Annotated in this window: 41 protein-coding genes; 17 read left to right on the forward strand and 24 right to left on the reverse strand. The window is 67.7% G+C overall.

The window, feature by feature from the left end; genetic code table 11:
- Nucleotides 1-7: 7 nt before the first annotated feature.
- Entirely contained in the window at nucleotides 8-343 is a 336-nt protein-coding gene (gene trxA / locus QZ951_RS13160) for a thioredoxin TrxA (protein WP_293001182.1), read from the forward strand.
- Between the two features lie 19 nt (nucleotides 344-362).
- Nucleotides 363-2,177: a transcription termination factor Rho gene (gene rho, locus QZ951_RS13165; RefSeq protein ID WP_366943900.1), complete on the forward strand. Its 1,815-nt coding sequence runs from the start codon at nucleotides 363-365 to the stop codon at nucleotides 2,175-2,177.
- A 64-nt stretch (nucleotides 2,178-2,241) separates the two neighbouring features.
- On the opposite strand, the gene QZ951_RS13170 is transcribed toward rho, so the two are convergent.
- The 3 genes from QZ951_RS13170 to ppa form a co-directional block, all read right to left on the reverse strand.
- Nucleotides 2,242-3,009, reverse strand: coding sequence for a RimK/LysX family protein (locus tag QZ951_RS13170; RefSeq protein WP_293001184.1), 768 nt, complete (start codon nucleotides 3,007-3,009; stop codon nucleotides 2,242-2,244).
- Complete coding sequence (gene purD, locus QZ951_RS13175; RefSeq protein WP_293001186.1) at nucleotides 3,006-4,304, reverse strand: phosphoribosylamine--glycine ligase; 1,299 nt, start codon at nucleotides 4,302-4,304, stop codon at nucleotides 3,006-3,008. Before purD ends, QZ951_RS13170 begins: the two co-directional genes overlap by 4 nt.
- A gap of 105 nt (nucleotides 4,305-4,409) precedes the next feature.
- On the reverse strand, nucleotides 4,410-4,940 hold the full coding sequence (gene ppa / locus QZ951_RS13180; protein WP_293001188.1) for an inorganic diphosphatase: 531 nt from the start codon (nucleotides 4,938-4,940) through the stop codon (nucleotides 4,410-4,412).
- A 480-nt stretch (nucleotides 4,941-5,420) separates the two neighbouring features.
- Here ppa and QZ951_RS13185 point away from each other — a divergent pair, with 480 nt between their 5' ends.
- Complete coding sequence (locus tag QZ951_RS13185) at nucleotides 5,421-5,981, forward strand: adenylate kinase (protein WP_293001190.1); 561 nt, start codon at nucleotides 5,421-5,423, stop codon at nucleotides 5,979-5,981.
- Between the two features lie 89 nt (nucleotides 5,982-6,070).
- Here QZ951_RS13185 and rnd read toward each other — a convergent pair whose 3' ends face one another.
- Complete coding sequence (gene rnd, locus QZ951_RS13190; protein WP_293001192.1) at nucleotides 6,071-7,177, reverse strand: ribonuclease D; 1,107 nt, start codon at nucleotides 7,175-7,177, stop codon at nucleotides 6,071-6,073.
- Between the two features lie 170 nt (nucleotides 7,178-7,347).
- On the opposite strand from rnd, the gene QZ951_RS13195 reads away from it, so the two are divergent.
- The 3 genes from QZ951_RS13195 to QZ951_RS13205 all read left to right on the forward strand — a co-directional run bounded on the left by QZ951_RS13195 (nucleotide 7,348) and on the right by QZ951_RS13205 (nucleotide 12,073).
- Nucleotides 7,348-7,959, forward strand: coding sequence for a hypothetical protein (locus QZ951_RS13195; protein WP_293001193.1), 612 nt, complete (start codon nucleotides 7,348-7,350; stop codon nucleotides 7,957-7,959).
- 10 nt (nucleotides 7,960-7,969) lie between these two features.
- The gene (mpl, locus tag QZ951_RS13200; protein WP_293001194.1) at nucleotides 7,970-9,337 is read left to right on the forward strand and encodes a UDP-N-acetylmuramate:L-alanyl-gamma-D-glutamyl-meso-diaminopimelate ligase; all 1,368 of its coding nucleotides are present in this window, start codon (nucleotides 7,970-7,972) and stop codon (nucleotides 9,335-9,337) included.
- A 264-nt stretch (nucleotides 9,338-9,601) separates the two neighbouring features.
- Entirely contained in the window at nucleotides 9,602-12,073 is a 2,472-nt protein-coding gene (locus QZ951_RS13205; RefSeq protein ID WP_293001196.1) for a DUF4394 domain-containing protein, read from the forward strand.
- Between the two features lie 195 nt (nucleotides 12,074-12,268).
- On the opposite strand, the gene QZ951_RS13210 is transcribed toward QZ951_RS13205, so the two are convergent.
- The 3 genes from QZ951_RS13210 to QZ951_RS13220 form a co-directional block, all read right to left on the reverse strand.
- Nucleotides 12,269-12,991 carry a site-2 protease family protein gene (locus QZ951_RS13210; protein ID WP_293001198.1) on the reverse strand — a complete coding sequence of 241 codons (723 nt, stop codon included), beginning with the start codon at nucleotides 12,989-12,991 and terminating at the stop codon, nucleotides 12,269-12,271.
- Nucleotide 12,992: 1 nt separating this feature from the next.
- Nucleotides 12,993-13,967: a DUF2167 domain-containing protein gene (locus QZ951_RS13215; protein ID WP_293001201.1), complete on the reverse strand. Its 975-nt coding sequence runs from the start codon at nucleotides 13,965-13,967 to the stop codon at nucleotides 12,993-12,995.
- Nucleotides 13,968-14,161: 194 nt separating this feature from the next.
- Entirely contained in the window at nucleotides 14,162-14,977 is an 816-nt protein-coding gene (locus tag QZ951_RS13220; RefSeq protein WP_293001203.1) for a crotonase/enoyl-CoA hydratase family protein, read from the reverse strand.
- 211 nt (nucleotides 14,978-15,188) lie between these two features.
- Here QZ951_RS13220 and pmbA point away from each other — a divergent pair, with 211 nt between their 5' ends.
- Together pmbA and QZ951_RS13230 are read left to right on the forward strand one after the other, a co-directional pair.
- On the forward strand, nucleotides 15,189-16,556 hold the full coding sequence (gene pmbA / locus QZ951_RS13225; protein WP_293001205.1) for a metalloprotease PmbA: 1,368 nt from the start codon (nucleotides 15,189-15,191) through the stop codon (nucleotides 16,554-16,556).
- Nucleotides 16,557-16,641: 85 nt separating this feature from the next.
- Nucleotides 16,642-16,986: a hypothetical protein gene (locus QZ951_RS13230; protein ID WP_293001207.1), complete on the forward strand. Its 345-nt coding sequence runs from the start codon at nucleotides 16,642-16,644 to the stop codon at nucleotides 16,984-16,986.
- A gap of 56 nt (nucleotides 16,987-17,042) precedes the next feature.
- Here QZ951_RS13230 and QZ951_RS13235 read toward each other — a convergent pair whose 3' ends face one another.
- From QZ951_RS13235 to tsaD, 3 genes are read right to left on the reverse strand one after another with little or no spacing between them, the layout of a single operon-like run.
- On the reverse strand, nucleotides 17,043-17,480 hold the full coding sequence (locus tag QZ951_RS13235; RefSeq protein WP_293001209.1) for a hypothetical protein: 438 nt from the start codon (nucleotides 17,478-17,480) through the stop codon (nucleotides 17,043-17,045).
- Nucleotides 17,481-17,538: 58 nt separating this feature from the next.
- Entirely contained in the window at nucleotides 17,539-17,922 is a 384-nt protein-coding gene (gene folB, locus QZ951_RS13240) for a dihydroneopterin aldolase (protein ID WP_293001211.1), read from the reverse strand.
- Nucleotides 17,923-17,964: 42 nt separating this feature from the next.
- Entirely contained in the window at nucleotides 17,965-19,011 is a 1,047-nt protein-coding gene (tsaD, locus tag QZ951_RS13245) for a tRNA (adenosine(37)-N6)-threonylcarbamoyltransferase complex transferase subunit TsaD (protein ID WP_366943922.1), read from the reverse strand.
- 151 nt (nucleotides 19,012-19,162) lie between these two features.
- On the opposite strand from tsaD, the gene rpsU reads away from it, so the two are divergent.
- The 3 genes from rpsU (at nucleotide 19,163) to dnaG (ending at nucleotide 21,831) form a co-directional block, all read left to right on the forward strand.
- Nucleotides 19,163-19,378: a 30S ribosomal protein S21 gene (gene rpsU / locus QZ951_RS13250; protein WP_293001215.1), complete on the forward strand. Its 216-nt coding sequence runs from the start codon at nucleotides 19,163-19,165 to the stop codon at nucleotides 19,376-19,378.
- A 168-nt stretch (nucleotides 19,379-19,546) separates the two neighbouring features.
- A complete protein-coding gene (locus QZ951_RS13255) occupies nucleotides 19,547-19,993 on the forward strand; it encodes a GatB/YqeY domain-containing protein (protein ID WP_293001218.1) in 447 nt (148 codons plus the stop codon).
- Between the two features lie 80 nt (nucleotides 19,994-20,073).
- Nucleotides 20,074-21,831: a DNA primase gene (gene dnaG, locus QZ951_RS13260; protein WP_293001220.1), complete on the forward strand. Its 1,758-nt coding sequence runs from the start codon at nucleotides 20,074-20,076 to the stop codon at nucleotides 21,829-21,831.
- 15 nt (nucleotides 21,832-21,846) lie between these two features.
- Here dnaG and QZ951_RS13265 read toward each other — a convergent pair whose 3' ends face one another.
- Nucleotides 21,847-22,290 carry a hypothetical protein gene (locus tag QZ951_RS13265; protein WP_293001222.1) on the reverse strand — a complete coding sequence of 148 codons (444 nt, stop codon included), beginning with the start codon at nucleotides 22,288-22,290 and terminating at the stop codon, nucleotides 21,847-21,849.
- Between the two features lie 186 nt (nucleotides 22,291-22,476).
- Here QZ951_RS13265 and rpoD point away from each other — a divergent pair, with 186 nt between their 5' ends.
- Complete coding sequence (gene rpoD, locus QZ951_RS13270) at nucleotides 22,477-24,318, forward strand: RNA polymerase sigma factor RpoD (protein WP_293001224.1); 1,842 nt, start codon at nucleotides 22,477-22,479, stop codon at nucleotides 24,316-24,318.
- Between the two features lie 243 nt (nucleotides 24,319-24,561).
- Here the strand turns inward: rpoD and QZ951_RS13275 are convergent, their stop codons facing one another.
- Nucleotides 24,562-24,960 (reverse strand): cytochrome c, encoded by a 399-nt coding sequence (locus QZ951_RS13275; protein WP_293001226.1) that lies wholly within the window; start codon nucleotides 24,958-24,960, stop codon nucleotides 24,562-24,564.
- 8 nt (nucleotides 24,961-24,968) lie between these two features.
- Nucleotides 24,969-25,295, reverse strand: coding sequence for a c-type cytochrome (locus QZ951_RS13280; RefSeq protein WP_293001228.1), 327 nt, complete (start codon nucleotides 25,293-25,295; stop codon nucleotides 24,969-24,971).
- Between the two features lie 198 nt (nucleotides 25,296-25,493).
- Between QZ951_RS13280 and QZ951_RS13285 the strand changes: the two genes are divergently transcribed.
- The 3 genes from QZ951_RS13285 to QZ951_RS13295 all read left to right on the forward strand — a co-directional run bounded on the left by QZ951_RS13285 (nucleotide 25,494) and on the right by QZ951_RS13295 (nucleotide 28,483).
- On the forward strand, nucleotides 25,494-25,886 hold the full coding sequence (locus QZ951_RS13285) for an MAPEG family protein (protein WP_293001230.1): 393 nt from the start codon (nucleotides 25,494-25,496) through the stop codon (nucleotides 25,884-25,886).
- 4 nt (nucleotides 25,887-25,890) lie between these two features.
- Nucleotides 25,891-27,438: a Ppx/GppA phosphatase family protein gene (locus tag QZ951_RS13290; protein WP_293001232.1), complete on the forward strand. Its 1,548-nt coding sequence runs from the start codon at nucleotides 25,891-25,893 to the stop codon at nucleotides 27,436-27,438.
- Between the two features lie 388 nt (nucleotides 27,439-27,826).
- A complete protein-coding gene (locus QZ951_RS13295) occupies nucleotides 27,827-28,483 on the forward strand; it encodes an AraC family transcriptional regulator ligand-binding domain-containing protein (RefSeq protein WP_293001234.1) in 657 nt (218 codons plus the stop codon).
- 24 nt (nucleotides 28,484-28,507) lie between these two features.
- On the opposite strand, the gene QZ951_RS13300 is transcribed toward QZ951_RS13295, so the two are convergent.
- From QZ951_RS13300 to fabR, 4 genes are all read right to left on the reverse strand, one after another.
- Nucleotides 28,508-29,194, reverse strand: a complete 687-nt coding sequence (locus QZ951_RS13300; protein ID WP_293001236.1) for a hypothetical protein — start codon at nucleotides 29,192-29,194, stop codon at nucleotides 28,508-28,510.
- A complete protein-coding gene (locus QZ951_RS13305; protein ID WP_293001238.1) occupies nucleotides 29,191-31,503 on the reverse strand; it encodes an ATP-binding protein in 2,313 nt (770 codons plus the stop codon). Before QZ951_RS13305 ends, QZ951_RS13300 begins: the two co-directional genes overlap by 4 nt.
- A gap of 122 nt (nucleotides 31,504-31,625) precedes the next feature.
- On the reverse strand, nucleotides 31,626-32,108 hold the full coding sequence (locus tag QZ951_RS13310) for a hypothetical protein (RefSeq protein WP_293001240.1): 483 nt from the start codon (nucleotides 32,106-32,108) through the stop codon (nucleotides 31,626-31,628).
- The gene (gene fabR / locus QZ951_RS13315; RefSeq protein WP_293001242.1) at nucleotides 32,105-32,803 is read right to left on the reverse strand and encodes an HTH-type transcriptional repressor FabR; all 699 of its coding nucleotides are present in this window, start codon (nucleotides 32,801-32,803) and stop codon (nucleotides 32,105-32,107) included. Before fabR ends, QZ951_RS13310 begins: the two co-directional genes overlap by 4 nt.
- Nucleotides 32,804-32,962: 159 nt before the next feature.
- On the opposite strand from fabR, the gene QZ951_RS13320 reads away from it, so the two are divergent.
- Nucleotides 32,963-34,081, forward strand: coding sequence for a ferredoxin reductase (locus QZ951_RS13320; RefSeq protein WP_293001244.1), 1,119 nt, complete (start codon nucleotides 32,963-32,965; stop codon nucleotides 34,079-34,081).
- A gap of 83 nt (nucleotides 34,082-34,164) precedes the next feature.
- Complete coding sequence (locus QZ951_RS13325) at nucleotides 34,165-35,304, forward strand: acyl-CoA desaturase (RefSeq protein WP_293001247.1); 1,140 nt, start codon at nucleotides 34,165-34,167, stop codon at nucleotides 35,302-35,304.
- 84 nt (nucleotides 35,305-35,388) lie between these two features.
- Here QZ951_RS13325 and mscL read toward each other — a convergent pair whose 3' ends face one another.
- From mscL to QZ951_RS13360, 7 genes are all read right to left on the reverse strand, one after another.
- Nucleotides 35,389-35,799: a large-conductance mechanosensitive channel protein MscL gene (gene mscL / locus QZ951_RS13330; RefSeq protein WP_293001249.1), complete on the reverse strand. Its 411-nt coding sequence runs from the start codon at nucleotides 35,797-35,799 to the stop codon at nucleotides 35,389-35,391.
- Between the two features lie 68 nt (nucleotides 35,800-35,867).
- Nucleotides 35,868-36,773 carry an SDR family oxidoreductase gene (locus QZ951_RS13335; protein WP_293001251.1) on the reverse strand — a complete coding sequence of 302 codons (906 nt, stop codon included), beginning with the start codon at nucleotides 36,771-36,773 and terminating at the stop codon, nucleotides 35,868-35,870.
- 25 nt (nucleotides 36,774-36,798) lie between these two features.
- Nucleotides 36,799-37,455, reverse strand: a complete 657-nt coding sequence (locus QZ951_RS13340; protein ID WP_293001253.1) for a pyridoxamine 5'-phosphate oxidase family protein — start codon at nucleotides 37,453-37,455, stop codon at nucleotides 36,799-36,801.
- A gap of 149 nt (nucleotides 37,456-37,604) precedes the next feature.
- On the reverse strand, nucleotides 37,605-38,993 hold the full coding sequence (locus QZ951_RS13345; RefSeq protein ID WP_293001255.1) for a DUF1501 domain-containing protein: 1,389 nt from the start codon (nucleotides 38,991-38,993) through the stop codon (nucleotides 37,605-37,607).
- 19 nt (nucleotides 38,994-39,012) lie between these two features.
- On the reverse strand, nucleotides 39,013-41,358 hold the full coding sequence (locus QZ951_RS13350; protein WP_293001257.1) for a DUF1800 family protein: 2,346 nt from the start codon (nucleotides 41,356-41,358) through the stop codon (nucleotides 39,013-39,015).
- 309 nt (nucleotides 41,359-41,667) lie between these two features.
- Entirely contained in the window at nucleotides 41,668-43,056 is a 1,389-nt protein-coding gene (locus tag QZ951_RS13355; RefSeq protein ID WP_293001260.1) for a DUF1501 domain-containing protein, read from the reverse strand.
- 19 nt (nucleotides 43,057-43,075) lie between these two features.
- The coding region (locus QZ951_RS13360; protein WP_293001263.1) for a DUF1800 family protein at nucleotides 43,076-43,842 on the reverse strand (767 nt) is incomplete at its 5' end.

Raw genomic sequence — 43,842 nt, forward strand, 5'->3', positions numbered from 1 at the left:
TAAGTACGTGAGCGAACACATCTCAGCGGTCACCGACGCCAGCTTCGAAGCCGACGTGGTCAACAGCGACGTTCCAGTCCTCGTTGATTTCTGGGCCGAATGGTGCGGGCCGTGCAAGATGATCGCGCCGGTGCTCGAGCAACTGGCCAAGGAAACGGCCGGCAAGCTGAAGATCGTCAAGCTCAACGTCGACGAGAACCCGGGCACGCCGCCGAAGTTCGCGATCCGTGGCATCCCCACCTTGATCCTGTTCAAGAACGGCCAGCCGGCCGCCACGCAGGTGGGCGCCGTGCACAAGGCCCAGCTTGCTGCGTTCGTGCAGCCGCATCTCGCCACTGCCTGAAACACTTCTTCCGCACTACATGATCAAGCATCGTCGCCGTCCGCATTTCTCCAACGGCCAGGGCAATGGCCAGGAAGGAGGAGGCAATGGAAACAACGGCACCCCCGAGGGCCAGACGCGCGGCGATGCCGAACGTGGCGAAGCGGCTTCCGCCGACGTGGCAGTGATCGAAGCGGGCAGCAGCGGCAATGGCGGTGGTGGCGGCGGTGAAGCGCCAGCCAGCAGCAATCAGGAACCGGTCGTGGTCGTGGTGCAGCAGCAGCAACCGCGTCCGCAGCATCAGCAGCAGCCGCGCCAGAACAACAATCAGAACAACAACAACAACCAGAACAACAACCAGCGCCGCCGCCATCAGCAGAACGGCCACGGCGGCCAGCAGAACCGCAACAACAACGGTGGCGGTCACAACAACAACGATCGCCCGGAGCGCGGCAACCAGCTGCAGCACGAACGCCAGCGCCCGGACCGCGACGGCAACGTCGGCGGCAATTACGGCCCCGGTGACGAGCCGATCGAGGAAGGCCCGCAGTATGGCCCGAACGGCGAGCTGCTGCCGCCGCGTGAAGTCAAGATCCTGCACATCTCGGACCTGAAGAAGAAGACAGCAGCCGAGCTGTACGAAACCGCCGAGGCGATGGGCCTCGAGAACATCTCCCGCGCCAAGAAGACCGACATCGTCTTCAACCTGCTGCGCGCCGCGGCGCGCCGTGGCGACCACATCCAGGCCGATGGCGTGCTCGAAATCATGCCGGACGGCTACGGCTTCCTGCGCGGCGCCGATGCCAGCTATCTGGCCGGTCCGGACGACGTCTACATCAGCCCGAGCCAGATTCGCCGCTTCAATCTGCGCACCGGCGACACCGTGGCCGGACGGGTGCGCTCGCCGAAGGACAACGAGCGCTACTTCGCGCTGCTGAAGGTCGACACGATCAACTACGAGTCGCCGGAAGTCTCCAAGAAGAAGGTCAACTTCGAGAACCTGACGCCGCTGTTCGCCGACGAACGCTTCGTGATGGAGCGCGGCAATGGCACGACGGAGGACATCACCGCGCGCGTGATCGACATCGTCGCCCCGTTCGGCAAGGGCCAGCGCGGCCTGATCGTGTCGCCGCCGAAGGCCGGCAAGACCATCCTGATGCAAAACGTCGCGCAGTCGATCGCGGCGAACTATCCGGACGTGTATCTGATCGTGCTGCTGATCGACGAGCGTCCGGAAGAAGTCACGGACATGCAGCGCACCGTGCGCGGCGAAGTGATTTCGTCGACCTTCGACGAGCCGGCCACCCGCCATGTGCAGGTGGCCGACATGGTGATCGAGAAGGCCAAGCGTCTGGTCGAGCACAAGCGCGATGTCGTGATCCTGCTCGACTCGATCACCCGCCTCGCCCGCGCCTACAACACCGTGGCGCCGTCGTCGGGCAAGGTGCTGTCCGGTGGTGTCGACGCCAACGCGCTGCAGAAGCCGAAGCGCTTCTTCGGTGCCGCGCGCAATGTCGAGGAAGGCGGCAGCCTGACCATCATCGCCACCGCGTTGGTCGACACCGGCTCGAAGATGGACGAGGTGATCTACGAGGAATTCAAGGGCACCGGCAACATGGAACTCCATCTGGAGCGCCGCATTGCCGAGAAGCGCGTGTTCCCGGCGATCAACATCAACCGTTCTGGCACCCGCAAGGAAGAGCTGATGGTCGATCCGGCCGAACTGCAGAAGGTCTGGATCCTGCGCAAGCTGCTGCATCAGATGGACGAACTGGCGGCGATGGAACTGCTGTTCGATCGCCTGCGCGGCACCAAGACCAATTCCGACTTCTTCGACTCGATGAAGCGGAACTGATCCGCGCCGGACGTGAAAAAAGCCGCAGCGTGCTGCGGCTTTTTTGTGCCCGATCGACGCCAATCTACCAGCGCGAATCGTTCTCGCAGGGAATGCCGTCGTGATCGCCGTCCATCTTCGTGTTCGGGCAGTTCCTGACGAAGAACTCGGCCTCCGCACGGGACGACATCTGCGAACAGTGTTGCCGGCCATCGCAGCTAAAGCGGCTCGCCGCGGGCGGCGCTGGCGCGATTGCAGGTGCGTCCGCGGGCAGCAGTTCGCTCAGCCGGCTGCGCCGCGCCGGCGCCGACACAGCGGCGGCGGGAGCCGCCACCGGCGGCTGATCAGCGCAATCCGGCTCGCGCGTGTATTCCCGTGCGGAATCGACACTGCCGAGTTTCTGCAGGTCCGCCGCGCCGATCACCAGCGGCGCGGTATAGCCGCTGCGATCGGACACGCTGACTTCGCTGTCCATCGCCATCCGGCCGATGCAGTAGCCGAGGCGTACCAGCGGCCGGTGTTCGATGCCGCCGCCGCGCTGCTTCAGCTTGACGTCCTTCAGCACCTCGCGTTCCAGCGTCACGCGATTGCCGGGCAGCACGCTGCCGTTGTCGATGGTGAAGCGCACCCAGGTCGTGCCGCCACGGTTGAAGTACTTGACGCCGACCGCATGCAGCGAGGACTGCGTGACGCCGCCGTCGAGCCGGGCGACGACTTCGATGCTGTTCACCGGCCCGGTGATGCGCGCTCGCTCCTGCCGGCCGTAGGTATCGGCGCGAGCCACTGCCGCGATCGCCAGCAGTCCGCCGAGCAGGCTGTTGCCGATGATCGCCGCAGTCGCTCGTCCGTTCATGCCTTGCCCGTTTCCCGCGCCACGGCGCGATAGCCGATGTCCTTGCGGAAATGTACGCCGGTCCAGCACAGCTTTTCGAGCGCGGCATAGGCTTCGGCCTGCGCGGCGGCGGCGGTGTCGCCCAGCCCGGTGACGCACAGCACGCGGCCGCCGCTGGTGACGACGCGGCCCGCCGCATCCAGCGCGGTGCCCGCGTGAAAGACCTTGGCCTTGGCACCGAAATCGGCATCGAGCCCGGCGATTTCGTCGTGCTTGCGGATCTCGCCCGGATAGCCGCCGGCCGCCATCACGACACCGAGCGCAACCTGCGGATTCCACACCGGCGGGGCGCTGTTCGGATCGCCAGCGACGGCCGCTTCGAGCAGATCGAGCAGATCCGAGTCGAGCCGCATCAGGATCGGCTGGGTTTCCGGATCACCCAGACGCGCATTGAACTCGACGACGCTCGGCATGCCATCCGGGCTGATCATGAGCCCGGCGTACAGAAAGCCGGTGAACGGACGACCTTCCGCCGCCATGCCGGCCAGGGTCGGTTCGATCACGAGCCGCCGCGCGCGGGCATCGACGTCCGCGGTCACCGCCGGCGCTGGCGAATAGGCGCCCATGCCGCCCGTGTTCGGCCCCTGATCGGCATCGAACACGCGTTTGTGATCCTGCGCCGAGGCCAGCGCCACGTACTTCGTGCCCGACGCAACGACGATGTAGCTCGCTTCCTCGCCGACGAGGAAATCCTCGATCACGACACGGGCGCCGGCGCCACCGAAAGCGCCGCCCAGCATGTCGCGGATCGCGGCTTCGGCCTGTTCGACGGTTTCGGCGACGATCACGCCCTTGCCGGCGGCGAGGCCATCGGCCTTGACCACGATCGGCGCACCGCGCGCGGCGACGTAATCCAGCGCCGGCTGCACGTCGACGAACACGCGGTACTGCGCCGTCGGAATCCGGTGACGCGCCAGAAAGTCCTTGGTGAAGGCCTTGCTGGCCTCGATCTGCGCCGCCGCCTGGGTCGGGCCGAACACGCGGTGGCCGGCGGCGGTGAAGGCATCGACCACGCCCTTCGACAGCGGCCCTTCCGGGCCGACCACGGTGAAGCCGATGCCTTCGTCGGCGACCAGCTTCAGCAGGCCGGCGATGTCGTCGGCGGCGACCGCAACGTTGCGGCAGCGGCTTTCGGTGGCGGTGCCGGCGTTGCCGGGTGCGACGATCACTTCCGACACGCGCGGCGACGCGGCGAGCTTCCACGCGAGCGCATGTTCGCGACCGCCGCTGCCGATGACGAGGACTTTCTGTTTCATGGAGAGCATTGTTTCAGCTTGAGCAACGGAATCCGTCGCGGGCAAGAAAAAGGCAGGCGCGCGGCCTGCCTTTTCCGATCAGCGGTGCAGCGGCGACGCCAGGCTTCAGCCCTTGTAGTCGGCCACGCCCTTCGCGATCTCGGCGCGCGCGGCGGCGGCATCGCGCCAGCCCGAGATCTTGACCCACTTGCCCTTCTCCAGCGCCTTGTACGACGAGTAGAAGTGGTGGATTTCGTTCTTGACGCGCTCCGGCACGTCGGCCAGATCGCGCAGGTGGTCGTAGGCGCCGTTCGAGACCTTGTCGACCGGCACGGCGAGCAGCTTGGCGTCGGTGCCCTTCTCGTCTTCGGTGTCGAGCACGCAGACGGCGCGGCACTTGATCACCGAACCGGCGACCACCGGATGCGGGGTGATCACGAGGACGTCGACCGGGTCGCCGTCGCCGGCCAGGGTCTTCGGCACATAGCCGTAGTTCGCCGGGTAGCTCATCGCGACGTTCATGAAGCGATCGACCATCAGCAGGCCGGTCTCCTTGTCGACTTCGTACTTCACCGGCGGGCCGTAGGCCGGGATCTCGATGACGACGTAGAACTCGTTCGGGGCCTTATCGCCCGGGCCCAGTGCTTCAAAACCCATGATTCGTTACCTGTGTGTGGTGGGAGAACTGCGGAACGCGCGTGACATCCGGACGGCAGAACCGGCACTGCGGCCTGTCGCTGGCCATGCGCCGCGCCTGCGGCCGGAGAACTGCCGGCCCGCCGGCCTCGGGCGTCACGGCCGGCAAGCACCGTGGCAGACCAGAGACAGTCCTGTACCAATTTTGCAAGAAGCGAGCGAAATGACCGACGTTCGGCGCGGAACGCTGCATTCGAAGGCTATTCGTCGACCAAAGTATAACCGGCGGACTGCCCTTTCCGCGTTGACGCGATGCGCGTCCAGCGGGTACCTTGGATGACATCGCGCTCAACTTTGACTGCGGTCGACGGGTCGTTCACGTCAGACCGCTGTTTGCGTCGCCAGTCGGTTTGACGGACGGTCCGGTTCGGATCGCCGGGCGACACCGGGTAACCATCCACGCGGGCATTCGCTCGGCACAACACTGGGACTGTCTGGAACATGAGAATCATCCTGCTGGGCGCACCCGGCTCCGGCAAAGGCACGCAAGGCGAAAAGCTCGTCGCGCACTTCGGCATTCCGAAGATTTCCACCGGCGACGCGCTGCGCGCGGCAGTCAAGGCCGGCACCGAACTCGGCAGGAAGGCGAAAGCGGTGATGGATGCCGGCCAGCTCGTCGCGAACGAGATCGTGATCGGCATCGTCGAGGAACGCCTCGGTCAGGATGACGCCAAGAAGGGCTTCATCCTGGACGGCTTCCCGCGCAACACGGCGCAGGCCGAAGTGCTGGACGCGATGCTCGTGCGCCTCGGCCAGCCGCCGATTTCCCGCGCCGTGCATCTGGCCGTGGCCGATGAGGAAATCATCGCTCGCCTGCTCGACCGCGCGCAGAAGGAAGGCCGCGACGACGACAAGGAAGACGTGATCCGGCACCGCATCGAGGTCTACAACGCCGAAACCCGGCCGCTGCTTGACTACTACGCCGCGCAGGGCAAGGTCACCAGCGTCGACGGCATCGGCACGATGGACCAGATCTTCGGTCGCATCACGGCCGTGCTCTGAGCTCCGCATGCCGGGCCACGGCCCGGCTGCCGCACTGAGCGCCAAAGCCCGGGAAACCGGGCTTTTCCGTGTCAGGCGACTGCTTCGGCCTACAAGCGCGCCAGCAGCGCCTCGCCGGCCACGTCGCGTCGCCAGCCACTCAGCACCGTCGCGTCCGACCCGGCCCCGAAGCGCACCAGCGATTCCAGATCGGCCCGCGGCGCGATCAACGACACCGGCAGATTCAGGCTTTCGGCGATCGTCTTGAGCACCTCCTGCAGGCGCTTGAGGCGCGACTTCTCGGCTTCGGTCAGCGGTTCGTCGAGCGTCAGCGTCGGGCCGCCGGCGCCATCCTGTGCCGCTTCGATCAGTTCCAGCAGCGCACGGCCATGGCGTTCGAGCGTCTTCGGCTGCAGCGCCCTCAGTGCCACGAGTTCATCCGGATCGCGCGGGCAGCGCTCGGCGAGGCGATACAGCGCATCGTCATCGAGAATCCACTTGCGCGGCCGGTCGCGCTCCTGCGCGATCTGCTCGCGCCAGCCGGCAAGCGCCACGGCGACGCGCTGCGCGGTCGGCGCGAGACGGGCCAGACCCTTGAGCCGCTTCCACGCATCCTGCGGCGGATTGCGGTAGCGCGCCGGGTCCGCCAGCCGCGTGCAGTCCTCGACCAGCCAGCCATAGCGGCCACGGGCGTTCAGCTCGTCGACCAGCCGCGGATAGATGTCGGCCAGATGGCGGACATCGGCAGCGGCATACGCCAGTTCCGGGCCGGTCAGCGGGCGGCGCGACCAGTCGGTCCGGGTCAGGCTCTTGTCGAGCTTCAGGCCGAGCAGTTTCTCGACCAGCGCGGCGTAACCGAGCTGATCGCCGTAGCCGAGGAGTGCCGCGGCGATCTGGGTATCGAACAGCGGCTCGCTGCGGGCATCGCCCAGCCGCACGAGGATTTCGAGATCCTGCGACGCGGCGTGGAAGACCTTGGTGACGGCCGTCGAGGCCAGCATCGACCACAGCGGCGCAAGGCCTGCGCCGGCCAGCGCCAGGCTGTCGATGCAGACGTCGGTTTCGCCATCGCCGACCTGCACCAGGCACAGGATCGGGTGGTAGGTGTCCTCGCGCAGGAATTCGGTATCCAGCGCCAGCCACGGGCAGCGCTTCCAGCCCTCGATGCGCGCGGCCAGCGCGTCCGGGGTGACGATCAACTCGACAGCAGGGTTCAAGGCGGCATCTCGCAGTTCAGGCGCCGAGTTTCGCATGATCGACCGATGATTCCTGTGGCATTCGCGGTCACCATCCGAGACGCGATGCCACCGCGGTGCGCGCAGCCACGGCTCGCGGCGAGGCCCGGCGCTTAGAATGTCGCACCCCTTTTCCGCACCTCCCGTCCACCATGCTGAATCAGGCGTTCGCCACGACGCTGAAAATCCTGCTGTTCCGTGCCGGTCCCGAAGATTTTCCGTACTCGGAAGACCCAGCGCTGAGCCGCGCCTGCATCACGATCTCGGTGCTGGCCAGTGCCGCGATGTTCGGCGCATCGGCAACGCCGCTGATGGCGCTCGCGGCCGGGGCTGTGGCCGCGGCCGGCGCCTCGATGTTCGTGCGCACGACCTTGCGGCTGCGCGGGCTCGACAGCCGCTTCCAGCAGACCCGCAACGCGCTGCTGGCCACGACTTCGGTGCTGCTGCTGATGATGCTGTGGCCGACGCTGGCGATGCTGCCGGCGATCAACGCCTTCCTCGAAACGGTGAAGACCGCGCAGCAGGCGCAGCCGGATCCGGCCGTGGTCGTTCTTCCGCCGGACAAGCTGCCGGTACTGCCGGCCGGGCCGTCGATGCTGCTGAAAATCCTGCCCCTGTGGTTCTACTTCCAGACTGCCCACATCCTGCGCCGCGCGGCCGACCTTGGCCCCGTGCTCAGCGGGCTGCTGGCAATGCTGTGCATCTTCAACGTGCTGCTGCTGGTGCTGTTTTCGGCCCAGTTGCTGGCGCCTATCCTCGGCTGAGCGCGCCACCATGCATCTGCACATCCTCGGCATCTGCGGCACGTTCATGGCCGGCATCGCCGCCCTCGCCCGCGAGGCCGGCCATACCGTCACCGGCTCCGACGCCAACGGCTGGCCGCCGATGTCGACGCAACTCGAAGCACTCGGCATCGCCGTGATGCCGGGTTACAAGCCCGAGCATCTGCAACCGGCGCCGGATGTCGTGGTCGTCGGCAATGTCGTCACCCGCGGCAATGCGGCGATGGAGTACGTGCTGAATGCCGGCCTGCCGTACGTCTCCGGCCCGCAATGGCTGGCCGAGAACGTGCTCGCTGGCCGTCATGTGCTGGCCGTCGCCGGCACCCACGGGAAAACCACGACCACCTCGCTGCTGGCCTGGCTGCTCGATCAGGCCGGGCTCGAGCCGGGCTTTCTGGTCGGCGGCGTGCCGGTGAACTTCGGCGTCTCGGCACGGCTCGGCCGCGGCCGGTGTTTCGTCATCGAGGCCGACGAGTACGACACGGCGTTCTTCGACAAGCGCTCGAAGTTCGTCCACTACCGGCCGCGCACGGCGATCCTGAACAACCTCGAGTACGACCACGCCGACATCTTCCCGGACCTGGCGGCCATCGAGCGCCAGTTTCATCACCTGATCCGCACCGTGCCCGGTCAGGGCCGGCTCATCGTCAACGCACAGGACGTGAACCTGCCGCGCGTGCTTGACCTGGGCGTCTGGAGCGAAGTCGACTGGTTCGATGGCAGCGGTCACGACGCACGCGGCTGGTCGGCGCAGCGCAACGATCGCGGCTTCACGCTGCTGCAGCACGGCCTGCCGCTCGGCGAGGCCGTCACGCCACTGGCCGGGCCGCACAATCGGGCGAACGCCGTCGCCGCGATCGCGGCGGCGAACCACGTCGGCGTGACGCCAGCCGCCGCGCTGCGCGGCCTCGAAAGCTTTCGCGGCATCAAACGCCGGCTGGAACTGCTCGGTACCGTCAACGGCATCGAAGTGTTCGACGACTTCGCCCATCACCCGACCGCGATCGAAGTGACCATCGCGGCGTTGCGCGAGCGTTCGGCGACCGGCCGCATTCTCGCCGTGCTCGAACCGCGCTCGAACACGATGCGCCTCGGCGGGCATGCCGGCGGTGATCTCGCGGCCAGCCTGCGCGATGCCGACCTCGCCTTCGTCTATGCCCGCAGCGATCTGAAGTGGGATGCCGCGAGCGCCCTCGCCCCCGTCGGCGAACGGCTGCGCCTGCATCCGGCGTTCGATGCCCTGCTTGCGGCCATCGCCGACGAAGCCCGTCCGGGCGATCGGGTGCTGGTGATGTCCAACGGCGACTTCGGTGGTCTGCACCGGCAGTTGCTGCAGGCGCTTTCGGTGAAGTTTCCGTGAACTCCGATGGCTGCGGCACCGCGACCGTCACGCCCTGATGTCGAGCATTGATTGCGGCAATCGAAGCACGACGCAAATCCGACGCGAATCAGCCGCAGTGCAGCATTGGGTAGTCCCACGGATGTGGTTATGATCGGGATTCAGGGCGTCCGAGTGCGACAGTTTTCTGCGGCCGGCCGTCAAGCTAATCCAGACAACACGCGGCAACGTATCAACGCGCGCGGCAGTGTGTGCTGCCCGCGAACACTTTCCAGGAGAAAAGCGATGGCCAAGCGTCAAATGCAGTGGTGTCTTGCAGCGGGTGTGATCTTCCTCGCCGGCTGCGACAACGATGCACCGTTCCTCCCGCCACCGCCCCCGACGCCGCCGCCGCCGGTCACCACCAACAGCTACATCGTCACCAGCGCCAATCGCCTGCTCGGCGTCAATCTGGCGACGCCGGGCACGATCGCCGTCAGCAACTCGATTACTGGCCTCGCCGCCGGCGAAACGATCGCCGACATCTCGTTCCGCCCGAATGACGGCCTGCTGTATGGCCTCGTCGTCGGTGCCGCCGGCGCCGGCCGCATCGTCACCATCTCGCCGACCACGGGCGCGCTGACCGCGGTGTCGACGCTCGTTGCCGACCCGACCGACACCACCGCGCCGTACACCGCGCTGAGCGGTGCCCGCTTCGGCATCGACTTCAACCCGGTTCCGGACCGCCTGCGCGTCGTGTCCAACACGGGGCAGAGCCTGCGCATCAACGTCGCGAACGGCGCCACGATCACCGACACGGCGCTCAACGGTGCCGCGACCGGCGCCACCGGTGCGGCGTACACCAATGCCTTCAATGCCGCGTGCCGCACGCAGCTGTTCGTGATCGACCCGGCGACCGACCGCGTCTACCTGCAGAACCCGCCGAATGACGGCGTGCTGAACTCGATCGGTGCGCTTGGCGTCGACGCGACCAGCGTCAACGGCTTCACCATCTCGACCAGCGCCACCGGCGCCAACACCGCGTTCGCCGTGCTGACCACTGCCGCATCGACCGGCGTCTACTCGATCAACACCGGCACCGGTGCCGCCACGCTGGCCTCGACGCTGACCCTGAACGCCGGCGAAAGCGCGATCGGCTTCGCGACCCGCGCCCAGACCGCCACGCCTGCCCAGGCGGCCGGCGAACTGTTTGGCCTGACCAACGCCAACGGCTATGTCACGTTCATGCGTGGCTCCCCGAACAAGCTCTGCACCAGCGGCGCCGTCACCGGCCTGCCGACCGGTGTCGACCTGCTCGGCCTCGACACCCGCCCGGTCACCGGCGGCCTCGTCGCGCTGGCCAGCAACAGCAGCCTGTTCACCGTCACCACGGCCGGCGTCGCCGCACCGCTGTGCCCGCTCGCCGCCGATCCGACCGACACCACGCTGCCGTTCTCGGCGCTGACCGCCGGTGCCAACTTCGGCGTCGGCTTCAATCCGGTTCCGGACCGCCTGCGCGTGACCGGCAGCGATGGCAGCAACCTGCGCATCAACACGACGCCGGCGGCCTCGGGCGCCTGCCTCGTGATCACCGACACCACCATCAGCGGCCCGGCCGGCACCGTGGCCACGGGCGCGGCGTACACCAACGCCATCCCGACCGCCAACGTGACCACGCTGTACGCGATCGACAGTGGCAATGATGCGCTGGTCCGCATCGGCGCCAACCCGGCGAACGGCATCGCCAACGATCCGGGCAATCCGAACAGCGGCGTCGCCGTGGCGATCGGCAGCCTCGGCATCGGCGACATCACCGCCGTCAACGGTTTCGTCATCGACGGCCGCAACAACAACGCGCTGCTCGCAGCCGTGGCCGGCACCGCGACCGGCTCGTCGGTGTACAACGTCAACCTGACCACGGGTGCCGCGACCTCGGCGGGCACTGTCGGCGGTGGCGCCGGCACGGCGGCGGCTCCGCCGCTGCGCGGTCTGGCACTGACCGGCGGCACGACGCTGAACGTCTACGCCGTCACCACCGACAACCGTCTGGTGTCGTTCAGCCAGGCCAACAACCTGTTCACGCCGAACGCGGTGGCCGATGTCGCGATCACCGGCCTCAGCGCTGGCGAGCAGGTGGTCGGCATCGACTTCCGCCCGGCCAATGGCCTGCTGTACGGCGTGAGCTCGCTGAACCGGATCTACACGATCAACACCTCGACCGGTCTGGCCACGCTCGCGTCGACGCTGGTTGCCGACAGCACCGACTTGACCGTGCCGTTCACGGCGCTGCCGGCCGGCGCCAACTTCGGTGCCGACTTCAATCCGGTGGTCGATCGTCTGCGCGTGATTTCGAGCACGGCCGCGAACCTGCGCATCAACGTCGCGAACGGTGCCACCATCACCGACACCGATCTGACGGCGACCAACCTCGTGGGCGCGGCGTACACCAACAACTTCGCGGGCACCACGGCCACGCAGCTGTTCGATGTCGACGCCACGACGCTGTACCTGCAGAACCCGCCGAATGACGGTGTCGTGACGGCGGTCGGCCCGCTCGGTGTCACCGCCAACGGCGACGTCGGCTTCGACATCACCGGCGGCGCCAACGGTCTGGTGTTGGCGGCGATCCGGACCGGTGCCGGCACGGGTCCGTCGGACCTGTACCGCATCAACCTGACCACCGGTGCTGCCACCCTGGTCAACGCCGGCGCCGGTGCCTCGCGCATCGGTCTGACGACGACGCAGCAGATCCGCAGCATCGCGATCGACGTTCGCTGACGATGGTCCCGGGTTCGCGGCGCATCGCGAACCCGGCATTCGAAGTCGCGGCTGACTTCGCCGCCTGACAAAAGGCCGATCCGCAAGGATCGGCCTTTTTCGTGGGCGATGCGTGTGCAGGCTCGCGCGAGCGCCGTGACGGTGATTCGCGTGCGATGCCGCGGGCGGAAGCGCCCGGCCCGTTCACCGCAGCGCTCAGAACGCGCGCGGCAGCTGCTGATGCAGTTCGAAGCACATGATCGACAGGAACGCCGCCAGCCCGAGATACAGCGCGGCGTAGGACGTGCGGGTTTCGGCGTCCACCGCGTAGTAGGTCTGCTGCTCCGGCGTGCGGATGCCGCGCCAGGCTTCGACGACTTTCGGCCAGGCCAGCAGCGCCATCAGGATCAGCAGCGGGCTTGGCCGCCAGAAGAACAGGCCGATCAGCAGCGGCGTGCCGAGCAGCCAGATGCGCGGCGAGATCACGGCCGTGATCCGGCCGCCATCGAATGGCGATACCGGAATCAGATTGAAAAGATTGAGGAAGAACCCGGCATAGGCCAAGGCCAGCAGCAGCGAGCTGCCGGTTTCCCGCGCGGCGTAGTAGCAGAGCAGCGCGCCGAAGGTGCCGGCCAAGGGCCCGGCCATGCCGATGTAGGCCTCGGTTTCCGCGTCGTGCGGCAACTGCTTGAGCTGGATCCAGGCCCCGACGAACGGGATGAAGGTTGGTGCGCCGACCTCCAGTCCGCGGCGGCGAGCCGCAAGGAAATGGCCCATCTCGTGGACGAAGATCAGCCCGACGAAGCCCGCCGCGTACCACCAGCCGAACAGGAACGAATACGCGACGACGGAAATCAGCATCGTCCCGCCCGTCAACAGCAGCTTCCCGAACTTCGCGCCCTTCAGCAGCAGAAACAGGCCTGACAGCAGCGCGGCCATGTCAGGCCTTGCGGCCGGCGAACACCTTGCGGAACAGGGCGGCGGCGCCGGCCAGCGCCAGCACGATGATCTTGGCGAACTTCGCGAAGAAGGCGCCGGCCAGTGCCAGCAGGCCAAGTTTCTTCGCCGCGATGCCGCCCACCAGCGCGGCAAGCCCGTATTCGGCGACCTTGTCGGTCGACGCATTGAAATCGGCGTAGCGCTTGCCATCGTCGAAGCTGACCGCCGACAGCAGGGTCCGCGCGGCCGGCTTCTCGTCCTCGACCTTCGACGCCGACGTGATCAGGTTCATCGAGATGTAGCCTTCGCGGCCGAGCACATAGGTGTTGTAGTTGACCGTGGCGTCGGAGCCGGGCTGGGCGCCGATGTCGCGCGCCTCCGCCGACCAGACCAGACGCTGCGTGACGGCGTCGTACGCGGGCGGTTCGACCCAGCGGGTGACCTCGATCGGCGGATAGCCGAGCTTCTCGCGGCGCTCGTTGTTCGCCTTCGTGCCGTCCTTCAGGTTCTGCAGCAGTTCGTCGGCCTTCCAGTGCTTGGCGTCGTCATCCTTGATGTAGCCGGCAGCGGCGAAGTCGACCGACATCAGCCACTGCGCGTCATCGTTGCCGACCGGAAAGATCAGGCCGATGAACTGCTCGCTGACGGAATTGCCGAGCGCTTCCATCAGCGTCGTCGCTTCCTTGACCGGCACGAAGCCATAACCTTCCGGCAGCGCGAGATGCGCCTGATCGCGCAGCGCGATCGACTGCGGTCCGCGCTGCAAGGCCGCGGCGGCCGCTTCCCACGCCGCCTCGGCCGGATTGCTGGCCGCGGCCGCGCCGTCATCCGCCGCGCGCACGTCCGCAAAGCCGCCAAGGCCCGAGAACAGGCCGAGCACCAGCATCGTCACCAGCGCGCCCGCGATGCGGCGCAAGCCGGGTCCGGCCGCTGCCCGCGGCTGCGCGGCGCCCGCGCGGCGGGCAGGAAGAGGCATTGCGTTCGATCGCTCCATGATTCGCTCCGGTGCAGCGTGGCGTCGCGCACCGGCAGAACGATGCCGGCGCGCGGGATGGGGATGCCCGGCCGGGCATCGGGGTTCGAGCATAGCGAGGCTCATGGAACTGCCACCGAGACGCCGGTCACGCTGGGCAACGGGCATCGCCACGGCAGCAGTGCCGCCACGCGTGCTCAGTCGGCAAAGGTCGGCGCGCGCTTCTGCAGGAAGGCGCCGACCGCTTCGGCGAGATCGTCGGAAACCAGCATCGCGGCGTTCCAGCCGGCGGCGTATTCCAGCCCTTCGGCCACCGTGTGATCGCGCGAATACAGCAGGTTCTTCTTGATGCCGCGCAGGGTCAGCGGCGACTTCGCGGCCAGACTTCTGGCCAGCGCATCGACATGCGCGTGCAGCGCCTCGGCGGTGGCGAACGCTTCGCTGACCAGCCCGATCTTCTCGGCCTTGGCACCGGTGAAGGTCTCGCCGGTGTAGGTCAGTTCGGTCAACCGGCCGTGGCCGATGATCGGCGCCAGCCGCTGCAGGGTGCCGACATCGGCGACCACCGCGAGATCGACTTCCTTGATGCAGAACTTGGCGTCGACGGTGGAATAGCGCAGGTCGCAGGCCGAAGCCAGATCGACGCCGCCACCGACGCAGGCGCCCTGAATCTCGGCGATCACCGGCACCCGGATGTTCTCGATCGCGGTCAGGCTGTTCTGCGCCCACAGGATCCAGTCGCGCAGGCTTTCGCGCGCGCGCGCCGGGCAGCCCGGCTTCAGCACCTTGGCCGACAGCGAATGGAGCACTTCCAGATCGATGCCGGCGGTGAAATGGCGGCCGGCACCGGTGAGGATCACGACCCGCACCTGCGGCTGCGCGTTCAGCCACGCGGCGGCCTGCGGCAGCTCGGCCCACATCGGCTCCGACATCGCGTTGGCCTTGTCCGGGCGATTGAGGATCAGCCGCGCAACCGGGCCGTCGAGTTCGATCTTCAGGGTCGTGTAGTTCATGGGCGCTTCGAGGGAGTCGTGTGGAGTGCGGCCGGCGGCGTCATGTGCGGCCAGCGGATCGAAGCTTGAACAGGTCGCGCCCGAAAAACAAGGCAGGCGACTTCGATCAAGCGGCTGATTTTGCTTGCCTTTTCATTTGCGCTCGACGGCCGGCCACGGCTCGCTGCGTCTTCCTTTAATCTCGCGATCTTCCCCCGCCGATCCGAAGGCCATGACCGCATCCCTGTCCGCGCAGACTCCCGCTCCGCATCTGCCGGACGCCCGCGACCTCGAGCCGCGCCTGCTGGCCGCGCTGGATCTCGCGAAGTCGCTCGGCGCCAGTGCCGCCGAAAGCAATCTCGGCGTCAGCCGCGGCCTGTCGGTGGCGGTGCGCCAGGGTGAGGTCGAATCGGTGCAGTTCCAGCGCGACCGCGACCTGTCGATCACCGTGTTCTTCGGCCAGCGCACCGGCTCGGCCAGCACCACCGATCTGTCCGATGCCGCGCTCCGGCGCACCGTTGAAGCGGCCTGCGCGATTGCCCGCGTCGGCGGCGAAGACCCGGCCGTCGGCCTCGCCGATCCCGCGCGGCTGGCGACGCATTTCCCGGACCTCGATCTCTACCACCCGCACGTGGTCGAGCCGGACGCCGCGATCGAGCGCGCGCGCGAATGCGAGGCGGCCGCGTTCGCGGTCGACGCCCGGATCACGCAGTCCGAAGGCGCGAGCGTCGACACCCGCGAATCCCTGAGCCTGTACGCGAACACCCACGGCTTCGTCGGCCGTCGCCGCGCCACCGACTACAGCCTCGGCTGTGCCGCGATCGCCGTCGACGGCGATGCCATGCAGCTCGGCCACTGGTACAGCAGCTCGCGCCGCTTCGACGATCTGGAACCCGCCGCCGCCATCGGCCGCCGCGCCGGCGAACGCGCCGCAGCGCGGCTCGGCGCGAAGTCGCTGTCGACGCGTACCGCACCGGTGCTGTTTCCGCCGGAAGTCGCGCGCGGGCTGTTCGGCCACTTCATCGGGGCGATTTCCGGCGGCGCGCTGTATCGCCGCGCCAGCTTCCTGCACGGCAAGCTCGGCGAAACCGTGTTCGCCGAACGCGTCACCGCACGCCAGCGGCCGTTCCTGCCGCGCGCGGCCGGCAGCAGCGCCTACGATCAGGAAGGCGTGGCCACCGTCGAACGCACGCTGGTCGACCGCGGCGTGCTCGGCGGCTACCTGCTCGGCAGCTACAGCGCCCGCAAGCTGGGGCTGGAAACCACCGGCAATGCCGGCGGCGTGTTCAATCTGGTGATCGACTCGACCTTCGACGGCGGCCTTGACGCGCTCGCCCGGGAGATGGGCACCGGCCTGATCGCGACCGATCTGATGGGCCAGGGCGTCAACACCGTCACTGGCGACTACTCGCGCGCCGCCAGCGGCTTCTGGGTCGAGAACGGCGTGATCGTGCATCCGGTCGAGGAAGTGACGATCGCCGGCAATCTGGCCGCGATGTACCGCGCGATCGCCGCGATCGGCAGCGATGTCGACACCCGCGGCGGCGTCCGCTGCGGCTCGGTGCTGATCGAGGCGATGACCATCGCCGGCGAAGGCTGACCGTCATCGAGAATCGCCGCATCGGCGTTATCCTTCACCGAGACCGGCCTGCCCCCGAGGCCCGCTCCCACTTCAGGAATTCCGCGTGATCCGACCCGCCTCCCTCATCGTCCTCGCTGCCGCGCTGGCTCTTGGCGGCTGCGCCTCGCGCGCCGTGCGCGACTGCAACGCGATCGCCGGCTCCGACTGGAAGGCGCTGTCCAGCGCGCCGCCGGACCGTCAGGAACTGCTGACCCGCGCCAACCTGCCGAGCGAGTCCGACGTGCTGTGGTACGGGCAGGGCAGCGACAAGATCCTGGTCTGCGATCCGTCGAACAGCCTGGTCAATCCGGGCTGCGGCGGCTCGCAGGCCTACCAGTTCGAACGCGCAAACGGCGCGTGGACCTCGAAGGGCGTGCTGCTGCCGGTGTGCAAGCTGCCGCCGACCTGAGGCGCGGACGCCGCGCCGGATGCCCTGCGCCGGCATTCGGCGCAAGACGTGATCGATCAGGCGTCGCCGGTCTTCTTCGCGGCGCGCTTGCGCGGGGCCGCCTTCTTCGCCGGAGCCTTCTTCGCCGCGGACTTCGCTGCCGTCAGCTTCTTCGCGGGCGGTTTCGGGCTCGGACTCGGGGACGGCTTGGGCGTCGGCGCAGGTGCCATCCGTTCGGCCGCGTCGCGGGTTTCCTCGAGATTCTCGAACTGATCCGAAATCAGCTGGCCGATCTCGCGGTTGATCCGGCGGATGGCGTCGTAGACCACGCCGATCGTCTGCCGGTGCTTCTGCTGCAGGCCGGTCGCCTCTTCCTTCAGCAGCCCGGTCTGCTGCAGCGCCTCGAACGGCAGATCGGCGATGTACTCGTGCACGGCCTGCACCGAGGTCGCGCCGCGGTCCACGGCTTCCTGGATGAAGTCCTTCAGCAGCTCGATGCGTTGCAGTTTCTTCATGGCGCAGCTCGGGTCGGGGGCCGGGGCGATCAGGATAACCGGCGCCAACGCCGGCGGCTCAGCGCACGCCGCAGGCCGCGTAATCCTCGCGGCGACGGTCGATCCGCACGCCGACGGTCTTCGCCGCATCGACCGCGCCCGGCTTGCCGATGGTCATCCGCAAGGTGGCGATCGGAAAGCGCTCGAAGATCATCCGCGCCACGGTCTCGGCCAGCGTTTCCAGCAGCTGGAAGCGGCGCTCGCTGGCGAGCCTGATGATGGCGTCGGACACCGCGCTGTAGTCGATGGCATCGCGAATGCGGTCGCTGGCGGCGGCTTCGCGGATGTCGGTACCCAGTTCCAGGTCGAACAGCAGCGGCCGCGGCGCGTTCTGTTCGTAGGCATGCACGCCGATGATGGTTTCCACGTGCAGCGCGTGGATGAAGACGGTGTCGAGAGGCATCGAGTGATCGTGAACGGGAAGGAAAGGGAAACGGGGCCGGCGTCAGACCGGCACGGCGGGATCGGCGACGCCCGGCGCGCGCAGCTCCTGCAGCGGCCAGCGTGCTCGCGCCGGCAGCCCGCGCGCGGACTCGCCGGCCGACAGCCGCGCCCAGCCGGCATACGCGATCATCGCGGCGTTGTCGGTGCAGAACTCGGGGCGCGGAAAGTACAGCGCCGCGCGGCGGCGGTCGGTGGCCAGCTTCAGCCGCTCGCGCAGCCGGCGATTGGCACCGACACCGCCGGCGACGATCAGGCTCGACAGCCCGGTCGCGTCGAGCGCGCGTTCGCACTTGATCGCCAGCGTGTCGGTCACCGCTTCCTCGAACGCGCGCGCCAGATCGGCCTTGGCCTGATCGTCGAAATCGGGCTTGAGCTGGGTCAGCACCGCGGTTTTCAGCCCGCTGAAGCTGAAATCGAGCCCCGGGCGATCGGTCATTGGCCGGGCGAAGCGGAATACACCGCTGTTGCCGCGCGCCGCGAGCTTCGCCAGCTCCGGGCCGCCGGGATACGGCAGGCCCAGCGCCTTGGCGGTCTTGTCGAAGGCTTCGCCGGCGGCGTCGTCGAGCGTTTCGCCGAGGATCTCGTACTGCCCGACCCCATCGACCCGCGCCAGCATCGTGTGGCCGCCGGACACCAGCAGCGCCACGAACGGAAACTCCGGCCGCGGCGATTCCAGCATCGGCGCCAGCAAATGGCCTTCGAGGTGGTGGATCGGAATCAGCGGCAGGTCCAGCGACTGCGCGAGCCCGGCCGCGAACGCGCCGCCGACCAGCAGCGCACCGATCAGCCCCGGCCCGGCCGTATAGGCGATGCCGTCGAGGTCCGCGGCGTGGAGCCCGGCCTGCTTCAGCACGGCCGCCACCAGCGCCTGAATGCGGCCGACATGGTCGCGCGCGGCCAGTTCCGGCACCACGCCGCCGTACTCCGCATGCATCGCCGCCTGGCTGTGCAGCACGTGCGCCCGCAGGCCGTGCTGACCGTCGTAGATCGCGGCGGCGGTTTCGTCGCAGGAGGTTTCGAGACCGAGAATGGGGCCGAGGACTTTCATCAGGCCGGTATTCTGCGACAAGTCGCGTCCGCCGCGTTGCGTTGCGGCAGACGATTGACTAGACTTTGCGCCCCTCTGATCCGTCCGACGAATCCGAGCGCCACGATATTTTCCCTTTGGCCTGCTGTAGCCCGATGTTGAGAGTGATCTGATGCCGAATGTCCGCGTCCGCGATAACGAGCCCTTCGAAGTTGCCCTGCGTCGCTTCAAGCGCACCTGCGAAAAGGCCGGCGTTCTGACCGACCTGCGCAAGAAGGAATTCTTCGAAAAGCCGAGCCAGGAACGCAAGCGCAAGCGCGCTGCCGCCGTGAAGCGTCAGGCCAAGAAGGTTTCCCGCGAAACCTCGAAGCAGGTGCGGATGTACTGAGCCGGCTGGCGGTCGAGCGTCATCGCTCGCCGCCAACCCCGATGTCGCGCCTCTCGGCGCGCGTAGCTCGGTGATCCCGTTGTCCATGAATCGCGCCTACAGGGCGCGATTTGTGTTTTGTCCGTTTTGCTGTCGATCCCGTTTTCGACTCCGTTCAGGAAGCCCGCCATGTCCGACCTCCGCAACCGCATCACCGACGACGTGAAAGTGGCGATGAAGGCCGGCGACAAGGCCCGCCTCGGCGTGCTGCGCATGCTGACCTCGGAACTGAAGAATCGCGAGGTCGTCGATTCGGTTGAAGTGACCGACGCCGTGGTCATCGCCACGCTGGAAAAGATGCTGAAGCAGCGCCGCGATTCCGAATCGCAGTTCCGCGCCGGCAACCGGCTGGACCTGGCCGAGATCGAAGCCGCCGAAATCGTCGTGCTGACCAGCTATCTCCCGCAGCAGCTGACGGATGACGAAGTCGGCGCGCTGATCTCGCAGGGCATCGCCGAAACCGGCGCTGCCGGCATGAAGGACATGGGCAAGGTCATGGCCTGGCTGAAGCCGCAGGTCGCCGGCAAGACCGACATGGGCAAGCTGTCGGGCCTGATCAAGGCCAAGCTGGGCTAAAGTCCCGGCTCGCCGTCCGGTCGAGCCGCAGGTCTGAGGCAGTCGGCGTCCGGGACGGCGCTGCATCGGTCAGGCCAATCATGTCCCGCATTCCAGACTCGTTCATTCAGGACCTGCTGACGCGCGTCGACATCGTCGAAGTCGTCGGCTCGCGCGTGGAACTCAAGCGCGCCGGCCGCGAGTACAAGGGCCTGTCGCCGTTCACCAACGAGAAATCGCCGTCGTTCTTCGTCAATCCGGCGAAGCAGATGTTCTTCGACTTCAGTTCGGGCAAGAACGGCACGGCAATCACCTTCCTGATGGAAAACGATCGCCTGACGTTCGTCGAGGCGGTCGAGGAACTGGCCAAGCGCGCCGGCGTCGACGTGCCGCGCGAAGGCGGCAACGACGCGCCGCGGCTGGTGCTCGACGGCCCGCTCGATGCGCTGGCCGTGGCCGAGAAGTTCTACCGCACGCAACTGCGCACGCATCAGCCCGCGATCGACTATCTGAAGAAGCGCGGCCTCGACGGCGAGACCGCCAAGCTGTTCAACATCGGCTTCGCGCCGGAATCCTGGGATGCGCTGACCCGCCTGTTTCCGGAAGCCGACGGCCAGCGGCGCCACGCGATCGACGCCGGCCTGCTGATCGAGCGCGACGGCAGCGACGCCCGCGGCAGCGGCGCCTACGACCGCTTCCGCAACCGCGTGATGTTCCCGATCCGCGACACCCGCGGCCGCACCATCGGCTTCGGCGGCCGCACGCTCGCGAACGATCCGGCCAAGTACCTGAATTCGCCGGAAACGCCCCTCTTTCACAAGGGCCGCAACCTGTTCGGCCTGTACGAGGCCAAGCAGGCGACGAAGGCCGAGCTGCCGTACCTGCTCGTGGTCGAGGGCTACATGGACGTGGTGATGCTGGCGCAGCACGGCATCCGCAATGCGGTGGCGACACTGGGCACGGCGACGACGCGCGAACACCTGACCCTGCTGTTCAAGTCGACCCAGCGCGTCGTGTTCTGTTTCGACGGCGACCGCGCAGGGCGTTCCGCGGCCTGGCGCGCACTGGAACAGGCGCTGCCGGAGGTGTTCGACAACCGCGAATGCCACTTCATGTTCCTGCCCGACGGCCACGATCCGGACTCGCTGGTGCAGGAGATCGGCGAAGCAGCGTTCCGCGCCCGCATCGAGCAGGCGCAGTCGCTGTCGGATTTCCTGCTGAGCGAACTGCAGAAGCAGGTCAACATCGCCACGCTCGATGGCCGCGCGCGGCTGCCCGGGCTGGCACGGCCGCATGTCGAGAAACTGCGTAATGGCCCGCTGCGGGCGCTGATCGTCGATGAACTGGCGCGGCTGACCCGGCTCGGCCGCGCCGATCTGGAAGCGGCGCTGGTGTCGAAAGCCAAGCCCGAGGCGACTGCGTCGCAGCCCACGGACGGCGGTCGCCGGGTCGAGACGCCGGGCGCAAAGCCGGTGCGGCTGGCGCTGCAGCTGCTGCTGGAAGCGCCGGCGCTGGCGGCGCAGGTCGAGCATCTGGGCCAGCTCGAAACGCTGAATCAGCCGGGGCTCGACATCCTGATCGAAGGCATCGAGTTCTTTCGCGAAAACCCCGACGCCAATGCCGCGCAATGGCTGGAAATGCATCGCGGCACGCCGCGCGGGGCGGCGCTCGGCCGGATCAGCGCGATGCCGCTGACCATCGCCGGCGAATCGCTGGCCGAGGAATTCCTCGACTGCATCGCGCTGCTGCGCAAGCGCGCGATCCGCGAGCGCCAGCAGGCACTGCTCGATGCCGCCCGCGAGCGGCCGCTGGAACCGGCCGAGCAGGCCGAACTGATGGCGCTGATGCAGCGGCCGTGAGCCGCGGGCCGTCGCTCAGTTCGAACGCTCGCTGCGCACGTTCAGGTCAGCCAGCGCCCAGCCACTGCTGAGCAGCCGGAACTTGAGCCGCCAGCGCTGCTCGCCACCGGCATAGCGCAGGCGGTAGTCGCGAACGATCGTGCCGGGGAAGATGGTGACGTCGACCGGCAGCAGCTGCGCCGGCGGCTGTGGCGCGCCGAGCACGGCAGTCTCGGCAACGATGCGGCTGCGGCTGGCCTCGACGATCGCCGGCAGCGCCGGATCCCGCGGCGAAGCCAGTGCCACGGCGGCGGCGAACGCGTCATCGAGCCTGCCATCGGCCGCGATTGAGACCAGCGCCAGCCCGGCCGCCGTCATCGCCGATTCGTCACGGGGCGCAGCGGCGAGCGGCAGTGCCAGCACGCAGCCGAGCACGCTGGCGGCAAGGCGGTGCGAACGCTTCGGCAGGCACGGGGTCATTGTCAGGGTCCTCGCTCGTCGGTTCCTCGCGATTACGGGAGCCGGCACGCGACGGATGCGCGGTGCTTGCATGACTGGCCGCCGGCCCCACCTTGCCGGTCTGGCTGGCCGAAAAGTGGCCAGTTCCGGTAAACTGCGCAGTTCTTGACCGGTTCATGCGCGCCGGTTCTACACAAGAGTATTCAGATGGCAGCAGCTGACCAGCAATCCCAGATCAAGAACCTGATCGCGCTCGGCAAGGAAAAGGGCTTCCTGACCTTCGCCGAAGTTTCCGACAGCCTGCCGGAAATCGTCGACTCGGAGCAGATCGACGACGTCATCACGATGATCCAGGGCATGGGCATTCCGGTCCATGACGAAGCCCCGGACACGGAGGCGCAGCTGTTCAGCGAGCCCGCCGTGGCCGCGGCCGAAGACGACGAGGAAGCCGCCGAAGAAGCCGCTGCCGCGCTCGCCGCGAGCGACTCCGAATTCGGCCGCACGACCGACCCGGTGCGCATGTACATGCGCGAGATGGGCTCGGTGGAACTGCTCGATCGCGAAGGCGAGATCCGCATCGCGAAGCGCATCGAGGAAGGCCTGGGCGAAGCGCTGTACGCGATGGCCAGCTACCCGGAAACGGTCGCGATCCTGCTGGAGCAGTACGACAACGCCATCAACGGCAAGAAGCGTCTGGCCGAAGTCGTGGTCGGCTTCTTCGACCCGAACGCGCCGGTGCCGGTCGCCGAAGAGGCGCTGCCGCCGGAAGTCGCCGACATCGAGCCGGAAGTGGTCGAAGGCGCGGAAGACGAGGAAGAGGAAACCGTCGACACCGGTCCGGATCCGGTCCTGTGCGCGGAAAACTTCGCCAAGCTGCAGGCGCTGTACGACGAGGCCTGGGATTCGCTGCTGCGCCTCGGCACGTCGAGCAAGAAGACCCAGGCCCGCCGCGCGGCAGTGGCCGACCTGATCATGACCTTCCGCCTGTCGCCGAAGATCGTCGTCGAAGTCACCAACAACCTGCGCAACAAGGTCGAGCTGATCCGCTCGATCGAGCGCAGCGTGATGCGCATCTGCTGCGTGGAATGCGGCATGGCGCGCGATGAATTCCTCGCCAAGTACCGCGAAGGCGGTGCCTCCGATCTCGCGTGGCTGGACAAGGCGATCCGCGCCAAGCGCAAGTATTCGGCCGCGCTGGCGACGAAGAAGGACGACATCAAGCTGCTGCAGGATCAGCTGACCCAGATCGAGGGCGACAACCTGCTGTCGATCGACGAGATCAAGGACATCTACCGTCGCATGACGGTCGGTGAAGCCAAGGCTCGCCGCGCGAAGAAGGAAATGGTCGAAGCCAACCTTCGCCTCGTGATCTCGATCGCGAAGAAGTACACCAACCGCGGCCTGCAGTTCCTCGACCTGATCCAGGAAGGCAACATCGGTCTGATGAAGGCGGTCGACAAGTTCGAATATCGCCGCGGCTACAAGTTCTCGACCTACGCCACGTGGTGGATCCGTCAGGCCATCACCCGTTCGATCGCCGATCAGGCGCGCACTATCCGCATCCCGGTGCACATGATCGAGACGATCAACAAGCTGAACCGCATCAGCCGCACGATGCTGCAGGAGATGGGCCGCGAGCCGACGCCGGAAGAACTGGCGGTCAAGATGGAAATGCCGGAAGACAAGGTCCGGAAAGTCCTCAAGATCGCCAAGGAACCGATCTCGATGGAAACCCCGATCGGCGACGACGAGGACTCGCATCTCGGCGACTTCATCGAGGACACGGCGGCCGTGTCGCCGCTGGAATCGGCGACCTCGCAGAGCCTCGCGGAGGCCACGCACCAGATCCTCGCCAGCCTGACGCCGCGCGAAGCCAAGGTGCTGCGCATGCGCTTCGGCATCGACATGAACACCGACCACACGCTGGAAGAGGTCGGCAAGCAGTTCGATGTCACCCGCGAGCGGATTCGCCAGATAGAGGCGAAGGCCCTGCGCAAGCTCCGGCATCCGTCGCGAGCGAACTACCTGCGAAGCTTTCTGGACGAGTAGACCGCGATGCCCGGGGCCAATAATCCCGGGCGTCCATCCGGTGCGGAGCGCCCTTCCGGTTCGCCATGACGCCCGCATTCATCGACCCGCGCTCGTTCCTCGACGAACAAGCGCAGGGCCTGATGCAAAGAACCCCGCTGCAGCGGGGTTTTTTTGTGTCTGCCGCGCGCAATCGCCGGCGAGCGACCCATAAAAAAGCCGGCCCGCCGCTTGCGCGAGGGGCCGGTTCTGAACGACGGCGGCTTACTTCGCCGCGGTCGCCTTGGCGCCACCTTCCGGCGACACGGTGTACAGCACTGGCTTCTGGCTCGAGTACCACACGGCCAGCGCCTTGATGTCGGCATCGCTGAGACCGACGGCCTGACCCGCCATCACGGCGTTCTTGCGCGCGCCACTCTTGTACGCGTGCAGCGCCACTTCGATGTAGCTGCGGTGCTGGCCGGCCAGGTTCGGGAACAGCGGTGCCGTGCTGACACCGACTTCGCCGTGGCAGGCGGCACAGACGGCCACCTTTTCCGGCTTGCCGCCCGGGGCGACAGCGGCGGCGGCCTTGCCGTGGTCGGCGGCGGCTTCTTCGGCGATCGCCGGGGACAGCGTGGCAGCGAATGCGGCGGCCACGACGAACGAGGAAAGCGTCTTCATCATCGGGCTCACTTCTTTTCCGGGGCCGTGGACAGGTAGGCGGCGATGTCGGCCATGTCCTGGTCGCTCATGCTGGCGGCCTGGGCGTGCATCGTCGAATGCGGACGGTCGCCGGACTTGTACGCCTGCAGTGCCGCGACGATGTATTCCGGGTGTTGACCGCCGAGCTTCGGCACGTGGTAGGTCGGATAGGCATTCGTGTAGTTCGGGATGCCGTGGCAGCCGTAGCAGGTGTAAGCCTTGACCTTGCCGGCGGCGGCATTGCCCGCGGCGTTCGCCGTGGTGCAAGTCAGGGCGGCGGTGAGGGCAACGAGGCCCCATCGCGCGAAAGTCATCTGGGAATCTCCTGGGATCTTGGCGGTGCGCGAAGGCTGTCGCACAACCCCGATATGCTCCGCGAATCCGGGGCTTGCGTCAATCAAGCAGCGTCTATCGGCAGGCCTGCGGCGGGCCTCGAACCACCGGATTCCGGCAGTGGTTCAGCTATAGTTCCGGCAGTTCCGCCCCCCCTTTCGCGCCTCGCCGGCCTCGCCATGCAAATACCCGTGACCGCCGCCTGCGCTGCCCTGTGCGGCCTGCTGATCCTGACCCTCGGCGTCCGCATCACCAAGCTGCGCCTGCAGCACCGGGTTGCGCTCGGCGACGGTGGCGAGCCGGCGCTGATGCGCGCGATCCGCGTGCACGGCAACACGGTCGAATTCGTTCCGATCTTCCTGATCCTGTCGCTGTGCTACGAGCTGTATGCCGGCGCCAACTGGGCGCTGATCACGGTCGTCGCGCTGTTCCTGCTCGGCCGGCTCAGCTTCGCCGTGGGCCTGAGCCTGTCGCTGCTGCACCCGCTGCGCCGCGTCGGCGCGGCATTGTCCTATCTGACCCTGCTGCTGATCTCCGTGCTGCTGCTCGCAGCCGTCGTGACCCAGTTCTAGCCCCGTGCCGCGCTCACCTGCCGCGAAGTCGGCATCCGCCAGCCGACGCACCGCCAAGCCGGCGACCCAAGCCGGCGAAGTGGCTGCGGTCGACCTCGGCTCGAACTCGTTCCACATGCTGGTGGCGCGCGACAGCGGCGGGCAGCTGCAGGTGGTCGATCGCCTGCGCGATGCCGTGCGCCTCGCGGCCGGACTCGACGCCCGGCTGATGCTGAGCCTCGACGCCGAAACCCGCGCGCTGGCGTGCCTGAAGCGCTTCGGCCAGCGCCTGCGCGGCATTCCGGCGGACCGCGTGCGCGTGGTCGGCACCAACACCATGCGTCGGCTGGCCGACGGCGGCAAATTCATGCAGGCGGCCGAAAAGGCGCTGGGCCACGAGATCGAAGTGATCTCCGGTGTCGAGGAAGCGCGCCTGGTCTACAGCGGCGTCACCCACGGTCTCGGCAAGCCGAAGCCGCGCAGGCTGGTCGTCGACATCGGCGGCGGCTCCACCGAGCTGATCATCGGCCACGGCGCCATGCCGAAGCTGATGGAAAGCACGGCGCTCGGCTGCGTCACCCATACCCAGCGCTTCTTCGCCGATGGCGTCGTCACCCGCGCGCGGATGCAGGAAGCGCGGCTCGCGGCGCGGGTGGAACTGGAATTCGTCGAGCGCCAGTACCGCGCCGCCGGCTGGGATGTCGCGATCGGCGCCAGCGGCACCGTGCGCGGCGTCTGGCGCGTGGCCCGCGGTCAGGGCTGGGCCGACGAGGCGATCACCCGCAGCGCCGTCAACCAGACCGTGGAACTCGCGATCCGCGCCGGCAATGCCGCGAAGTTCGACTTCCCCGGTCTGCGCGACGACCGCCGGCCGGTGTTCGCCGGCGGGCTCGCCGTGCTCGCGGGCGTCTTCGACAGCCTCGGCATCGAAGCGATGGAAACCTCCGAGCACGCACTGCGCGAAGGCCTGATCTACGACCTGCTCGGCCGACTGTCGGACAACGACGTGCGCAGCCGGTCGGTCGAGGCGATGGCGACGCGCTACGGCGTCGACCGCGAGCAGGCACGCGATGTCGAACGCACGGCGCTGAAGCTGCTCGAGCAGGTGCACGCAGGCTGGCAGCTCGATCGCGAAGCGGCGACACGCCTGCTGCGCTGGGCCGCGCTGCTGCACGAGATCGGGCTGGTGATCGCGCACGAGGGCAGCCATCGTCACGGCGAATACATGCTGCGCCACGCCGAGCTGTTCGGCTTTTCGCAGACCGATCAGCGCCTCGTTGCGGCCCTCGTGCGGCTGCAGCGCGGCAAGTTCGCGCAGGGTGCGCTGGATGACCTGCCGCTGTCGTGGCAGACCCCGATCCGTCGCCTCGCCGTGCTGTTCCGGCTGGCGATCGTGCTGCATCGCTCGCGCGCGCCGGGCCTGCGCATTCCGTTCGAACTGAGCGCCGCCGGCAAGCAGGTGCGCCTGGAACTGCGCAGCGGCTGGCTCGACAAGCATCCGCTGACGCGCGAAGACCTCGAACAGGAAGCCGATCATCTGGTGGCCGCCGGCTTCAAGCTGCGCTTCGGCTAGCGGCGACGCTTCCACCCGATTTCGCGCCGGCCGCACCGACAACGCGCTCGGCGCTCGCGCCCCGCGGCAGGCGAATGCAGCGATGACCCCCAAAAACAGGTCAGCCGACGCCCGATGCGCGTCCGGACGGGGAGCATCCATCGTCGGCGGCAATCGGTAACGTTCGGGCGGCTGAGTGTTTTTCCGTCCCGAATCCGTGATTCGGGACGGCTTTTAGTGACCCGCGCACCGCTCGCGGGGGCATCCGCGCCATGGACCGACGCGGCGGTCGCCACGGCGTGTGATCGCGATGGTCGATCACCGTGCAGAGGCCCGTTGCCACCCTCCCCGTCGTTCCGAATCGGTTCCGGACGAAATTGCTCGTCGCCCGTGCGCCCCGCCCTCCGGCATGCCGATTCCATCACTGTTCTGGCTCAAGTTCCGTCGCCTCTGCCAGCGGCATTTCGGCGGCGACGATCTGCATGCGCAGATCGACCGCATCTTCGCGCCCACGGCGACGGTCGCCCGCAGCGATCAGGACCATCGGCTGGCGGCGCTGTTCTCGACGCTCGGACATCGGCCGAACGCGGTCGAGTGCGGCTTCCTGATCGGCACGCAGATGCCGGTGACCGCGTACGGCGCCGCCTCGCTCGGGCTGCTGACGGCGCCGACGATCGGCGACACGCTGCAGTTCATTGCCGACCTCCCGCGCGCACGCCTGCCACTGGTCGAATTCGGCTTTGACACCACCGCGTCGGAGGGCCGCTTCACGATCCGCTTCCGCTGCCCGATCGACCGCGAAGCCGAGCGGCTGATCGTCGCGCTGTTCATCGCCGCGATCGAATCCGAACTGGCCCGCCGCAGCGGGCGCATCGGCAATTTCGCGGGGCTGGAGTTGACCGCAAGCTCCTGCGGCACCGAGCCCAGCTATCGCAACTGGCTGGGTCGCGTGCCGAGCACCGATGCCGTGATCAACACGCTGGTGTTCACCCGCGCCGTGCTCGACCTTGCCAACACCTACGCCGACCGCGAGACCTTCGACAGCATCCGGACAGCCGCGATCTAGCGTGCTCGCAAGTCGAGACGACGATCAGTCGTCGAGCAGCCCGTCCTGACGGGCGGCTTCGTTGAGTTCGAGCTTGGTGCTGGCCGGGCGACCGGCGGCGGCGTACTTCACCTTGACCCGGTTCAGATATTTCTTGGCCGTGTCCGGCTTGATAGCCAGGGCTTCGGCGACGCTGTCCAGCGTCAGCCCGGAGGCGTACAGCACCAGCACGCGCTCTTCCTGCTCGCTGAATGCCGGGCGCGCCGCATCGCTGGCGATGACATTGGCCAGATCCGGCGTCGTCCAGTGACCGCGACCGAGCACGGTCCAGATCGCGGCCACGAGATCGGCCTCCGAATCGCGCTTGCCGACCACGCCGCCGACGCCGGCGCGAATGGCGCCGCGGATCAGGGCCGGCGACGCCAGCGCCGAGATCACCAGCACCTGGATGCCGGCACGGATCACTGCTTCGATCTGCTCGGGTGCCGCACTCGGGCCGCGTTCGACCATCAGATCCAGCATCAGCAGTTGCGGACGGTCGGCGGCGGCGGCGCCATCGAGCCAGGCCATGAACGCCGGCAGCGTCTCGCCGGACCAGACCACGCGCAGGCCGGGCTGCGCGGCCACCAGCTCCTCGCTGCGCTTGCGCTGCAGCAGGTGGTCCTCGACCACCGCGACGTTGGCCCGATACGGGCGCGGCGGTTCGCCGAACGCTGCGTCGTGTTCCTTCATGTGCTTCCTCCGGGAGCCGCGATTTCGACCCAATCCTGCTGGCCCAGCGTGCGCGCGGTGATCAGGCGGACGGGATGCCGGATCAGGGCCTGCAAGCGCACCAGCTGCGGTGTCGGCGCGACCAGCGTCATCGTCGAACCGCGGGCGGTCGGGAACAGCGATGTCGTCAGCGCGGTGCCCGATGGCAGTGCCCCGACGACGCGCAGCAACGTTTCGCCGAACTGATCCGCGTCGTCGGCCGTCGTGTCGGCCGCGCCGGCGCGCACCGTCAGCCCGATGCCGCACTGCCGGGCACGATTCAGCGCCCGCGCGAACCAGCTTCCCATCTGGATCAGTTCCGGGTCGAGCAGCGACAGCTGGCGCAGGAAGGCTTCTTCCTCGGCACAGCGCTGGCGAACCGCCGGATCCAGCGGGTCGACCGCGCCGAGCCCGATCGCGCGCAGCAGGTCGACCGACTGCTCCAATCCGGCATCGCGCCAGCGCTGCCGCGATTCGGCCGCGGCGTCGATGGCGATCATCTGCAGGCCGACGGCGAACGTCTGCTGCTGCGCCTGATGGGCGCGCGTGGCGACGTCGGTCAGCCCGCGGATGAAACCCGCGACGCCCGACGGCAGGCCAAGGCCGACCAGCCCGGCCACCGCGATCACGATCGCGGCCTGTGGATCGAGGGGCGCCATGGCGGCGGTCAGCGCTGCCGCCGTCAGTGCATAGACGGCGAAGTCCAGCGCCCGGATCGCGCGCGGCAGCGGTGCAATCAGCAGCACCAGCAGCGGGCCGGTCGGACCGACGGCCTGCCACAGGAACGGCAGGGTCCGGCCGAAGCCGACCGCCCAGGCCGACAGCACGAAGGCCAGCGGCCCGGCGATGATCAACGCGAACACCGTGGGGGCGGACAGCCGCGCCTGTTCGCGCTCGCGCCAGGCCAGCCCGCAGGCGATCGCCGCGACCAGCGCCATCAACCATTCCGGCGTGGCTTCGCCGGGATGATTCAGCGCCGCCAGCGCGACTCCGACCGCGACCAGCCCCGCCGACAGCGCGAACACGACGCGGGTTCGAAGCTGGTGCAGCAGTTCCTCGAGCGTGCAGGCCCGATGGCCATCGGCGTCCTGCGCGGCGGGCGGCGGTTCGAAGTCGTAGGTCAGCGTGATCGCGGTGCCGCGGCCCGGCGCGCTGTCGATGGCGGCGGCGATGCCGGCTTCGCCGGTGCGCTGCAGGATCGAGCGGGCGACACCGCTGCCGCCGCCGCGGTCAGGCGGCATGCCGACGCCGTGATCGCGAATCGCCATTCGCAGCCCGGTGGCGGTGCGGGTGACCGCGACTTCGACGTCTTCCGCACCCGAATGCTTGGCCGCGTTCTGCACCGCTTCGCCGGCCGCCCGACTGAGCGCCTGCAGCACCGGCGTCGGCAGCCGCGCTTCGACGTCCGCCAGCGCCGCTCCGCTCAGCCCGACATGGCGCACGCGGATGCCGACCGGGCGGATCGCGTCGCGCAGGCCGGGACGGGCGGCGAGATCGTCCCCGCGCGCGCTGCGCAACGCCTCGATCGCGGCGATGTCGGCGAGACAGCGCTGCCGCACCGCGTCGACATCGTCGATCGCCGCTCCGCCGCTGGCGATGGCGCCGAGCGTGTTGATCGCGGTGTCGTGCAGCACGCGGGCATCTTCCGCCGACTGATGGGTTGCCGCCTTGCGGGTCGTCAGCGCTGCGGTCCGGGCCTCCAGCGCGCGCGCCTCGGCATCGGCGGCGTCGGTGTAGTCGACGACGTAGGACACGCCGATGCGGGTGGCCACGGTGATCGCCAGCAGGGTCACCGCCACGCCGGGCACCAGCGCCAGACCGGCCCACTCCGGGCGCACCAGCACCATCGCGGCCGGCAGCAGCACGGTCGCCGCCAGCGGCGTGCGCCACGCGCTCCGGCCATTGAGCAGCATCACCGGCAGGGTGCTGGTGAGGTTGCACATCCAGCAGGCTGCGAACAGCAGCGGGCTTTCCGGCGTCGGCGACTGTGCCCAGTCGGCGACGAACATCGCCCACGCGCCGGCGATCAGCGGCAACTGCCCGCGCCCGACGCGCAGCACCGCCACCGCGCAGGCGATGATCGCGAGATGCCCGGCGACCAGCGCGAGCGCCGGTGCCGCGAGGCCGAGCGAGGCCAGCGCAATGACCGCCGTCACCAGCTGCAACGCGATCATGCCCAGCGCGAGCCCCCGGACGATCGAGGCTTCGAGGCTGCGGCCGGCCCAGCCCTTGTCGATCTGCTGGTTGCGCGGATCGCGCAGCCGCCGCAGCAGCGTGTGCCGGATGCTCATGCCGGGGTCGTGGAACGTCGCTGCCGTACGCCGGCGATGGTGCCAGCGACGCTCCGGGCGCTGAAGTCAGGCATGGGGTTCAGGCTGCGCATCGAACCGTGCGTGCCGCCGGGCCGGGCCGCTCATTCGCCGTCCAACGGATCCTTCGGCGCAAAGCGGTCGAGTCGGTCGCGGGCGTGGAAATAGCGCCAGACCTGGCCGCTGTCCCAGTCGTAGGCGCCGAGATAGAGCGGCGCCGGCTCGGCGCAGGCACCGTTCGTGATCGCGCCGGAACGGGTATCGACCGACCAGCGATCGTGATCGCTGACCAGCATCAAGGTGTCGCGATCGCAGCGGTACAGCGAGGTTGTCGCGTGTTCGGCGGCGTCGACCGACAGCACCTGCGGGGTGCGGCCGGTGCCGGCGCGCGCCAGCCACGCGGCGCGCGTGAACCGCGGCGGGTCGTCCGCGTTGCGCGTGATCGACAGCTTCAGACTGAGGTCCTCGCCGAGCTTGAACGTGGCGGCGTGGCGCGACGACAGCCAACTGTCGCAGCCCGCAAGCAGCGCCAGTCCCGCGACGGCCGCGACACCGGACCGGCGCCGTCGGCCGGCGACCGCGATCACGGCTCGCCCTTCTCCGCGTCCTCGCGCCAGAGCTGGGCGCCGAAGAAGATCACCCGCAGCTGCTTGACGAAGTTGTCTTCCTGCGCCCGGGCCAGCTCGGCATCGCCCGGCGGCAGGTCGAGGATGTCGGTCGCGGCGTTCAGCATGGTGTTGACCACGAGGCCGCAGATCATCTGCAGCGATTCCGGCGACAGGTTCGGGAAGATCTGCAGGTGCCGCAGGTCCTGCGTCATTTCGGCGATGAACTGCTCGACCTCGTTGCGGATCGCACCGCGAATCACCGGCGAACCGCCGCTGCGCTCGCCGGCGACGAACAGGAAGTGCAGGCGATTGGTCAGCACGAACGCCTTGTAGACCTGCACCGAGCGCCGAATCATGTCCTTCACCGGCGCGCCGGCCCGGCGCGCCTCGCGCAGCATCCGGCGCAAGGTCAGGCCGCTTTCCTCGACCAGCACCAGCCCCAGCTCGTTGGTGTCGCGGAAGTGGCGGTAGAACGAGGTCGGCACCACGCCGGCGACGCGGGTGATCTCGCGCAGGCCGAGGCTGTTGAAACTGCGGCCTTCGTTCATCAGTTGCAGCGCCGCGTCGATCAGCGCGTCCCGCGTCCGTTGCTTGCGCTGGCCCCGGAGCGGCAGCGCGCTTTCCTCGGGTTCCGGCGAGGCCGGTTCGGACGGTTGGCGACTGCGCAGACTCATGATGGTTCCTGATTTTCGACGCGCGATGGTAACAGCGAAATCCCTGATCAAACAGACGTGTAGCGCAGCGCGGTGAACATCGACGGATTTTTAGTGCACAAGTGTTGACTTACGAATTCGTTTGAGTGAACATGTGTGCACACATCGAGGAGCCCCGTCATGTCTGCCACCGCCCCGCGTCCGTTTTCGCTTCGCAACAGCCTGCACCGCGCGCTGCGTTCGCGGCTGGCATCGACCCTCGCCTACCCGCACGGCGTCGACCGCTATGTCGAGCATTTCGCACCGACGTTCTCGCTCAGCGAAGTCCGTGCCGAAGTGGTCGCCGTGCGTCATCAGACCGCCGACAGCGTGACCTTGAGCCTGCGCCCGAACGGCAACTGGCAGGGCTTCCGCGCCGGCCAGTACGTGCGCCTGACGGTCGAGATCGACGGCGTGCGCCGCATTCGCTGCTACTCGCCGGCCAACTCGGTGCACGCCACCGACGGCCTGATCGAGCTGACCGCCAAGACCCACGCTGGCGGCTTCGTGTCGAAGCATCTGAAGCAGGGCCTGCGCGCCGGCATGACCGTGGGCCTGTCGCAGGCCGAAGGCCGCTTCGCGCTGCCGGATGTGCGCCCGGCGCGCGTGCTGCTGATCAGTGGTGGCAGCGGCATCACGCCGGTGATGTCGATGCTGCGCACCTTGATCGACGAGCAGTACCGCGGCGCGATCACGTTCCTGCATTACTCGAACGCCGCGAAGGACCAGATCTATGCCGCCGAACTGGCCGAGATCGCCGCGCGGCATCCGAACGTCACCGTGCTGCGCGGCTATGCCGAAGCGCAGCAGGGCGGCGAACTCGAAGGCCTGTTCTGCCGTGCCCACCTGAACGCCGTGCCGGATTTCGGCGAGGCCGAAGCCTTCCTCTGCGGCCCGCCGGGCATGATGAAGGCGGTGCAGGCGCTGTGGGCCGACGAAGGCCTGAGCGCGCGCCTGCATGTCGAGCACTTCTCGGCCGCGCCGGTCGTCGTCGACAGCGCCAACGCCGATGGCGACGTGCAGTTCGCCCGAAGCGAGCGCTATGCGAAGAACACCGGCGCCACCCTGCTCGATCAGGCGGAAAGCGCGGGCCTGAAGCCGGAATCCGGCTGCCGCATGGGCATCTGCCACGCCTGCACCTGCGTCAAGAAGGCCGGCCGCGTGCGCGATACCCGCACCGGCGAGATCAGCGATGCCGGCGAGGCCGAAATCCAGATCTGCGTCAGCGTGCCGGTCGGCAGCGTGACGCTGGACCTGTAAGCCACCGACTTTTCCGTCCGGGCCCGTTGTCCGGACGTTCCAAACACGTCGCACCCGCCGCAATGACCTCAGAGGCTCAAGCCATGACCGCCATTCAGAAGAACACGTTCAGCACCCTGACCCCAGCCCAGTTCGCCGCGATCGGCAGCGACCTCGATGCCATCCGCAACCGCGTCCGCGCCGACCTTGGCGAGCGGGATGCCACCTACATCCGCACGCTCGTGAAGCGCCAGCGCCAGTTCGAAGTGGCCGGCCGCGCGATGATGATGATCCCGCCGGTCTGGGCCGCGGGCGTGGCTGCGCTGTCCGTGTCGAAGATCCTCGACAACATGGAGATCGGCCACAACGTCATGCACGGCCAGTACGACTGGATGAACGATCCGGCGCTGCACTCGAAGAACTTCGAGTGGGACAGTGCCGATACCTCGAAGAACTGGAAGATCACCCACAACTACGAGCACCACACGTACACCAACGTGCTGAACAAGGACCATGACATCGGCTACGGCCTGCTGCGCATGTCCGAGGACCAGAAGTGGGAGCCGCGCTTTCTGGCCAACATCCCGCTGACCCTCCTGCTGCACACGTTCTTCCAGCACTTCGTGGCGGTGCAGAACCTGAAGCTCGAAGACGTGACCGTCTACCGCACCAAGACCACGGCGCAGCTGAAGGAAGAGTTCAAGCCGGTCTGGAAGAAGATGCGCAAGCAGCTGGCGAAGGATTACCTGCTGTTCCCGGCGCTCGCCGGCCCGCTGGCGCCGATGGTGTTCACCGGCAACCTGCTGGCCAACCTCGCGCGCAACGTCTGGGCCTGTGCGGTGATCTTCAACGGCCACTTCCCGGAAGATGTCGAGCAGTTCCCGGAGTCGGTGATCGAGAACGAGACCCGTGGCCAGTGGTACGTGCGCCAGCTGCTCGGTTCCGCGAACTTCAGCGGCGGCCGCCTGATGCACATCATGAGCGGCAACCTGAGCTTCCAGATCGAGCACCACCTGTTCCCGGACATCCCGGCGCACCGCTATGCCGAGATCGCGCCGGAAGTCCGCGCGATCTGCGAGAAGCACGGCCTGCCGTACAAGACCGGCTCGTTCGCGCAGCAGACCTTGAGCACCTGGAAGCGCATCGCCAAGCTGTCGCTGCCATCGGGCAAGAGCGGCAAGGTGTCGCAGCGCATGGCGACCGTGTCGACCCCGGCACCGGTGGCAATGGCGATGGCGGCCTGATCGTCGACCGCTGTCGGCGCTGCAACTGAAAACGCCGGCCCGATCATTCGGGCCGGCGTTTTCGTTTGCGGCGGGTCGCTGAAGCTAGTTGCGCTTCAGCAGATCCCGGATTTCCGCGAGCAGCTTTTCCTCGTTGCTCGGACCCGGCGGCGGCGGTGGCGGCGCGGCGGCCTCGGCCTTCTTCAGCGAGTTGATCGCCTTCACCACCATGAAGATCGCGAACGCGACGATGATGAAGTTGATGATGGCCTGAATGAACTTGCCGTAGGCGAGCAGCACGGCCGGCGTCTTGCCGTCTTCCGAGGCTTCCTTCAGCACGATCGCGGCCTTCGAGAAGTCGACGCCGGCGGTCAGCTGACCGATCACCGGCATGATCACGTCACCGACCAGCGACGTGACGATGGTGCCGAACGCGGCACCGATGACGACGCCGACGGCCAGATCGACGACGTTGCCGCGCATCGCGAAGTCCTTGAATTCCTTGCCGATACTCATGCTTTGCTCCTTTTTCCTTGAGGGGACGCGGGGTGAAGGCGAAAGGTCTGCGACGACCCACGCGAATTTTATGCCGCGGCCGTGAACGCCTGTACGACCTCGTCGGCAGCGAGGCTCGCCGGCAGGCCGCTGTCGAGACTGGCGTGACGCGGCGTCCAGCCGAGTTCCTCGACCAGCCGCCGGTTCGACAGCCGCTTCGATTCTTCGAGGAACGACTTCAGCATCGGCGACATCGTCGCCAGCGCCTGCGCCAGCGGCACCTGCGGCGGTGGCGGCACGCCGAGCAGCGCGGCGCAGCGCAGGAAGTAGTCGGTCATCGTCGTCGGCTGCCCGTCGGACACGTTGTAGGCCGCACCGGCCGTGCCCGCCTCGGCCACCCGCAGCGCGGCGGCGGCGAGATCGTCGGCGTGGATGCGGTTGGTGAACGGCGACTGATCGCCCTGCACCAGCGGCGTGCCAGCCGCGAGGCGCTGCATCGGCAGGCGACCCGGGCCGTAGATGCCCGGCACGCGCAGGATCATCGCGGCCACGCCGTGCGCGCTGGCCCAGTCCAGCGTCGTGCGTTCGGCATCCAGACGCCGGAAGCCGCGTGCGGATTTCGGCTTGCATGATTCGCTTTCGTCGATCCAGCGGCCGCCGCAGTCGCCGTAGACCGCGGAGGTCGACAGATAGACCAGCCGCTGCGGCACAGCGCTCAGGGCGTCGAGCACCTGGGCCAGCCGCGGATCGGTCTCGCCCTTTTCAGGCGGCGGCGCGAAGTGGAACAGCCAGTCGGCCGCCGGCAGATCGGCGATGGTGTCGGCATCGAGATCGGCGATGCGTGCGCGGATGCCGAGCCGGTCCAGCGCCTTAGCGCTCGCGGGCGAGCGGACGACGCCGGTCACGTCCGTGCCGCGCGCCGCCAGCAGCCGCGCAAGGCGGCAGCCGACATCGCCGCAGCCGACGATCAGCGCGTGCATCGGGCGCGGCGTCATCGCGGTCGCGTCGCGAGGGCCGGCATCAGCCCTGTCCGGCCGCGACATCGGCCATGTAGTCGTCGAAGCTGATCGCCGGGCCGGCGGCGGCGATGGCCTCGACATCGCGCGCCGGCAGGGCATCGCCGAAGGCATCGATGCGCTTCCACTTCGCCGGCGGCGTGGCACAGCCCGGCTTCGGCACGTACACCGAGTCGCCGAGCTTCTGGTAACGGTGGATGTAGCGCGGACAGTTGACGAACAGGTTGGTGATCGCGACCCGCACGATCAGATCGGCACCGGGGTATTCGGCGAGCAAGGGATCGTTCGGATCGACGCTCGCGGTGCCGTGCAGGCGCAGGCGGTTCGGCGTCTCGAAATCGATGAACAGCAGGCCGACCTTGGCTTGAGCCTGCAGGTTGCCCATCGACAGGTACATGCCGTTGCCGTCGTAGCTCGGGAACGCGATGGTGCCGTCGTCGACGATCTTCACGAAGCCGGCGGCGCCGCCCTTGTACGAGCAGGTCGGCTGGCCGTCGGCATCGACGGTGGACAGGAAGAACAGGTCGCGGCTGCCGATGAAGGCCTTTTCCGGGTCGGTCAGCATCGGGTGCATCGTGATCATCGACACGCGGTCGGCCAGGGCCGTGGTGCCGAAGCGTTCCTGCAGCGCCCGCTGCGCCGGGCTGAATCGTTCGCTCATCGTGTTCGCTCCTCGAATTCGTCGGATGTCGCAGCTCGCGCGGCCGCGTGCCGGCAGTGTCGCCGACGCTGTGCGCGCCCGCCAACCGCCGGCCATGAAAAAGCCCGGATCGCGGGCGCAATCCGGGCTCGTGCCACGCGGGCCTGCCCTCAGACGAAGGCGAGGTTCCGGGTCGAGAAGTTCCTCAGGTTGGGGAAGAGCAGGTCGAGATCGGAGTCGTCGGCACCAAACCAGCGTGCGAGCGTGGCCGAGTACTGGTCGGTGGAGATGGTCGGCACGATGCGGCCGGAGCCGGCGTCGTTCGGGCCGTTCAGGCTCAGGTCCGGCATCGATCCGTAGATCCGGCGACCCTGCACCGCGCCGCCGATCACCAGATGGTGGTTGCCCCAGCCATGATCGGAGCCGGCGACCGAGCCGGTGCCGTTGGAGCTCAGCGTGCGGCCGAAGTCGCTGGCGGTGAAGGCCGTCACCGAGTTCTGGATGCCCATTTCCACCGTCGCGTCGTAGAACGCCTTCAGCGCCGGACTCAGCTGCGACAGCAGCCCGCCGTGGGCGCTGAGGTGGTTGTCGTGCTGGTCGAAGCCGTTCAGGCCGACGAAGAACAGCTGCCGCGACAGGCCCAGCTGGCTGCGGGCACTGATCATCCGCGCGGCCAGCCGCAGCTGGTTGCCGATGCCGCTCGATGGAAACACGGTGGTCAGCGCCGGTGCCGCGTTCAGGGCGTTGTTGACGTACTGGCTCGACGCGATCGTGCGGTTGACCGAGCGCGTGTACTCCCGGAAATGCAGGTTGCCGTCCGTGCTGGCGGTGGCCTGCTGCAGCAGCCGGTCGAAGCTGGCGCGGCGGGTGCCGGAGCGGTAGCCGGGGTACTGGTAGTCGTACAGCACCGGCGCGCCGTTCTCGCCCAGTGTGTAGAAGATCGTGTTGTTGCCGCCCTGCCAGATGTTGCTGCCGTTCAGGCTGATGTTGGTGGCGAGGTTCGGGTTGCCGTAGCCCTGGGCGTTCAGCAGGTCGGCGATCCGGCCGCCCCAGCCCTGCGGCTGGATCGAGTTCGGGATGCTGGTCTGCCACTGCTGGGACTGGTCGGCGTGCGAAAACAGGTTCGGCGGCAGCGGCACGTTGGCGGCCCGGAACTGGGCCGGCGTGGTCGGCTGGATCAGCGTGCCGGTGTTGGCGACGATGGCCATGCGGCTGCTTTCGAACAGGTTCTGCAGGCCGGCGCAGTTCGGGTGCAGGCCGTACTGGTTCCCGTCGCTGGTCAGCGGGTTGATGGCCAGCAGGCTGTTCTGCGCCAGCGCCAGGTTGCGACGGCTGGCGGCGTAGGTGTTGTACGCCGGGGACGACCGCGGCACGACGAGGTTGAAGCCGTCGTTGCCGCCGTACAGGAAGACGCAGACCAGCGCCTTGTAGCCGCGGGTGTCGACCGCCGCCATCGCGCGCTGGTAGGTGCCGAGGGTGGCCAGCATCGAGCTCGATGCCGCCGTCTGGACGCCGAGACGCAGGACGTCGCGACGCGTTGCTTTCTTGAGAATGTTCATGGGCTTGTCGTCCGGTTCTTCAGCGCTGCACGGCGTACTGCGGGGAGGTCATCAGCAGGTACAGCACTTCCGACACTCGTACCGCCGCACCTTCGGACAAGGGAATCTGGTTCGCGTAATTGATCAGTTCCGTCCGCATCGCCGACGGCATCTGCCCGGACATCAGCAGCAGGTTCAGCTGATCAACCATCGCCGGCGGGTTCTGCGCCAGCGTTTCCCAGCTGCGGAAGTCGAACACGACGTTGCTCGGGTTCGGCTGCGGGTTCGCCGTGCTCCGGTAGCGCCCCACGAGGTAGTTCAGCTCGTTGATCATCGTCGAGATGCTGGCTTCGTCGGTGACCTGGAATTCCGGCGAAACCAGCCCGGCATTGGCAATGGCGCCAGTCGGGGCAAAGTCCGGACGGAAGAAGTTGAACACGCTCGGCGCGCGCAGCGGCGCCTGGATGAACGCGCCCTGCGGGTTGTCGTAGTTGAAGCGGCCACCTGCCCCGGAGGCGTCGAACGCGCGCCACATCTGGGTCAGGCGCAGCACCGGCTCGCGCAGCTTGCCGAACGTCGACGGGTTCGACGCCAGCCCGCCGCCGCGCGCTTCGATGTCGGTCAGGATCGCGCGCGTCACCGCGAACAGATCGCCTCGAACGCCGCTGCCGTTGTTGTTGAACACCGTCGCCACCCGCTGCACGTACGCCGGGCTCGGATTCGCCGTCACCAGCTTGCGGATCAGCTGCTGCGACACGAACGGGCCCACGTTCGGGTGGTTGAACAGCACGTCCAGCGCCTGACGCAACTCCGGCAACGCCTGCTGCCCCGCTGCAATCGTCGTGTTCCCGATGATCGTCTTCGCGTTCGTGTCGTGGAATTCCTGATACGCCGACATCGGCCGCAGACGATCGGCATCCAGCACGGTGAACGCGAAGCTGCCGCTGCCGCCACCGGGGCCGAAACCGGTGAAGACCCGGGCCAGACCTTCGACTTCGGCCTGGTTGTACGTCGGAATCGCCTTGCCGTTGGCATCGCGCTGCGGGGTGCCGTCGAGATTCAGCCGGTTCAGACCGACGGTGAACAGCTGCATGATCTCGCGGGCGTAGTTCTCGTCCGAACGGATGCCGTTCGCCGGATCCGGCTTCTGGTTGCGGATCATCGACAGATAGAGACCCATCTGCGGCGACAGCGTGACTTCCTCGAGCAGGGTGCGGTAGTTGCCGAAGGCGTTCCGGATCAGGATGTCGTAGTAGTTCGCGAGACCCTTGACGTCGAAATTCAGGGCGCCGAAGTTTTCCGAGACCACCAGCATTTCCGACAGCGCGAACGCTACGCGCTGGCGAAGCTGGTCAGGACCGGTGATCGTCGCCTGCAGCCAGGCATTGATGCGCTCGGCCTGCACCATCTGCGCGCCGCTGGCCTCGCGCTGTTGCAGATACGGCAACTGCAAGGTCGGCGTGACGTTGCGCTGCTGGGTCAGCCAGGGGTCGAAGCTGGTGGCCGTCGCCAGACTGTTGATCTCCGACAGCTTCGGTCCGAACGTCGCCTGCGTCAGGAAGCGCGCCGCTTCCGTCGCGCCGATCGGGCCGGAACCGCCGGTCGTGCCGCCGGTCGTCGATCCGCCGGTCGTGGTGCCGCCCGTGGTCGTGCCGCCCGTCGTCGTGCCGCCCGTCGTCGTGCCGCCGGTGGTGGAACCGCCGGTCGTGCTGCCGCCCGTCGTCGACCCGCCCGTGGTCGTGCCGCCGGTGGTTCCGCCGGTACTGCCGCCGGTGCTGCCACCCGTGGTCGAACCTCCGGTGGTAGTGCCGGTGGTTGTCCCGCCGGTCGTGCTACCGGTGGTGCCGCCGCCGGCGGTCACGGTGAAACTCGCCGTCGACAATGCCGCGCGCTGCAGATTGACGACGATGACGCGGCCGGTGCTGGCGTCCGGCGGAACGGTGAAATCGATCCGCGTGCTGCTGACGATGGTCGGCGCCACCGACAGGCTCGAACCGAGCCAGACCTGGGTGGCGTCATTGAAGCCGGTGCCGGTGACCGTCACCACGCTGCCCGCGGCACCACTGTTCGGCGACAGACCGGTGATCACCGGCTGCGCGAAGGTTCCCGGCGCCGAAGTCGGCGTGACGACGAAGTTCCTTTCGCTGCGAGCGGCCGCCACGGCATTGGCGATGCGGATGGCACCGGAGCTGACGCCGGCACCAAACGAGACGTAGGCCTGGGTCGGATCAACGTAAGTGAACTGCACGTTGGCCGATCCGATCTGCGCAACGGAACTGCTGGTGAAGTTGGTGCCGGTGACGAGGATGACGGTGCCCGACGGTCCCCACGCGGGTGTGAAGCTGGTGATGGTGGGTGCGCCGGCGGCGAGTGCCTGTGGAGACAACAACAGAGTCGAGAGCAGCAGAACGACGGAACCGATTTGCAGCATGAGCAGCCTGAGCGAAACGCGGGGCATGTACTGCCTCCTGTAGTTGTTACAGCGTCTGGATCACATCAAGGGTTATCTTTCTAATGTCAGGGATTGGGCCGTGGTCACGCAGCCACTCGCAGCGCAACCACGGCCGGTCAACGAACAGCGAACTACCAACAACGATCAGCGGAACCACCGAGGCAAACGTCGAGTCGCCGATGTCGCGCTACACCATGCGGTGGCGCACATTGCAATCCGACAAGTTTGATACGCAAAAATCGTTCACACAAAACTGAGATTTCGGGTCGAGAAGTTCCTCAGGTTGGGGAAGAGCAGGTCGAGATCGGAGTCGTCGGCACCAAACCAGCGGGCGAGCGTGGCCGAGTACTGGTCGGTGGAGATGGTCGGCACGATGCGGCCGGAGCCGGCGTCGTTCGGGCCATTCAGGCTCAGGTCCGGCATCGATCCGTAGATCCGGCGACCCTGCACCGCGCCGCCGATCACCAGATGGTGGTTGCCCCAGCCATGGTCGGAGCCGGCCACCGAGCCGGTGCCGTTGGAGCTCAGCGTGCGGCCGAAGTCGCTGGCGGTGAAGGCCGTCACCGAGTTCTGGATGCCCATTTCCACCGTCGCGTCGTAGAACGCCTTCAGCGCCGGACTCAACTGCGACAGCAGCCCGCCGTGGGCGCTGAGGTGGTTGTCGTGCTGGTCGAAGCCGTTCAGGCCGACGAAGAACAGCTGCCGCGACAGGCCCAGCTGGCTGCGGGCACTGATCATCCGCGCGGCCAGCCGCAGCTGGTTGCCGATGCCGCTCGATGGAAACACGGTGGTCAGCGCCGGTGCCGCGTTCAGGGCGTTGTTGACGTACTGGCTCGACGCGATCGTGCGGTTGACCGAGCGCGTGTACTCCCGGAAATGCAGGTTGCCGTCCGTGCTGGCGGTGGCCTGCTGCAGCAGCCGGTCGAAGCTGGCGCGGCGGGTGCCGGAGCGGTAGCCGGGGTACTGGTAGTCGTACAGCACCGGCGCGCCGTTCTCGCCCAGTGTGTAGAAGATCGTGTTGTTGCCGCCCTGCCAGATGTTGCTGCCGTTCAGGCTGATGTTGGTGGCGAGGTTCGGGTTGCCGTAGCCCTGGGCGTTCAGCAGGTCGGCGATCCGGCCGCCCCAGCCCTGCGGCTGGATCGAGTTCGGGATGCTGGTCTGCCACTGCTGGGACTGGTCGGCGTGCGAAAACAGGTTCGGCGGCAGCGGCACGTTGGCGGCCCGGAACTGGGCCGGCGTGGTCGGCTGGATCAGCGTGCCGGTGTTGGCGACGATGGCCATGCGGCTGCTTTCGAACAGGTTCTGCAGGCCGGCGCAGTTCGGGTGCAGGCCGTACTGGTTCCCGTCGCTGGTCAGCGGGTTGATGGCCAGCAGGCTGTTCTGCGCCAGCGCCAGGTTGCGACGGCTGGCGGCGTAGGTGTTGTACGCCGGGGACGACCGCGGCACGACGAGGTTGAAGCCGTCGTTGCCGCCGTACAGGAAGACGCAGACCAGCGCCTTGTAGCCGCGGGTGTCGACCGCCGCCATCGCGCGCTGGTAGGTGCCGAGGGTGGCCAGCATCGAGCTCGATGCCGCCGTCTGGACGCCGAGACGCAGGACGTCGCGACGCGTTGCTTTCTTGAGAATGTTCATGGGCTTGTCGTCCGGTTCTTCAGCGCTGCACGGCGTACTGCGGGGAGGTCATCAGCAGGTACAGCACTTCCGACACTCGTACCGCCGCACCTTCGGACAAGGGAATCTGGTTCGCGTAATTGATCAGTTCCGTCCGCATCGCCGACGGCATCTGCCCGGACATCAGCAGCAGGTTCAGCTGATCAACCATCGCCGGCGGGTTCTGCGCCAGCGTTTCCCAGCTGCGGAAGTCGAACACGACGTTGCTCGGGTTCGGCTGCGGGTTCGCCGTGCTCCGGTAGCGCCCCACGAGGTAGTTCAGCTCGTTGATCATCGTCGAGATGCTGGCTTCGTCGGTGACCTGGAATTCCGGCGAAACCAGCCCGGCATTGGCAATGGCGCCAGTCGGGGCAAAGTCCGGACGGAAGAAGTTGAACACGCTCGGCGCGCGCAGCGGCGCCTGGATGAACGCGCCCTGCGGGTTGTCGTAGTTGAAGCGGCCACCTGCCCCGGAGGCGTCGAACGCGCGCCACATCTGGGTCAGGCGCAGCACCGGCTCGCGCAGCTTGCCGAACGTCGACGGGTTCGACGCCAGCCCGCCGCCGCGCGCTTCGATGTCGGTCAGGATCGCGCGCGTCACCGCGAACAGATCGCCTCGAACGCCGCTGCCGTTGTTGTTGAACACCGTCGCCACCCGCTGCACGTACGCCGGGCTCGGATTCGCCGTCACCAGCTTGCGGATCAGCTGCTGCGACACGAACGGGCCCACGTTCGGGTGGTTGAACAGCACGTCCAGCGCCTGACGCA

This window comes from Nevskia sp. (assembly GCF_021732705.1).
Taxonomy (GTDB): domain Bacteria; phylum Pseudomonadota; class Gammaproteobacteria; order Nevskiales; family Nevskiaceae; genus Nevskia.

Bases quoted from the DNA above. Each gene is read 5' to 3' on its own strand.
- rho (WP_366943900.1), top strand. From the start codon at position 363: ATGATCAAGCATCGTCGCCGTCCGCATTTCTCCAACGGCCAGGGCAAT.
- QZ951_RS13170 (WP_293001184.1), bottom strand. From the start codon at position 3,009: ATGAACGGACGAGCGACTGCGGCGATCATCGGCAACAGCCTGCTCGGC.
- purD (WP_293001186.1), bottom strand. From the start codon at position 4,304: ATGAAACAGAAAGTCCTCGTCATCGGCAGCGGCGGTCGCGAACATGCG.
- ppa (WP_293001188.1), bottom strand. From the start codon at position 4,940: ATGGGTTTTGAAGCACTGGGCCCGGGCGATAAGGCCCCGAACGAGTTC.
- QZ951_RS13185 (WP_293001190.1), top strand. From the start codon at position 5,421: ATGAGAATCATCCTGCTGGGCGCACCCGGCTCCGGCAAAGGCACGCAA.
- QZ951_RS13195 (WP_293001193.1), top strand. From the start codon at position 7,348: ATGCTGAATCAGGCGTTCGCCACGACGCTGAAAATCCTGCTGTTCCGT.
- mpl (WP_293001194.1), top strand. From the start codon at position 7,970: ATGCATCTGCACATCCTCGGCATCTGCGGCACGTTCATGGCCGGCATC.
- QZ951_RS13205 (WP_293001196.1), top strand. From the start codon at position 9,602: ATGGCCAAGCGTCAAATGCAGTGGTGTCTTGCAGCGGGTGTGATCTTC.
- QZ951_RS13210 (WP_293001198.1), bottom strand. From the start codon at position 12,991: ATGGCCGCGCTGCTGTCAGGCCTGTTTCTGCTGCTGAAGGGCGCGAAG.
- QZ951_RS13215 (WP_293001201.1), bottom strand. From the start codon at position 13,967: ATGCCTCTTCCTGCCCGCCGCGCGGGCGCCGCGCAGCCGCGGGCAGCG.
- QZ951_RS13220 (WP_293001203.1), bottom strand. From the start codon at position 14,977: ATGAACTACACGACCCTGAAGATCGAACTCGACGGCCCGGTTGCGCGG.
- pmbA (WP_293001205.1), top strand. From the start codon at position 15,189: ATGACCGCATCCCTGTCCGCGCAGACTCCCGCTCCGCATCTGCCGGAC.
- QZ951_RS13235 (WP_293001209.1), bottom strand. From the start codon at position 17,480: ATGAAGAAACTGCAACGCATCGAGCTGCTGAAGGACTTCATCCAGGAA.
- folB (WP_293001211.1), bottom strand. From the start codon at position 17,922: ATGCCTCTCGACACCGTCTTCATCCACGCGCTGCACGTGGAAACCATC.
- tsaD (WP_366943922.1), bottom strand. From the start codon at position 19,011: ATGAAAGTCCTCGGCCCCATTCTCGGTCTCGAAACCTCCTGCGACGAA.
- rpsU (WP_293001215.1), top strand. From the start codon at position 19,163: ATGCCGAATGTCCGCGTCCGCGATAACGAGCCCTTCGAAGTTGCCCTG.
- QZ951_RS13255 (WP_293001218.1), top strand. From the start codon at position 19,547: ATGTCCGACCTCCGCAACCGCATCACCGACGACGTGAAAGTGGCGATG.
- dnaG (WP_293001220.1), top strand. From the start codon at position 20,074: ATGTCCCGCATTCCAGACTCGTTCATTCAGGACCTGCTGACGCGCGTC.
- QZ951_RS13265 (WP_293001222.1), bottom strand. From the start codon at position 22,290: ATGACCCCGTGCCTGCCGAAGCGTTCGCACCGCCTTGCCGCCAGCGTG.
- rpoD (WP_293001224.1), top strand. From the start codon at position 22,477: ATGGCAGCAGCTGACCAGCAATCCCAGATCAAGAACCTGATCGCGCTC.
- QZ951_RS13275 (WP_293001226.1), bottom strand. From the start codon at position 24,960: ATGAAGACGCTTTCCTCGTTCGTCGTGGCCGCCGCATTCGCTGCCACG.
- QZ951_RS13280 (WP_293001228.1), bottom strand. From the start codon at position 25,295: ATGACTTTCGCGCGATGGGGCCTCGTTGCCCTCACCGCCGCCCTGACT.
- QZ951_RS13285 (WP_293001230.1), top strand. From the start codon at position 25,494: ATGCAAATACCCGTGACCGCCGCCTGCGCTGCCCTGTGCGGCCTGCTG.
- QZ951_RS13295 (WP_293001234.1), top strand. From the start codon at position 27,827: ATGCCGATTCCATCACTGTTCTGGCTCAAGTTCCGTCGCCTCTGCCAG.
- QZ951_RS13300 (WP_293001236.1), bottom strand. From the start codon at position 29,194: ATGAAGGAACACGACGCAGCGTTCGGCGAACCGCCGCGCCCGTATCGG.
- QZ951_RS13305 (WP_293001238.1), bottom strand. From the start codon at position 31,503: ATGAGCATCCGGCACACGCTGCTGCGGCGGCTGCGCGATCCGCGCAAC.
- fabR (WP_293001242.1), bottom strand. From the start codon at position 32,803: ATGAGTCTGCGCAGTCGCCAACCGTCCGAACCGGCCTCGCCGGAACCC.
- QZ951_RS13320 (WP_293001244.1), top strand. From the start codon at position 32,963: ATGTCTGCCACCGCCCCGCGTCCGTTTTCGCTTCGCAACAGCCTGCAC.
- QZ951_RS13325 (WP_293001247.1), top strand. From the start codon at position 34,165: ATGACCGCCATTCAGAAGAACACGTTCAGCACCCTGACCCCAGCCCAG.
- mscL (WP_293001249.1), bottom strand. From the start codon at position 35,799: ATGAGTATCGGCAAGGAATTCAAGGACTTCGCGATGCGCGGCAACGTC.
- QZ951_RS13335 (WP_293001251.1), bottom strand. From the start codon at position 36,773: ATGACGCCGCGCCCGATGCACGCGCTGATCGTCGGCTGCGGCGATGTC.
- QZ951_RS13340 (WP_293001253.1), bottom strand. From the start codon at position 37,455: ATGAGCGAACGATTCAGCCCGGCGCAGCGGGCGCTGCAGGAACGCTTC.
- QZ951_RS13345 (WP_293001255.1), bottom strand. From the start codon at position 38,993: ATGAACATTCTCAAGAAAGCAACGCGTCGCGACGTCCTGCGTCTCGGC.
- QZ951_RS13355 (WP_293001260.1), bottom strand. From the start codon at position 43,056: ATGAACATTCTCAAGAAAGCAACGCGTCGCGACGTCCTGCGTCTCGGC.